Genomic DNA, 57,671 nt, shown 5'->3' on the forward strand with positions numbered 1-57,671 from the left:
TCCAGCAGATGCGGCGCGACGCCGTGCACGTCTGCCTCGCCGTCGACGAGTACGGCGGCGTCGCCGGTCTGGTCACCCTGGAGGACCTCATCGAGGAGCTCGTGGGCGAGATCGCCGACGAGTACGACCTGCCCTCGACCGAGGTCGTCGAGCTGGAGGAGGGCCGCTACCGCGTCAGCGCCCGCCTGGGTCTCGACGAGGTCGGCGACCTGTTCGGCCTGGAGCTCGACGACGAGGACGTCGACTCCATCGGCGGCCTGCTCGGCAAGGCGCTCGGCCGCATCCCCCAACCCGGGGCGACGGCGGAGCACTCCGGGCTCGTCATGACCGGCGGGGCCTCGCGCGGCCGCAACCGCGGCATCGCCACCGTCTTCGTCGAGCGCGCCGACACGGACGACCACGACACCGACGACGAGAACGTCCGCGAGAGGACCGAGAGATGACCGACACCACCCGTTCCGGATTCGTCACCTTCGTGGGGCGGCCCAACGTCGGCAAGTCGACGCTGACCAACGCCCTCGTGGGCGAGAAGGTCGCGATCACGAGCGAGAAGCCGCAGACGACGCGCCGCGCCATCCGCGGCATCGTCAACCGCCCCGGCGGACAGCTGGTGGTCGTCGACACTCCTGGCATCCATCGTCCCCGCACCCTGCTGGGTCAGCGCCTCAACGACCTCGTCGAGCAGGTGCTCGGCGACGTGGACGTCATCGCGTTCTGCGCCCCCGCGAACGAGAAGGTGGGTCCGGGGGACCGGCGCATCGCCGAGTCGCTGTCGGGCTACCCCCGGGCCAAGAAGGTCGCGCTGGTGACGAAGACCGACGCCGCGAACCGGGAGCAGATCACCGAGCGTCTCATCGAGGTGGACGCGCTTCGTGAGGACTGGGACGCGGTCATCCCGCTGTCGGCGGTCACCCGCGACCAGCTGGACGTCCTCAGCGACGAGCTGCTGGCCCTCATGCCCACGGGTCCCGCGCTCTACCCGGACGACGTGGTCACCGACGAGACCCTCGAGGACCGCATCGCCGAGATCATCCGCGAGGCGGCGCTGGAGGGCGTGCGCGACGAGCTGCCCCACTCGATCGCGGTCACCGTCGACGACGTCGCCCCCCGCGAGGACAGCGACCTCACCGACGTCTACGCCAACATCGTCGTCGAGCGCGACAGCCAGAAGGCGATCATCATCGGCCGCAAGGGCTCGCGTCTCGCCGACGTCGGCGCACGCGCACGCAAAGGCATCGAACCGCTCGTCGGCGGCCGGGTGTACCTTTCGCTGCATGTGCGCGTCGCCAAGGAGTGGCAGCGCGACCCGAAGCAGCTGGGGCGACTCGGCTTCTGACGCGCCCGACGCGCTCCGACACGACGACGAGAGGTGGATGCCATGGCGATGAGGTGGACGGCGCCGCAGCCCGGGCCGATCGACGGCTGGCGTTTCGACGAGGTCGAGGTCGCCCCGCCGGGGCCCGGCGAGGTCACGATCTGCGTGCACGCGGCGGGGATCAACCCCGCCGACGCCAAGCACGTCGCCCGGGCCCGCCCCGGCGCGACCTTCCCCGTGCCGATCGGCTACGAGCTGTCCGGCGAGATCGTCGCCGTCGGCCCGGACGCCGTCGGCGGTTCCGGTGAGCTGGCGGAGGGCGACGAGGTCGTAGCCTTCCGCGTGCAGGGCGCCTACGCCACCGCGCTCACGGTCCCGGCCCGCGACGTGTTCGCGAAGCCGTCGACCCTCTCGCACCCCGAGGCGGCGAACCTGCTGCTGGCCGGCACGACAGCGGCCGAGATGATCCAGGTGACCCGTGTCGCCGAGGGCGACACCGTCCTGCTCCACGCCGCCTCCGGCGCGGTGGGCGTGAGCCTCCTGCAGCAGGCGCGGGCGCTCGGCGTCACGGTGATCGGCACGGTGGGACCGGATGCCGCGGAGTCGGCCGACCGCGTCCGCCGGTACGGCGGCATCCCGGTGGCGTACGGCGACGGGCTGCGCGACCGCGTCGCGGAGGCGGCCGCGGGGGCGCCCATCGCGGCCGCGTGGGACGCCGCGGGCACCGACGAGGCGATCGACGTCTCGCTGGAGCTGGTGGCGGACCGCGACCGCATCGTGACGATCGTCGACCCCGCCCGCGCCGAGAAGGACGGGTTCCTGTGGATCGCCGGGTCGCGGCCGGAGAGCACCCGCTTCCGCGACATCGCCCGCGCGCGGGTGCTCGAGCTGGCGGCATCCGGAGCCCTCGAGGTCCCCGTCGCGCGCACGTATCCGCTCGCCGACGCGGTCGAGGCGGTGCGGTTCGTCATGACCGGACACCCGGGCGGCAAGGTCGCCCTGCTGCCGTGACGCGGCGGGAAGCCCGCGCGAGGTGCTGCTACGATCGCAGGATGCGCTTCGGTGGCCTGCTTCTTCTTAGCTGCCGCGACGAGTCCTCGTTCTAGGGCCTTCCTCGTCGCGGAGATCGTCGTCGGCCCCACCGAACGAAATCACAGAAGCGACACATCATGAAGAACACCCAGAAGCCCACGTCCGCTCCGGTCCACAAGTACCGTCCGTTCCACGAGCAGATCCGCGTCGACCTGCCGGACCGCACCTGGCCGTCGAAGCGCATCGAGACCGCGCCCCGCTGGTGCGCCGTCGACCTGCGTGACGGCAACCAGGCGCTGATCGACCCGATGAGCCCCGAGCGCAAGCGCGTCATGTTCGACCTGCTCGTGAAGATGGGCTACAAGGAGATCGAGGTCGGCTTCCCGAGCGCCAGCCAGACCGACTTCGACTTCGTCCGTCAGCTGATCGACGACGACCTGATCCCCGACGACGTCACGATCCAGGTGCTGACCCAGGCGCGGGAGCACCTCATCGCCCGCACGTACGAAGCCATCGCGGGCGCCAAGCAGGCGATCGTGCACCTGTACAACTCCACGAGCGTGCTGCAGCGGGAGGTCGTGTTCCGCACCGACCAGGACGGCATCGTCGACATCGCCCTCGAGGGCGCGCGCCTGTGCAAGAAGTACGAGGCGACGATCCCGCAGACCGAGGTGTACTACGAGTACTCGCCCGAGAGCTACACCGGCACAGAGCTCGAGTTCGCGCTGCGCATCTGCAACGAGGTGCTCGAGGTGTTCCAGCCGACGCCGGAGCGCAAGGTCATCCTGAACCTGCCCGCCACGGTCGAGATGGCCACGCCCAACGTCTACGCCGACTCGATCGAGTGGATGTCGCGCCACCTGAACCACCGCGAGAACGTCATCCTGTCGCTGCACCCGCACAACGACCGGGGGACGGCCGTCGCGGCCGCCGAGCTCGGCTACCTGGCGGGCGCCGACCGGATCGAGGGATGCCTCTTCGGCAACGGCGAGCGGACGGGCAACGTCGACCTGGTCGCTCTGGGCATCAACCTGCTGACGCAGGGCATCGACCCGCAGATCGACTTCAGCGACATCGACCAGGTCAAGCGCACGGTCGAGTACTGCAACCAGCTGCCCGTGCCCGAGCGCAGCCCGTGGGCCGGCGACCTCGTCTTCACCGCCTTCAGCGGGTCCCACCAGGACGCGATCAAGAAGGGCTTCGAGGCGATGGAGGCCCGCGCGACCGCCGAGGGCAAGAGCATCGACGAGATCGAGTGGGCCGTCCCGTACCTGCCCATCGACCCGAAGGACCTGGGCCGCTCGTACGAGGCCGTCATCCGCGTCAACTCCCAGTCGGGCAAGGGCGGGGTCGCCTACCTGCTGAAGGCCGACCACGCGATCGACCTGCCCCGCAAGCTGCAGATCGAGTTCTCCGGCGTCGTGCAGGCGCGCACGGACGCCGAGGGCGGCGAGGTCTCCAGCGGTCAGATCTGGGACATCTTCACCGACGAGTACCTGCCGTCGCAGGACGACGACCAGCGCTGGGGCCGGTTCGAGCTGCTGTCGACGCGCTCCTCGAGCGACATGTCCGGCGACGTCCACCTCGACGTGTCGCTGCGCGACGGTGACGCCGTGCAGCCCGCGTCGGCCGTGGGCAACGGCCCCGTGGCCGCGTTCCTCGAGATCGTGCGCGCGCAGGGCTTCGACGTCACCCTCTACGACTACGTGGAGCACGCGCTGAGCTCGGGCGGCGACGCCCAGGCGGCGGCGTACGTCGAGCTGCAGGTCGACGACCAGCGCCTCTGGGGTGTCGGCATCGACGGCGACATCTCGACGGCGTCGCTGAAGGCGATCGTCTCGGGCGTCAACCGCGCCATCCGCAGCCGTCAGGCCTCCGGCGCCCTCGCCGCCGTCTGAGGACGTCGTCGTGTCTTACGCCCACGGACACCACGAGAGCGTGCTGCGTTCCCACGCCGCGCGCACTGTCGCCGACTCGGCGGCGTACCTGGTGTCGTCGCTGTACCCCGGCGCCAGCATCCTCGATGTGGGAGCCGGGCCCGGCACCATCACCGTCGACCTCGCCGACCGGGTCTTCCCGGGGCGGGTCGTCGGGGTGGATGCCGCTTCCGACGTCGTCGAGGTCGCTCGCGCGGCCGTCGCGGGGCGTACGAACGTGGAGTTCCGCGTCGGCGACGCGTACGCGCTCGACCTCCCCGACGCGTCCGTCGACATCGTCCACGCGCACCAGACGCTTCAGCACCTGGCGCGACCCGTCGACGCCCTACGCGAGTTCGGCCGGGTGGCCGGCCCCGACGGGCTCGTCGCGGTGCGCGACGTGGATTACGGCGGCGTGATCTGGCATCCGCAAATCCCCGCTCTCGACGAGTGGATCGAGACCTACCACGGCGTGCACCGCGGCTCGTCGGGCGAGCCCGATGCGGGTCGGCGCCTCAAAGCGTGGGCGCGCGAGGCCGGGTTCACCCGGATCGATGGGAGCGCGAGCGTGTGGGTGTTCGACACGCCCGACAAGCGCGCGTGGTGGGGCGGGATGTGGGCCGATCGCGTCCTCGCCTCGGCGTTCGCTGATCACGCGCGAGCGCTCGGGCTCGCCGACGACGCGCTCCTGCGGCGGATCTCCGGCGCCTGGCGCGAGTGGGCGGCGCACCCCGACGGGTGGATCCTGCTGCCGCACGGCGAAGTCCTCGCGCGCTGGTGAAAGCGGGGGAGGGCGTCGGTGCGAGGATGAAAGCGTGATCCGCGTCGATGCCCTCTACCGCTACCCCGTGAAGGGCTTCACGCCCGAACGCCGCCGGCGTCTGGTCGTCCAGACGGACGGGCGCGTCCAGGGCGATCGTGCGCTGGTGTTCGCCTTCGCCGACGTCGACCACCCCGACGAGGCGACGTTCCCGAAGAGCCGCGGGCTCGCGCTCATGACCTTCCCCACGCTCGCTCGCATCGCCCTGACCCTCGACGACGCGACGGACCGGCTGCGTCTCCGCGTCGACGACATCGACGTCGAGGCGGATCTCGACGAGGACGGACGCCGACGGCTCGCCGAGGCCGTCACCGCCTATCTCCGCACCTCGTCCGACGCGAAGCTCCTCGACCGCGACGGCATCCTGCCGCTGCAGCTGATCGGCGACAGCCGCACCGCGCGCTTCCAGGACCGTCCGCAGGGCTACATCTCGCTGCACGGCGCGGCGTCGGTGCAGGACCTGGATGCCGCCGTCCCTGCACCGGTGGACGACCGACGGTTCCGTTCCAACATCGTCGTCTCCGGCGCCGCCCCCTGGGCAGAGCTCGACTGGCGCGGACGCGTCCGCATCGGCGAGGTGGTGTTCGAGGTGCAGAAGCCGATCGAGCGCTGCGCGGCCATCACCGCCAACCCGGACACCGGCGTGCGCGACGCGCGACTGCTGCGGGTACTCACGACGGAGTTCGCGCAGACCGAGCCGACGCTCGGCATCCTGCTCCTGCCCGTCGACGGCGGCGGCACGATCGCCGAGGGCGACGAGGTCGTCCCGCTCGGCTGAGGGTCTCCCACCGCGCGACGCGGGCGGGACCGTCTGCGACGTTCAGGACGCGTCGTCGGTGCGGATGATCGGGATGCCGGTGGTCTCGACCGCCACCTTGCGGCGGTAGAGCTTCCGCTGCTCGGGCAGGGACAGGTCGAAGATGACCGCGAGCACGCGGATGACCGTGGTGACGGCCACGCCGATCACCGCCGCGATCGGCAGCGGCACACCGAACGCCGCCGTGGTCGCGAGCACCGCGCACCCGCCGCCGGCCGCCACCGCGTAGAGCGAGCCGACGTGCATGATGGCGACGGGCAGGCCCATCAGCACGTCGCGGAGGACGCTGCCCCCGGCCGCTGCCACCACGCCGACGAAGACCGCGGGCACCGCCGGCATGCCCAGCGCAAGCGCCTTCGACGTGCCGAAGGCACCGAACAGGCCGATCACGACGGCGTCGAGCATGACGATGGCACGGTTCAGGCGCTGGAAGATCCCCGAAAGCAGCATCCCCACGATCGAGGCGAGCGTCGCGGTGATGAGGTACCAGTTGCTCTGCAACGTCGCCGGGGTGAGGCCGAGCAGGAGGTCGCGGATGAGACCGCCGCCCATCCCCAGCAGGATGCCAATGATTGCCACTCCGAGCAGGTCCAGGCGCCGCTGCCCCTGGAAACCCGACGCGAACAGCGCCCCCTGCACCCCGCCCAGGGCGACGGCTGTCAGATCCGCCCACAGCGGGATGACGAAGGTCGGCGTGTCCACGGCATCCATTCTCCCGGGTCGGGCGGCCCGTGCCCGTCTGCAGCACCGGCGGGGCGGGTGTGGCCGGAAGGGGCCGGTGCGACGCCCCCGCGGCCGTACGCCGTGCCGACGTGCGTCACCCGCGCCCAGCGCGCCGCACGGCCGACCCCCGGTGACCCGGGTCGATAATGGACTGTGCCCACCTACCGCGACGAAGTCGTGGTCCTGCGTACCCACAAGCTGGGGGAGGCGGACCGCATCGTCACCCTCCTCAGCCGCCGCAACGGCAAGATCCGCGCGGTGGCCAAGGGCGTCCGCCGCACGTCGTCGCGCTTCGGGTCGCGTCTGGAGCCGTTCATGGTCGCGGACGTGCAGCTGTACCGCGGCCGTTCGCTCGACATCGTTCAGCAGGCCGAGTCGCTCGGCTCCTACGGCGCCGACATCGCCGTGCACTACGACCGGTACACGACGGCGAGCGCGATGGTGGAGACGGCGGACCGGTTGAACGAGGCCGAGGCGACGCCTCAGCAGTACCTCCTGCTGGTCGGCGGGCTGCGTTCGCTGGCGCGCGGCGACCACGCGTCGCGGAGCGTGCTGGACTCCTATCTGCTGCGCGCCATGGCGCTGTCGGGCTGGGCGCCCGGTCTCGGCGAGTGCGCCCGCTGCGGGACCGTCGGCGACCACGACTACTTCCTCGCCCAGCTGGGCGGCGTCATCTGCTCCGCGTGCGCCCCCGCCGGCTCCCCGCGCGTCGCGCGCGACACCGTGGACCTGCTCCGCGCCCTCATCGCGGGGGAGTGGGACATCGTGGACGCCGCCCCCGACCGGACCACCGCCGCCGCCTCGGGACTGGTCGCGACGTACGCGCAGTTCCACCTCGAGCGCGGCATCCGCTCCCTCTCGCACCTGGATTCGAGGCGATGACCCCCAAGCCCTTCACGCACCGCGACGCCGTCCCCTACCGCCCGGTCGACTGGACCGCGGAGTACCCGCCGGCGTTCCCGAAGGGGGCGGTGCCGGAGCACGTCGCCATCGTCATGGACGGCAACGGCCGGTGGGCCAACCGCCAGGGACTGACACGCGTCGAGGGCCACCGCGCCGGGGAGGCGGCGCTGCTCGACGTCGTGGCCGGCGCCATCCAGGCCGGCGTGAAGCACTTGTCGGTCTACGCCTTCTCGACCGAGAACTGGTCGCGCTCGCCCGACGAGGTCCGCTTCCTCATGGGCTTCAACCGCGAGGTCCTGCACCGTCGCCGCGACCAGCTCAACGAGTGGGGCGTGCGCATCCGCTGGTCGGGTCGCAAGCCGCGCCTGTGGGGCTCGGTCATCAAGGAGCTCCAGCACGCCGAGCGCCTGACCGAGGGCAACGACGTGCTCACCCTGACGATGTGCGTGAACTACGGCGGGCGCGTGGAGATCGTGGATGCCATGCGTCGCATCGGCGAGGACATCGCGGCCGGGCGGCTCAAGCCGTCGGCGGTGACGGAGAAGCTCATCCGCCGGAACCTCTACCAGCCCGACATGCCCGACGTGGACCTCTTCGTCCGGTCCAGCGGCGAGCAGCGCACCTCGAACTTCCTGCTGTGGGAGTCCGCCTACGCCGAGATGGTCTTCCTCGACACGCTGTGGCCCGACTTCCGGCGCACGCACCTGTGGGACGCCATCGGCCTGTACCTGTCGCGCGACCGCCGATTCGGCGGCGCCGTCGACACCCCGGACGCCGCCGGCCGGTGAATGCCGCTGCGGGAATAGTTCGACGTCGAGGAAGGTTGCAGGCCACATGACGGATGCCATCAAGATCGACGTGTGGAGTGACATCGCCTGCCCCTGGTGCTACATCGGCAAGCGGAACCTCGAGAACGGACTGGCCGCGACGGCCTCCGACGACGACGCGCCGGTCGTGGAGATTGAGTACCACTCGTTCGAGCTCTCTCCCGACACCCCGGAGGACTTCGACGGGGGCGAGGTGGACTACCTGTCGCAGCACAAGGGCATCTCGCCGGAGTCGGCGCGGGAGATGCTGGACCGCGTGACCGGCGTGGCCGCCGAAGCGGGTCTGGCCTACCGGTTCGACATCCTCAAGCACACCAACACCGTCAAGGCCCATGAGCTCCTGCACTTCGCGAAGGAGAACGGGCGCCAGCTCGAGCTGTCGGAGCGCCTCATGTCGGCGTACTTCCTCGAGGGGCGCCACGTCGGGCGCGACGACGACCTCGTCGCCCTGGCCGTCGAGGTCGGCCTGGACGAGGCCGCCGCCCGCGACGCCCTGTCGTCGCAGCGCTACCGGCCCGCCGTCCGCGCGGATCAGGAGCAGGCGCAGCAGTACGGCATCACGGGCGTGCCCTTCTTCGTCATCGACGGCAAGTACGGCGTGAGCGGGGCGCAGCCGGTCGAGGCTTTCGCCCAGATCGCACGGCAGGTGTGGGGCGAGCGACGCGAGGCCGCGGCCGCCGCTCCCGAGGGCGCGAACGCCTGACCGCCTTTCCTCCCCAGCGATGCCCGCGCGGTGCGTTGTGCACAGCGGGCATCGCCGGCTCCGCTCGTCTGGGAGAATGAGACAGTGAACACGGCACTCGCTCCGACGCGCACCCTGCGCATCGGCAACATCGAACTCGACGCCCCCGTCGTGCTCGCGCCCATGGCCGGCATCACGAACACCGCGTTCCGCCGCCTGTGCCGCGAGTACGGCGCCGGACTGTACGTCAGCGAGATGATCACGACGCGCGCCCTCGTGGAGCGCAACGAGACGACGATGCGGCTCATCCGGCACCACGAGTCCGAGACGCCCCGCTCGATCCAGCTGTACGGCGTCGACCCGGCCACCGTCGAGGCGGCTGTGCGTCTGATCGTCGACGAGGACCACGCCGACCACATCGACCTCAACTTCGGCTGCCCCGTCCCGAAGGTGACCCGCCGCGGCGGCGGCTCCGCCCTGCCGTGGAAGACCGGGCTGTTCCGCGAGATCGTGGAGCGCGCCGTCCGCGCCGCCGGCGACAAGCCGCTGACGATCAAGATGCGCAAGGGCATCGACGCCGAGCACCTCACCTACCTCGAGGCCGGACGCATCGCGGAAGGCGCCGGGGTGGCATCCATCGCCCTCCACGCCCGCACGGCCTCGGAGTTCTACTCCGGTCAGGCCGACTGGAGCGCGATCACGAAGCTGAAAGAGACGGTCACGAGCGTGCCCGTGCTGGGCAACGGCGACATCTGGTCCGCGGACGACGCGGTGCGCATGATGGACGAGACCGGATGCGACGGCGTCGTCGTCGGACGCGGATGCCTCGGACGCCCGTGGCTGTTCGGCGATCTGGCCCGTGCGCTCGGCGGTCCCGCTGCCGCCGCGGGGGAGCCGGTGGACGCCACGCTGGGCTTCGTGGCCCAGGCGTTCCGCCGCCACGCGGAGCTGCTCGTCGAGTTCTTCGAGGACGAGGGCCGCGGCTGCCGCGACATCCGCAAGCACGTCGCCTGGTACTTCAAGGGGTATCCCGTCGGCGGCGACCTGCGGGCGAGCCTCGCGACGGCCTCCACGCTCGCCGAGATCGACGAGCTGCTCGCCACGATGGACCTCGCCGCGCCCTACCCGGGTGCGGCGGCCGAGGGGCAGCGGGGACGTGCGGGCACACCGAAGCGGCCGGCCCTGCCCGACGGCTGGCTGGACTCCCGCGAGATCGGCGACGCCGCCGGACGTGCGCTGGCCGACGCCGAGCTGGACCACAGCGGTGGCTGACGCGGTGTCGGTCGCGGCGCGCCCGGACGGCTATGTCGAGGCCGACGGCGCCCGGTTCCACACCGAGCTCCACCGTTCGCAGCGCGACGACTTCGCGCGGGACCGCGCCCGTGTGCTGCACTCCGCCGCCCTGCGTCGCCTCGCCGCCAAGACCCAGGTCCTCAGCCCCGCGAGCCCGGCCGACTTCGCCCGTAACCGCCTGACGCACTCGCTCGAGGTCGCCCAGGTCGGCCGCGAGCTGGCGACGGCTCTGCGCCTCTCGCCCGACGTCGTCGACACCGCATGCCTGAGCCACGACCTCGGCCACCCGCCGTTCGGCCACAACGGCGAGCGGGCGCTGAACGACTGGGCCGAGGACATCGGCGGGTTCGAGGGCAACGCCCAGACCCTGCGTATCCTCACGCGGCTCGAGCCGAAGGTCTTCGGCCCGGCGGGGGAGTCCTACGGCCTCAACCTCACCCGGGCGAGCCTGGATGCCGCCTGCAAGTACCCGTGGACCGTCGACGAGCCGGTCCCCGACCCGGGCGGCCGCCTGAAGTTCGGCGTCTACCCCGACGACGAGCCGGTCTTCCACTGGATGCGGGACGCGGCGCCGCCGCGCGTGCGCTGCATCGAGGCGGAGGTCATGGACCTCTCCGACGACATCGCCTACTCGGTCCACGACTTCGAGGACGCCGTCGTCAACCGGTACCTGGATCCCGCGATCCTCTCGGCCCCGGGGGAGCGCGAGTCGCTGCTCACGGCGATCCAGACCTGGGTGGGCTTCGACTTCTCGCGCGACGAGCTCGCCGACGGTCTCGAGCGTCTGCTCCTCGTCCCCGAGTGGATCGGCTCCTTCGACGGCACCCGGCCCGCGCTCGCCCGTCTCAAGAACCTCACCTCCGACCTCATCGGGCGCTTCGCCCGCGCGGCCACCGCCGAGACCCGCGCGTCCTACCCGGTCGCCGACCTGACCCGCTACCGGGCCCACGTCGTCGTCCCGCGCTCGGTCGAGGCCGAGATGGCGGTCCTCAAGGGCATCATCGGCGCGACCGTCGTCTCCATCGACGGCCGCAAGGTGCTGTACCGCGAGCAGCGACGGGTCCTCAAGCGCCTGGCATCCGCCCTCTGGGACGAGCCGGCCGCCCTCGACGCCCTGCACGCGGAGGACTTCGCCGCCGCCGGCGACGACACCGCCCGGCGCCGGGTCGTGGTCGACCAGGTCGCCAGCCTCACCGACCAGCTCGCGATCGCCTGGCACGGCCGGCTGGTCGGAGAGGTGGATGCCGCCGAGCTCGGCGTCTGGGCCCCCGGCGCACGCCCGCCGCGGGGAGCGGATGCCTGATGCCCCGCATCCGGCAGTCGGACGTCGACGAGGTCAAGACGCGGGTCAACATCGCGGACGTCATCGGTGAGCGCGTCGCTCTGAAGCCCGCCGGCGTCGGATCGATGAAGGGCCTGTGCCCCTTTCACGACGAACGCAGCCCGAGCTTTCACGTCCGACCTCAGGTCGGGTACTACCACTGCTTCGGCTGCGGCGAGTCCGGCGACGTCTACTCGTTCCTGCGGGCGATGGACCACGTCTCGTTCACCGAGGCCGTGGAGCGCATGGCCGGTCGGGTCGGCTACACCCTGCACTACGAGGATGGGGGAGCGGCCCCCGAGACGACCGGACGCTCCCGCCTCTACGCCGCCAACGCGGCCGCGGCGGACTACTACCGCAGCCGGTTGCTCACCCCCGAGGCCGACGCGGCACGGCGGTTCCTCGGCGATCGCGGCTTCGACGCCGGCGCGGCGGCGCACTTCGGCGTCGGCTACGCGCCGAAGGGCTGGTCGTCGCTGCTGGACCACCTGACCGCCCAGAAGTTCTCCCGCGACGAGCTCGTGCAGGCGGGACTGGTCTCGCAGGGGCAGCGTGGGGTGTACGACCGCTTCCGCGGCCGCCTGGTCTGGCCCATCCGCGATGTGACCGGCCAGGTGATCGGCTTCGGCGCCCGCAAGCTCTACGACGACGACCAGGGGCCGAAGTACCTCAACACCCCCGAGACGCCGATCTACAAGAAGGCGCAGGTGCTCTACGGGCTCGACCTCGCCAAGCGCGACATCTCGCGGTCCCACCGCGTGGTCGTGGTCGAGGGGTACACCGACGTGATGGCGTGCCACCTGGCGGGCATCACCACGGCGATCGCCTCCTGCGGCACCGCCTTCGGCAGCGACCACATCTCCGTCCTGCGCCGCGTCATGGGCGACGACAGCGCGTCCGGCGAGGTGGTCTTCACCTTCGATCCGGATGCCGCCGGCCAGAAGGCCGCCCTCCGCGCCTTCGCCGACGAGAAGCGCTTCGCCGCGCAGACGTACGTCGCCGTGGCTCCCGAGGGACTGGACCCGTGCGATCTCCGCCTGCAGCGCGGTGACGGCGCGGTGCGCGCCCTCATGGACACGAAGGCGCCGATGTTCGAGTTCGTCATCGACCAGCGGCTGAAGGACTTCGACCTCTCCAGCGTCGAGGGGCGGGCGGGCGCTCTCCGGGCCGCGGCTCCCATCGTCGCCGACATCCGCGACCCGTCGCTCCGGCCCGGGTACGTCCGCGTCCTCGCTCGCCGGCTCGGCCTGGACATCCCCGAGGTCCAGTCCGCGGTCGAGCGCGCCGCACGCGGCGCCGACCGGGCGGAGGCGCGGGAGAAGGGCCGCACGGCGGGCTCCGAGCCCGAGCGCGCCCCCGTGGCCGCGTCCGTGACGCTGTCATCGCTACCGAACACCCGCGACGTGGCCCTCGAACGCGGCGCGATGATGGCGTTCCTCCAGTACGGGCACCGCATCGAGCCGGACCTGTTCCTGCGCGCGCTGCAGACGCCGTTCGGCCATCCCGCGCTCGAGGCGGTGCGCAGCGCCCTCGCCGCCACCGACCTGTCTCAGCCCGGCTGGGCCGTCGCCGCCGTCGAGGCCGTCCGCGAGCCGTTCCGCTCCCTCGGCGCCGAGCTGCTCACCGCCGAGTTCCCCGCCCGCACCGAGGAGGGCGCCGTCGCCTCGGCGAACGACCTCGCGCGCGGACTGCTCGTGCGTGAGCTGCAACGCGAGAAGGACGAGCTGCTCCGCGGCATCCAACGGGTCCCCGCCGATTCCGACGAGGGCCGCCGTCTGCGCTACCGACTGCGCGAGCTCGACGCCGATCGTCAGCGTCTCGCCGACGCCTGAGCCGCCGCCCCCGCGCAGCGCGTCGCGGGCCGAGACGGCACGCCGTAGTGGCGTCGGCGCGCGCCGTCCGGGAGGATGAGGGCTATGCCCCGGCCCCTGGACACCGACGTCGCCCTGCACGCCGACGACCTCTCCCTCGCCCGCGGGGGAGTGCGCGTCGTCGACGGGGTGAGCCTGAAGGTGGATGCCGGCGCCTCTCTCGTCGTGATGGGGCCGACCGGCGCGGGCAAGTCCTCCCTCGCGGCCGTCCTGGCGGGAGGGACGGACACGGGGATCACGATCGTCGGCGGAGATGCCCGCGTCCACGGGATCTCCGCCCGGCACCCCGGCCGCCGTCGCCGCCAGTGGGTCTTCCACACCGGATATCTGCCGCAGGGTGCCGGCGCCGCGCTGCCGTCCCGGCTCACCGTGTCGGACGTCATCGCCGAGCCCATCACCAGCCGCGACCGGCGGGTCAACCCGCGCGCCCTCTCCGTCCGTGTCGCCACGCTGCTCGACGAGATGCAACTGCCGCTCGGGACGGCGCCGAAGTACCCGTACGAGCTGAGCGCGGGGATGCGGCAGCGCGTCGCGCTGGCCCGTGCGCTCGTCCTGGAGCCACGGCTGCTCATCGCCGACGACCTCTACGCCAACCTCGACGTCGAGGTGCGCGCCGCCGTCCGCACGGCGCTGCGACGTCGACGCGACGAGAACGGCATGGCATCCCTCGTCGTCACGAACGACGCCGACGCCCCCCGGGACCTGGATGCCGACGTACTCGTCCTGCGTGCGGGCCATGCCGTCGCGTTCGGTCCGCGCTCGGAGGGACTCGTGTGGACGCCGGGCGGCACGCCCGAGCGGCGCATTTCCGCCACCTGATTTTTTCGCGGGCGTCCGATCCTGTTAGTATCGTGGGGTTGCCCGCCGCAAGGTGCGCATGATCCTCGGTAGCTCAATTGGCAGAGCAATCGGCTGTTAACCGATAGGTTCTTGGTTCGAGTCCAAGCCGGGGAGCGAGAGACCCGCGTCCATCTAACGCGGCTCTCACCTTAGGCCCGGGCTTCCACCCCGGGCCTTACCTTTTTCTCCGGCGACCGCGGGAGACCGGCTCCCGGCCGTGGCCGATGCGGCGTGCTCGCACCGCCGCTGCCGATCGCATCGCGCGGCACGCGAGGCTTGGTCAGCGCCGACGCGACTTGTGCTCGAGGAACGTGCAGAGCTCGGCCACCGCGACGAACTCGTCGGCGAGTCGGACGAGCGCGTCGCTCGTCAGCTCGGTCGCCTGCGGCTGCGCCTCGATCGTCACGACCCAGCGATCGCTGCCGTCCGGCTGCTCGAGGAGGACCGACGTCCGCGCGTCGCCGAGCTGCGTGACGACGACGGCGCCGTCCCGGCCGTCGGCCTCGTCCGGCGTCGCGACCCTCGCCGCAGCCCCCTCGGGCATCAGCTCGGCGTACTCCTCGAGCCAGTCCTCGAGCATCGGTCGACTCCGGAACATGGGATCCTCCGTCCGCTCTGCTTCCCCTCAACCTAACAATCGGCACCGTCCTGACGCGACACAGACCCGCACCTCCTAGCCATCTCGGACTGCGCCATGCGGGCTCTGCGGTCCTCTTCGCCGACTCCCGGGACGCGGGTCCCACCCCGTCGCGGCCATGCCCCGTGGCATCCCTCCGTCGTCTCCGCCACCCCGGCGGGTACCGGACCCCGGCCTGACAGGGTGGGGGAATGGATGCCGCCACCCCGCACGACATCGACCTCGACGCTCTCCGGACCACGGTCCTCGACGACCGTCGGGGCGACGTGGACGACAGCATCCCGCAGCTGGCCGACGCCGACCCCGGTCTGTGCGGAATCGCGCTCGCCCTGCCCGACGGGGAGGTCAGGGCGTCGGCGCAGGCGGACGTGGCGTTCAGCATCCAGTCCGCGGTCAAGCCGTTCCTGTTCGCTCTGGCTCTCGTCGACACCGACGGGGAGGCGCTCGGACGCGTGGGCATCGAGCCGACGGGGGAGTCGTTCGACGCGATCAAGCTCGAGAGCGGGACCGGCCGTCCGCCGAATCCCATGGTCAACGCCGGCGCCCTGCTCACGGCCTCGCTCGTCACCGGCGGCGACGTCGCCGCACGGCAGGAGCGGATCGCCCGCGGGCTGGCGGGATTCGCCGGCGCCCCCCTCGACGTCGACGAGGACGTCGCCCACAACGAGCACCTCCTCGGCGACCGCAACCATGCACTCGCCCACCTCATGCGCGCGGAGGGGACGATGTCGGTCTCCGCGGACGACGCCGTCGCCGTCTACGCCCGCGCCTGCGCGACGCTCGTCGACGCGCGGATGCTCGCGGTGATGGGGGCCACGCTCGCCCTCGGCGGACGGAACCCCCTGACCGGGGAGCAGGTGGTCCCCGCCGCGGTCGCCCGGGACGTCGTGTCCGTCATGGCGACCTGCGGCGTCTACGACGGCTCGGGCCGGTGGATGCGCGCGGTCGGCGTGCCCGCCAAGTCCAGCGTCTCCGGCGCGATCGTGCTGTCCGCGCCGAGGCGGCTCGGGGCGGCCGTCGTCAGCCCGCCGCTGGACGCGCAGGGCACGAGCGTGCGGGGCCACGAGGTGAGCCGCGCCCTCAGCGAGGACCTCGGCCTCCACAGCTTCGCCGCCGAGGGGTGATGTCGGCGGCCGCCCGTACGCTCCCCGCATGGCCGAGAGAGTGCAGGCGTGGTGGGCGCGCCGTCAGTGGTCCAAGCAGGTCGAGGTGCCGTACGAGATCGGCACCTACCGGGACGCCTGGGCGTCCTTTCCCGCGCTGGTCCGTCAGTATCACCCCGAGCTCAACGCCGGCATCACCCTGACCCAGATCCCGCCCGCTGCGGATGTGCTGCTGCTGTGGGAGTGCGACGCCGGCCACCACTTCGTCGCGACGCCGAGCGAGCAACGCACGCGCCCGGGGCGGGAGCGGCGACGCAGCGCGTGGTGCCCCGATTGCACGCTGCTGGCGGCTCCGCCCCGCATACGGCCGGCGGCGGAGCCGGGCACCCCGGTGCCGCCGCGACGCGTGCGTCCGACGCCGGCCCTCTGCCGCAAGACGCCCCCTCTTCCGCCGGGCAGTCCCTTCGTCTCGACCTGCGCGCCCACGCCCGCGTCCGCGGTGGAGGCGCGCATGCGGGCCGATCTGTCCGCGCGGTTCTCCTTCGACATCGCGGCGAACGCCGTGACGGTAGCGCGCCCGTTCTTCCAGCACACCGAGGTGTGGCCCGACATCGTCATCGCCGACCTGCGCGTGGCGATCGAGTTCGACAGCACCGGCCGGCACGGTCTCGAGCACGTGGGCGATCGCGAGGCGTCCGACCGCCGCAAGGACCGGGCACTACGGGGCGCGGGCTGGGAGGTGGTGCGGGTGCGGACGGGCAACCTGACCGCGCTCGGCCCTCTCGACGTGGAGGCGTCCGGCTGGAACCGCGCGACCCTGGACCGCGTGGATGCCGCGCTCGTCGCGGCGCGCGGAGCGCTCCTGGTCGACGCGTACCGGCGCTGACCGGTCAGGCGTCGATGTCGTCGACGCCCGGCATCCAGGAGGCGCCGGGCTTGCCCCACTTGCGCTTGCGCGCGATCTTCGCCACCACGCGGCTGTCCTCCTCGTCGAGCCGGTCGACGTAGAGGACGCCATCGAGGTGGTCGAACTCGTGCTGGAGGATGCGGGCGCGCCACCCGGACACCTCGATCCGCACCGGTTCGCCGTCCAGGTCGGTCCCCGTCAGGAGGGCCGTCTCGGACCGGCGCAGGGGGAACCGCTCGCCCGGGAACGACAGGCACCCCTCCGACTCCTCGTCGGGATCGGGATAGCCGGGCTCCAACGGGCGGATCCACAGCTGCGGGTTGATGACGACGCCGCGCCACGGCTGCCCGTCGTCGTCCTCGTACGTGTAGGTGAAGATCCGCAGACCGACCCCGACCTGGGGCGCGGCGAGACCGACGCCGGGAGCGGCATCCATGGTCTCGAACATGTCGGCGACGAGCGTGCGGATGTCGTCGGTGATCTCGTCGACGGGGGAGGCGGGGGCGTGCAGCACGGGGTCGCCCATGATGCGGATCGGGAGTACGGCCACGTCTCCAGCCTATCCAGCGGACCTGCGGCTAGTGTCGGAGGGTGCTCCCGCTCGACGTCTCTCTGACCGACGGAATCGACGAGCTCGTCGGCATCTTCCGCGACCCGCGCATCCTGCTCGGGATCCCGCTGGCCCTGCTCGGGGCCGTGCTGATGTCCTTCGGTGCCCAGTACCAGCACCGCGGCGTGCAGAAGGTCGAGCGCCTCTCCGGCAAGACCACCGGCGGGCTCTCCCGTTCGCAGCTGAAGAAGCTGCTCACCCGCCCGTCCTGGGTGGCGGGGGCGATCATGCTCGGCCTCGCCGTCGTTTTCCAGCTCGCCGCGCTGTCCGTGGCCCCGCTGATCCTCGTGCAGCCGCTGGGGGCCATCGCCCTCGTGATCACCACGATCCTCAACGCGCGCGTCACGCATCACAAGCCGAACCGCCGGTCGCTCGTGGCGATCGCGGCCTGCGTGGGCGGCATCTTCATCTTCGTCACCATCGCGGCGTTCTTCGCCACGGAGCACGAGGTGACGGACGCTGCTCTGACGACCATCCTCAGCATCCTCGCCGCGGTCGTCGTCGTCTTCGGCGTCGTGTGGATCCTGCTCCGCCGCCGGGCGCCCGCGCTGTTCTACATCATGGCCGCCGGCGTGATCTACGGCTTCGTCGCGACGCTCACGAAGGTCGTCATCAGCCGCATCCAGACCGGCGACTTCGGCTGGCTGTCGCTGATCTGCGCGGTGGCGCTCATCGCGGCCGCCCTCGTCGGCGGGTACTTCGTCCAGACGGCCTACTCGGCCGGCCCGCCCGATCTCGTCATCGCGGGTCTGACCGTGATCGACCCGATCGTCGCCGTGCTCATCGGTCTGACGGTGCTCGGGGAGGCATCCACCGCTCCCGCCTGGGCCCTCATCGGATTCGCCGTCGCCGGGGCCATCGCCACGTGGGGCGTGATCCAGCTGACGCGGCATCACCCGCAGATCACCGCCGACGGCAAGGTCGCACCCCCGCGGGTGAAGTGACGTCCGCCCGTCTCGCGCGGCGCGTCGAGCGGACGGTGTCGTGACGGTAGGCTCGTCGTCGCTGGGGGCGGTGGCCAAGCTGGTCAAGGCAGCGGGCTCATAACCCGACGATCGTGGGTTCAAGTCCCACCCGCCCTACTCACTCCTCCGCGGAGGGCCTGGTGCTCGGCGCGGACGCCGCCGAGGTCACACGTTCGGCTCGAGCGCACACGTTCGCGCTGCTCTCGAGCGTGTGTTCTCGGCGGGATCGTGTGATCTCGGGGGAGTACCCGCGGCGGCCGTGCGCCGCTCAGCCGCGGCGGCCCGCCGCCCCCCGACGTTGCGGCCAGCTTCGAAGGGATGCTCGCGGCACACAATCTCGTGCTGCTGTGAGCCCCCGATCAGCCCTCCCGTGTAGATTCGGAAGCTCCCGAGGCGGGGGCCTCTCCAACGGACCTCCGTAGGCGCCCCACGGAAGAAGGGGCGACGATGAACACGCGACGCATCGCGCTTCCCGCCGTGACCGCGATGGCCGCGCTGGTGCTGAGCGGATGCAGTGGCGAGGTGTACGAGTCGGCCCCGACCGACACCGTCTACTGCGTCGACGCCGACAACACGATCGTCGACGAGGCGCAGTGCGACGACGTCGACCCCACCGCCTCTCCGAGCCCGAACGGCGGGGGCGGTGGCGGGAGCGGCCTCCTCGCCTGGTTCCTCATCGGGCGCTATGCCGGCGGACTGCAGCCGGGCACCACCCTCGACCCGTCGCTGTCGACCTCGCGGGTCCCTGCCGGGGACGCCTCCGCCCGACGCGCGGCGGGACTGGCGGAGACGGGCCGCGTCTCGAACGGCATCTCCGCGTCGACGGGCAAGCCCGCGGGCATCGGGCGCGGGGCCGGCTCGGACGGCAAGCCGGGCGGCTTCGGCAACGGCAACGGCACGGGCGGCTGAGGTGCAGCGACGACTGATTGCCCCTCGTCCCGACTACCTGCAGCGCGTTCAGAAGGCCGGTCTCGTCTACACCCACGACGACCCCCGCAGCGACCACCCGGAGCTCTACCGGTACTGGCGCGACGACGCCTACTACGAGTTCCGGCAGGCGGACGTCGAGGAGCTGCAGCGCGCCGCCTCCGCCGTGTTCGGCATGCTCGAACAGGCGGGCGACTGGCTGCTGTCTCCCGCCGGCGCCTGGTACCTCCGGCGGTTCGAGATCCCGCCGCGGGCGATGCGCGCCGTCGTCGACAGCTGGAACGAGGAACCCGCCTGGGGGTCGGTCTACGGACGCTTCGACTTCCGCTTCGGGGGAGTGGACCATCCGGACGCGGCGATGCGGACCCCCCGGCTCTACGAGTTCAACGCCGACACCCCCACCTCGCTGGTGGAGTCCCTCGTGCAGTGGGACTGGTTCGAGGACAACCGCGACCGTTTCGTGCGGGAGACCCCGGATGCCACCCAGTGGACGAACATGTACGAGGACCTGATCGCCGCATGGCGGCGCAACCTCGCCCTCATCTCGGCGAAGCTCGGCTTCGAGCCCGTCGTCTACTTCGCCTGCAGCAACGCGGACCCGTCGCACGAGGACGAGATGAACACCCTCGTCCTGCGCGACACCTGCGAGCAGGCGGGCTTCGCGACCGAGACGATCTTCGTCGAGAACCTGTGGCTGGGCGGAGACGACCGGTTCTACGCGGGGCAGGGCGGGGCCCACATCGACGTCCTGTTCAAGCTGTACCCGTGGGAGCATCTCGCCCGAGAGGCCAACGCCGACGCGATCTTCCTCGACATCGAGTCGATCGGATACGGCGGCCGCCCGTACGCCGGGGGCACGGTCTGGATCGAGCCGCCCTACAAGATGCTCTGGAGCACCAAGGCGATCCTCCCCGTCCTGTGGCACCTGTTCGGCCGCACCGAGGACGGGCGACGGTACCTCCTGCCCGCGTGGTTCGACGGCGACGAGCCGTTCGGCGTCCGCCGCACCGGCTTCGTCCGCAAGCCGATCCTCGCGCGCGAGGGGGCGGACATCGTCCTCACCCGTCCGAGCGGGACGACGGTCCGCGGCGAGGTGCAGGGGTACGGCGCAGAGGGCTTCGTCGTCCAGGAGCTCGCGGAACCGCCCGTCTTCCACCGCCGCGAGGAGGGTGTCGACGTGAGCACGGTCGTCGGCGTCTGGATGATCGACGGCGAGCCCTCGGGGCTGTGCGTCCGGGAGAGCCGCGGACCGATCACGGACAACTTCGCGAACTTCCTCCCGCACGTCGTCGCGGGCTGACCGGCGCACCTCCCCGGCGGTTCATCGGAGGGCGGGATGCCGCCGCGGTGGCATCCATGGTCCGTCAGACCCCCGCCGCTCCCACGGGCACCCCGGTGAGGAGCTCGTCGCGGACGAGGGCCGCGCCCGCCGCGAGGGCGCTCATCTTCTCGAGGGCGACCCGCCGGGGGAGCGGGGCCATGCCGCAGTTCGAGCTGGCGATGAGCTTGTCCGGATCGACGAACTCGAGGGCGCGACGCAGCGTGCCCGCCACCTCCTCCGGCGTCTCCACGCGTTCGTCGGCGACGTCGACCGCCCCGATCATGACCTTCTTGCCACGGAGGAGCTCCACGAGGTCGATCGGCACGTGCGACCCGTGGCTCTCGAGCGAGACGCCGTCGATGCGCGAGCGCTGCAGCAGCGGGAAGGACTCCTCGTACTGCCGCCACTCGTCGCCGAGGGTCGCCTTCCAGTCGTTGTTCGCCTTGATGCCGTAGCCGTAGCAGATGTGCACGATGGTCTCGGCGCGCAGACCCTCTGCCGCGCGCTCGAGCGCGGCGACGCCCCAGTCCTTCATCTCGTCGAAGAACACGTTGAAGGCCGGCTCGTCGAACTGGATGACGTCCACGCCGGCCGCCTCGAGCTCGCGCGCCTCCTGGTTGAGGATCGTCGCGAACTCCCAGGCCAGCTTCTCGCGACTGCCGTAGTGGTGGTCGGAGAGGGTGTCGATCATCGTCATGGGGCCGGGGAGCGCCCATTTGATCGGCCGATCGGTCTGGGCGCGGAGGAAGGCGGCATCCTGGACGAAGACCGGCTGACGACGGCTGACCGCTCCGACGACGGTCGGCACGCTCGCGTCGTACCGGTCGCGGATGCGCACCGTCTCGCGGTTCTCGAAGTCGACGCCGTCGAGATGCTCGATGAACGTGGTCACGAAGTGTTGGCGGGTCTGCTCGCCGTCGCTGACGATGTCGATGCCGCGCCGCTCCTGCTCCTGGACGGCGGCGCGCAGCGCGTCGTGCTTGCCCTCGACGAGGACGTCGCCCTCGAGCTCCCACGGCGCCCAGAGGATCTCGGGCCGGGCCAGCCAGGCCGGCTTGGGGAGGCTGCCGACCAGGGCGGTGGGCAGGATCGCCGCGGTCATCGGAGCACCGCCCCGAAGTCCGCCGACCACTCCTCGAGCGCGCGGCGGTGCGGGGTGACGAAGTGCTCCTCGGCGAAGCGGCCCTGGGTCACCGCGAGACGGCTCCGCTCCTCGCGGTCGTACTCGATGCCGGTGCGGACGAAGTCCGCGGCATCCAGGCTCGGACGGTAGACCTCGCCGGCCGGGGCGATGGCGTTGTAGATCTCCGGACGGTAGATCTTCTGGAACGTCTCCATCGTGGCGATGGTGCCGATCAGCTGCAGGTCGGTGAGGTCGTCCAGCGCGTCCCCGCGGTGGTAGAACGCCAGCGGTGCGACGCTGCCGCGCGGCATGAAGTAGCGCGCCCGGAGGCCCATCTTGGCGAAGTAGTCGTCGGTGAGGGACGTCGCGTCCTGGGCGTACTCGTGGCCCAGGACGGGGTGCACGACCCCCGTGCGACGGTAGGTGCGGCTCGTGGAGACGCTGATGCAGATGACCGGCGACTCGGGGAACCGCTCCCGGTACGCGGCCGAGTCCACGAAGTGCTGGAAGAGCTTGCCGTGCAGGTCGCCGAAGTCCTCCGGCACGGTGAACGTCGCCGCGTCGGCGTTGGCCGCGGGGAGGACGACGCTGAAGTCGTAGTCGCGGAGGTACGACGAGAAGTTGTTGCCGACGATCCCGTGGTGACGGATGCCGGTGACCGTGTCCACGATGTGCACGTCGAGCACCTCGATGACGGGGATGTGCTCGTCGTCGGCGCTGTCGGCGAAGCGCAGCTCCACCGAGACGATGTCGAGCTCGAGGCGGTAGCGGTCCCGCTCGGCGTCGTCCCGAACGGCCAGGTCGTGGAACCGCCGGTGCATCATCTCCAGAGCGCTCCGCAGGTTGCGCTGTCGTCCGTCGCCGCGCGCGAGGTTGGCGAAGTTCGTCGTGACGCGCGAGTTCTCGGCGGGGGCGTAGTCCTCGTCGAAACGGGTGGTGCGGATGCTGAACGTGATGTCGTTCGCCATGGGATGCCATTCGCTGGAGGTTCCGCGTCGGTCACGCGGCGGTCGGTGACTTCATGGTGCTCCCGTGTCCCGGTCATCGGGTAATCCGTTCGTTCTATGACGTCATATAGTCTCGATCTATGCCCCGGACCGCGAGCGGGATCACGCTCCAGCAGCTGCAGTACTTCATCGAGGTCGCCGCGGAGGGGTCGATCTCGGCCGCCGCCGACCTGCTGTACGTCTCGCAGCCGACGATGTCCGCCGCCATGAAGGACCTCGAGGGCCGGGTGGGACGATCGCTGCTGACCCGCTCGGCCCGCGGCGTCACGCTCACGACGGACGGCGTCGAGTTCCTCGGCTACGCCCGTCAGGTGGTGGAGCAGGCGGAGCTCCTCGAGCAGCGGTACCTCGGACGGCCCCCGTCCCGACGCCTGCTCGGCGTCTCCGCGCAGCACTACTCGTTCGCCGTCGACGCCTTCGTCCGCATGGTCAAAGCCACTCCGGCGGCGGAGTACGAGTTCTCCCTGCGCGAGACGCGCACCTTCGACATCATCGAGGACGTCCGCACGCTCCGCAGCGAGCTCGGCATCCTGTTCCGCAACGACTTCAACCGCAACGTGCTCGACAAGCTTCTGCGCGACTCCGGCCTCGCCTTCCACCCGCTTTTCGTCGCGGACCCGCACATCTTCGTCTCGCGCCGGAATCCCCTCGCCGCGAAGGGGCGCGCGACGCTGGACGACCTCGCCGACCTGCCGCGGCTGACGTTCGACCAGGGCGCGAACAACTCCTTCTACTTCGCGGAGGAGATCCTCTCGACCCTCTCGAGCCGGCAGGAGATCCGCGTCTCCGACCGCGCGACGATCTTCAACCTCATGATCGGCCTCGACGGCTACACGATCTCCACGGGCATCATCAGCGACGACCTCGACCCCGAGATCGTCGCCGTCCCGCTCGACGTCGACGAGCGCATCGAGATCGGCTGGATCGGCCGGACGGCCATCCCTCTCACCGAGCAGGCGCAGCGCTACCTCGCGGAGGTGCGGACGGTCGTCGTCGAGGCCGGCGTGACCCTGACGGAGACGCCCGCCTGACACCGCGTGCCGGTCGGGCGGACGGATGCCACGAGGGCCCCGTTCCGGGGGGAACGAGGCCCTCGGCGGCCTCAGCGCGTGGCCGCGGCGAGCTCGCCGGGTCCGGGGAGGATCTCCCGGAGCAGGTCGTCCAGCGTCACCACGCCGACCAGACGCTCGCCGTCGACGACGATCGCGAGCTGGACGCGACCGCGCCGCATCCGGGCCAGGGCGTCGTACGCCGAGGCGTCCGGCGCGAGGACCAGCGGCTCCCGCGCGATCTCCGCGGCCGGGGTGGCCGGATCGACCGTGAGCGTGTCGCGGACGTGCGCCACCCGCGTGGTCGCACCGGCGCCGACGAGGATGCGCAGATGCGTGGAGGACGCCGCCACCGCCTGGATGTCGGAGACCGTGGCATCCACTGCCACCGCTGTCGGCGGACGGTCGGTGCGGACGATGTCGCCGACGGTCAGCGACCCCAGGGCGATCGCCTGCGCGATCGGCTCCGAGTACTGCACCTCGAGGGTGCCGGACTGCCGCGAGTGGGCCACGAGCTCGCGGATCGTGTCGACGTCCTGACCGCCGGCGGCGGCCTTCTCGACGGGCTCGACGCCCGACGCCTTCACCAGACGGTTCGCGATGTGGTTGATCCACAGCAGGAACGGGCGCAGCGGCCAGGTCATCGCGCGCGCCAGGATGCCGGTGGCCTTGGCCGCGGTCTCGGGGTGCGCGATCGCCCACGACTTCGGCGCCATCTCGCCGATGACGAGGTGGAGGAAGGTCACGACGATCAGCGCCAGCATGAAGGCGATGATGTCCGCGAGCACGAAGGGCAGGCCCCACTGCTCGAAGACCGGAGCGAGGGCGTAGTCGATGGCCGGCTTGGTGATCGCGCCGAGGAGGAACGTGCAGGCCGTGATGCCCAGCTGCGCGAACGCCAGCATGACCGTGAGCTCGTTGATCCCGCGGAGGGCGGCGCGCGCCGACGCGCTGCGGTCCGCCTCCTCCTCGAGCCGGTGACGCCGGGCCGCCAGCAGGGCGAACTCGACGATGACGAAGAAGGCGCTCGCCACGATCAGCAGCGTCGTGACGAGGGCGACGGTCCAGCCGTTCATCGGGCCACCTCCTCATCCGTCTCGCGGACGTCGTCGGGGGCGGCATCCAGGTCCTTCTCGTTCAGCCGCACCGCCAGCTGGGACGGGACGTGACGGTCGACCTCGACGACCTCGATGTCCAGCCAGCGCTGCATGTGGATGCCGTGCACCGTCTCGGACGCCTTCTCGGGCAGGTCGATGCGCACGAGGGCGCCCGGGGGGAGGAGGTCGCCGTGGGTGGCGATCACCAGACCCGCGACGGTCTCGACGTCGGTGTCGTCGAGGTCGTGCCCGATGAGGCGCTCCAGCTCGTCGAGGTGCACGTCGCCGGGGATCGTCCAGGCGTCGTCGCCGAGCGCGGACACCTCCTGCACGTCGACGTCGTGCTCGTCGGAGATCTCGCCGATGACCTCCTCCGTCAGGTCCTCGACGGTCAGGATGCCGTCGAAGTTGCCGTACTCGTCGACGACGCACGCCAGCTCGTTGCGGCTCTGGCGCATGCGGTCGAGCGCGGTCGGGAGCAGCATGAACGTGGGGATGACAACGGCCGGGCGCATCGCGCTCGACACGGGCGCCTCGTCGGCGTGGTCGCCGCGGAGCAGGTCGATCAGCTCGATGACGCCGACGGGGGAGTCCTCCTCGCCGATCACGGGGTAGCGGGTGTGGCCGGACGCCATGAGCGCGCGCACCTCGCCGACCGTGGTGTCGGGGGTGACCGAGTCCACCTGCGAGCGGGGGACCATCGCGTGCTCGACGTCCCGCTGGGGGAAGTCGAGGATGCGGTCGATGATCATCGACAGGTCGTCGGGGAGGTCGCCGCTGGCGCGGGACTCCTCGATGATCGCCTCGAGGTCGCGCGCCGTGGCGCTCTCGTCGACGTCCTCGAGCGGCTCGATGCGCAGCAGACGCAGCAGGGCGTTGGCGGCGACGTCGAAGACGGTGATCAGCCAGCCGAACGCCAGCAGGTACAGGCGGGTGGGCACGGCGAGGGCGCGCGCCAACGGCTCGGGGCTCGCGATGGCGAGGTTCTTCGGGTACAGCTCGCCGAAGATCATCGTGACCACGGTCGCCAGGAGGAGGGCGCCGACGGTGCCGATGACGATCGAGACCGCCGGATCGAGGCCGACCCCGCCCAGCAGCGTGCCGATCGACTGCCCGATCATGGGCTCGGCCACGTATCCGATGAGCAGTCCGGTCACGGTGATGCCCAGCTGCGCGCCGGAGAGCATGAACGAGGTGCGCTTGGTGATCGCCAGGACGCGCGTGGCCTGCGCGTCGCCCTTCTCGGCCCGCGCGGTCAGACGGGACCGGTCGACGGACATGTAGGCGAACTCCTGCGCGACGAAGAATCCGCAGGCGGCGATGATCGCCAGGGTGATGAGGATCCCCAACAACAGAGTCAGGGCAGCAGCCAGCATCAGATCTCACCCCCTCTCGATACGAGGGGGCCCGAAGATCGGCCCTCCTGATCGGTGGGGGCGGCGCGATGATGGCTCACGGAACTCTTTCTCGTGGGTCGGGAAACGCAGATCACCCCGACTTTATCGGCCGCATGCAGCTGACGCCTGGGAGAAGGCCCCGCATTCGACGGCGGGCCCGCCTCACGGCCTTCTCCTCGACTCGGGCGGTAGACTGGACGCCACGACCCCACGACACAAGGAGTCCTCATGCTTCAGGGATTGACCGGCTGGCACCTGCTGATCGTTCTGGCGGTCATCCTGCTGCTCTTCGGAGCCGCCAAGCTGCCCGCCCTCGCCAAGAGCGTCGGCCAGTCGGCGCGCGTCTTCAAGAGCGAGATGAAGGAGATGAAGCGCGACGACGAGGTCGACGCGCCCCGCTCCGACCAGGCTCGCCCCGCCGACCCCGGCATCGCGCCGACCGCGGCGGCACCGGAGCCGCGCAGGTCGAACGACACCTCCGCCTGACGCGTGGCCACGGCGGGAGCGCCGCGGATCGATGTGCCCGAGGGTCCGCGGCGTGACAAGCGCATGTCGCTCGGAGCCCACCTCGTCGAGCTGCGCAAGCGCTTGATGATCGCGGCGGCGGCACTCGTCGTCGGCATGGTGGTGGCCTTCTTCATCACCGACCCGATCATCCACTGGATCACCGAGCCGATCCGCGTGATCGCGGCGCAGCGCGGCGACGACTTCTCGGCGCTCAACTTCACGGCGGTCACGTCCGCGTTCGACCTGCGGATGCGCATCGCCTTCTCGATCGGCATCTTCCTGTCCGCGCCCATCTGGCTGTGGCAGATCTGGGCGTTCATCATGCCCGGCCTGACGCGCAAGGAGATCCGCTACACCGTCGCGTTCGTCGCATCCGCGGTCCCCCTCTTCTTCCTCGGCTGCTGGGTCGGGATGCTGGTGGTCCCGCACGTCATCGAACTGATGTGGAGCTTCACGCCCGACGGCGGCGTGAACTTCTACAACGCCACCGACTACTACGACTTCGTCTTCAAGCTGCTCATCGTCGTGGGCGTCTCGTTCGTGCTCCCCGTCTTCCTCGTCGCCCTCAACGTGGCCGGCGTCATGAGCGGCCGCGCGATCCTCCGCGGATGGCGGGTCGCCATCCTCATCGCGACCGTCTTCGCGGCCCTGGCCACCCCGGCGGCCGACGTGGTGAGCATGCTCATGCTCGCCGGCATCCTGGTCGTCCTGTTCTTCGCGGCCGCGGGTCTATCCATGCTGTTCGACCGCCGCAAGGCCAGGCGCGAAACCGCCCTGCTGGGCCCAGGATCGACCGCGTGACCGAACTCAGCCCCGCCGAGCGCTTCGCCCGCGCTGCGGCCCGGTCGTCGCATCCGCTCACCGAGGACTTCGCCGAGGCGCAGCGCTTCGAGCTCGACGACTTCCAGATCGCCGGATGCCAGGCCCTCGAGGAGGGGCGGAGCGTCCTCGTCGCCGCACCCACCGGTGCCGGCAAGACGATCGTGGGCGAGTTCGCCATCCACCTCGCGATGCTCGAGCCGGGCGACAAGGCGTTCTACACGACGCCCATCAAGGCGCTGTCGAACCAGAAGTTCCACGAGCTGCAGGACGTCTACGGCGAGGACGAGGTCGGCCTCCTCACGGGCGACACGAACATCAACTCCTCCGCGCGCATCGTCGTCATGACGACCGAGGTGCTGCGGAACATGCTGTACGCCGACTCTCCCGCCCTGCGCGGGCTGCGGTTCGTGGTGATGGACGAGGTGCACTACCTCGCCGATCGCTTCCGCGGCGCCGTGTGGGAGGAGGTCATCATCCACCTGCCGCCGTCGGTCCGGCTCGTCTCGCTGTCGGCGACCGTGTCGAACGCGGAGGAGTTCGGCGACTGGCTGGACACCGTCCGCGGCGACACCGAGGTCATCGTCTCGGAGACGCGTCCCGTCCCGCTCGAGCAGCACGTGCTCGTCCGCGGCGACCTGCTTCCCCTCTTCGACGACCGCGCCGGGGTCGCGACGGCGCAGGTCAACCAGGAGCTGCTGCGCATCCGCGGGGGCAACGCCGGCGGCTACGAGAACAACCGCCGAGCCCAGGAGTACCGCTCGCAGCGGCACGCGGGCGGCCCTCGCCACGCGCATCAGCGCCGCGGCGGGCACAAGCCGCTGCGCGCCGCCCAGGGCCCGCGCATCGAGCGGATCGACCGGCCCGAGGTCGTCGAGCTGCTCGCGCGGAACCACCTGCTGCCGGCGATCTTCTTCATCTTCAGCCGCGCGGGCTGCGACGCGGCCGTGCAGCAGCTGCGGCGCGCGAACGTCCGGCTCACCTCGGCCGAGGAGCGCGAGGAGATCCGGCAGATCGTCGACGAGCTGACCTTCACCCTCAAGGACGAGGACCTGGCCGTCCTGCACTTCTGGGAGTGGCGGGACAACCTCGAGCGCGGCGTGGCCGCGCACCACGCCGGCCTCCTGCCCGCGTTCAAGGAGGTCGTCGAGGAGCTCTTCCGTCGCAAGCTCGTCAAGGTCGTCTTCGCCACCGAGACGCTGGCCCTGGGCATCAACATGCCCGCGCGCACCGTCGTGCTCGAGAAGCTCGAGAAGTTCAACGGCGAGGCCCGCGTCGCCATCACGTCGGGGGAGTACACCCAGCTCACCGGCCGGGCCGGACGCCGCGGCATCGACGTCGAGGGCCACGCGGTCGTGCAGTTCACGGAAGGGCTCGATCCCCAGTCGGTCGCCGCGCTCGCCTCCCGCCGCACCTACCCGCTCAACTCCAGCTTCCGCCCCACCTACAACATGGCGGTCAACCTCATCGACCAGTTCGGTCGCGACCGGGCGCACGAGATCCTCGAGTCCTCGTTCGCCCAGTTCCAGGCCGACCGGTCGGTGGTGGGCCTCGCCCGCCAGGTGAAGGAGGCCGAGGAGTCGCTCGGCGGCTACGAGCAGGCGATGACCTGCGACCGGGGCGACTTCCGGGAGTACTCCACGATCCGTCGCGAGCTGAGCGACCTCGAGAAGATCAACCGTCGCGACGCGACCGCCCCCCGCCGTCTGCGCGACGAGCGGCAGCAGCAGATCCAGTCGCTGCGGCGCCGGATGCAGCGGCATCCCTGTCACTCCTGCCCCGACCGGGAGGCGCACGCCCGCTGGGCCGAGCGGTACTGGAAGCTCAAGCGCTCCACCGACAAGCTCCGGCAGCAGATCGACCAGCGGACGGGGACCGTCGCACGCGTCTTCGACCGGGTGGTCGAGGTCCTGGCGGCGCTGGAGTACGTGCGGGTCGAGGACGACGGCGCGACCGTCCTCACCCCCGCCGGACGCACGATGCGCCGCATCTACGGGGAGCGCGACCTGCTCGTCGCCGAGTCCCTCCGGCAGGGCCTGTGGGACGGCCTCGACGCCCCGTCGCTGGCGGCGCTCGCGTGCTGCCTGGTCTACGAGCCCCGCCGCGACGAGGCCGGGCCGGGGGAGCGGGGACTCCCGCGCGGACCGTTCCGGGGAGCCCTGGATGCCACCCAGACGCTGTGGCAGGAACTGGACGACCTCGAACGCGACCACCGTCTGCCGGGGTCGGAGTCGCCCGCCTCCGGACTCGCTCCCGCCATGCACGCCTGGGCGAAGGGCCTGCCCCTCGACAGCGTGCTCGTGCTCGCCGACATGGCCGCCGGGGACTTCGTGCGCTGGTCGAAGCAGACGATCGATCTGCTCGACCAGATCTCGCTCGTGGCGGAGCCGAAACTCGCCCGCACCGCGCGCTCCGCGCTCGACTCCGTCCGGCGCGGCATCGTCGCCTACACCTCGGCATGAGCACCCGGACGGTGAGCACCCCCGCCCGCGCCCCTCTCGCCGACGGCTCGCGGCCGCTGCTGCGCCTCGCGTTCGCCGCGCCCCTGTCGGTCGTCGCCGGCCTGCTGCTCGTCACCGCCTACCCCGCACTCGCGTGGTGGCCGATGGCCTTCCCCGCCGTCGTCCTCACGCTGCTCACCCTCATCGGGCGACGGTTCTGGTCCGCCGTGCTCGTCGGCTTCCTCTTCGGCGCGGCCTTCTTCTCGGTGAACCTCCTGTTCACGGCCCGCTACCTGGGTCCGGTGCCCTGGCTGGCGCTGTCGGTGCTCGAAGCGCTGCTCACGGCCGTCCTGGCCGCGCCGCTCGCCCTCGCCTACCGATGGATGCCACGCCTCGCGCCCGGGGCGCTCGGCCGTCTCGTCCTGCTTCCGGCGCTCGTCGCCGGCCTGTGGACCCTCCGCGAGCAGATCGTCGGGTCGTGGCCGTACGGCGGTTTCCCCTGGGGCCGCATCGGCGTCTCGCAGGTCAACGGACCGTTCGCGGAGGCGGCATCCTGGGTCGGCATGTCCGGCGTGACGTTCCTGGTCGTCCTCTTCTGCGCCATGGTCGTCGAGCTCGTGCGCCGCCGGACCTCGGGCTCCCGCCTCGCACGGGCCGTCCCGGCCGCGCCCGCCGCGATCGTGCTCATCGTGCTGCTCGTCGCCCCGCAGTTCCCCACCACGGACGCCGGCTCCCTGCGGGTGGGCGCCGTGCAGGGCAACGGCCCGGCGGGGTACTTCGACCGGCGCGCGCCGAACGCCGTGCTGAACGCGCAGCTGGCGGCATCCGCGCCCCTCATCGGACAGCGGATGGACGTGCTGCTGTGGCCCGAGGGCGGCGTCGACTCCGACCCGACCTCGACCCCCGCGACCGCGGCCGCCCTCGAGGAGATGTCCCGCCGCGTCGACGCGCCGCTGCTCGTCTCGGCCGTGACCGAGCGGGGGGACGAGCTGTTCAACTCGTCGCTGCTGTGGACCGGCGAGGGCCAGCAGGGCGACACGTACGACAAGCGGCATCCGGTGCCGTTCGGGGAGTACGTGCCGGACCGCGCCTTCTGGGAGCCGTTCGCCCCCGACCTCATCGGACTCATCGGCCGGGAGTACACCCCCGGGACGACGCGGCCCCTCATCGACCTCGGCGGCATCGGGGTGGGCCTGGCGATCTGCTTCGACGTGATCTACGACGACGTCGTCTGGGACGGCGCGGCGGAGGGCGCCGAGGTCTACACGTTCCAGACGAACAACGCCGACTTCCGCGGCACCGACGAGAACCTCCAGCAGCTCGCGTTCGCGCGGATGCGCGCCATCGAGACGGGCCGGTCCGTCGTGAACCTCTCGACGGTCGGCACGAGCCAGGTCATCGCGCCCGACGGCTCGACCCTCGACGAGCTCCCGATCGACACCGCCGGGCACATGCTCACCGACGTGCCGCTGCGCACCGGCCTCACGCCGGCCGTCGTCATCGGGCCCGCCGTCAAGATCGTCCTCGGGTGGGGGAGCCTGGCGGCGCTGCTGCTGGCCGGCATCCTCGTGGCCGTGCGGGCGCGGGGCGGGGCCACCGGCGGAAAGAAGAAGACGCCGACCCCCGCAGGGGCCGACGTCTGAGAAAGCGGGTCAGCGTCAGGCGCTGATCTTCTCGTCGCCCGCACCGCGGCGTCCGCGGACGTACGCCAGGCGCTCTTCGAGCAGCTCCTCGAGCTCGGGGAGCGTGCGGCGCTCGAGCAGCATGTCCCAGTGCGTGCGCGGAGCCTTGTCGTCGCTGTGGTCCACCGTCGCGGTGCCCTCGCCGATGCGCAGGAGCGCCTCGGAGCCGCACGTGCGGCACTCCCAGGCCTCGGGAACCTCGGCGTCAGCAGCGAAGGTGAGGACGGTGTCACGTCCGCACGCGCTGCACGAGTAGGTGTGCTGTGCGCGGTCATGGAACACGACGCCGTCTTCGCTCTGGAGGCTCTGGGCGCCGAGTCGGATGCCGCGGAGACTGCGGTCTGCCATTTTGTGGTCCTCTCGTCGGTCTACAGGTATAACGACTGCACCTGTGCGCTTTATTCGAACGGGACGGCCCACGACGGGATTCACAGTCGATGCTCAGGCCCCACGTCGTTCACCGTCCATTCACCAGCGCGAGCGCCAGATCGGCGCGGTCCGTGACCAGTCCGTCGACGCCCAGATCGAGCAGGCGGGACATGTCCGCGGGGTCGTTGACGGTCCACACGTGGACCTCGACACCGGCATCGTGCGCGGCCGCGACGAGCCCCTTCGTCACCACGCGCAGCGGCCCCTGCCGCTCCGGCAGCTGCAGCGCGTCGACGTCACGGAGCAGGCGGCGGACGAGCGGCGAGGCGCGCAGGGCGAGCGCGGCGAGCAGGCGCGCGACCGTCGCCGAGCCGGCCGAGGTCGCCGGCGCGATCTCCGCCCCGGCCGCGTGCGCCGCTGCGAGGGCCGCTCGGCGGCGTCGGTCCGAGAAGCTGGTGACGAGCACGCGGTCGGCGTGCGGGGCGACCGCCCGACCGACGGGGACCGCCGCCGCCTCCGCCTTCACGTCCAGGTTGAAGCGCACGTCCGGGAAGGCGTCGAGCGCCTGGGGAAGGGTGACGAGCCCGCCGCGGTCGGACATGATCTCCTCGAGCTCCCGGATGCGGACGTCGGCGATCGCGCGGGGGTCCCCGGTCACGCGGGCCAGGTCGTCGTCATGGAAGAGGACGACGACGCCGTCCGCCGTCAGGTGGCAGTCCGATTCGACGTAGGTCACCCCGGCGGCCTGCGCCTCCGCCACCGCGGCGAAGGAGTTCTCCACGATGCCGGAGGCGGCGGCATCCGGGGTCACGAGCCCCCGGTGGGCCAGGACGCGCGGACGGTCCTCGGCGGGAAGGAAGGGATGCCGCGCCGTCACGGCGCGGAGCCGTCCGACGCCGGCGGCGCGGTGGGGGTGCGCCGCGCATCGGGGCCCTCGGGCGCGGCGGTCCCGGCCCCGGTGGTCCCGGCCGCCGAGACGCCGGCGCCGAACGCGCCGGAGATGCCCTTCAGCGCCTCGGTGAGCTCGCTCGGGATGATCCAGAGCTTGCTCGAGGCGCTGTCGCTGATCTTCGGCAGCGTCTGCAGGTACTGGTACGCCAGCAGCTTGTCGTCGGGGCGGCCCTGGTGGATGGCGCTGAAGACGGAGTGGATGGCCTCGGCCTCGCCCTGCGCGCGCAGCACCGCGGCCTGCTTGTCTCCCTCGGCCTCGAGGATCGCCGCTTGACGGCGCCCCTCGGCTTCGAGGATCTGCGACTGCTTCGAGCCCTCGGCGGTGAGGATCGCGGCGCGGCGGTCGCGTTCGGCTCTCATCTGCTTCTCCATCGAGTCCTGGATCGACAGGGGCGGGTCGATCGCCTTCAGCTCGACGCGGCCGACCCGGATGCCCCACTTGCCGGTGGCCTCGTCGAGCACCACGCGGAGCTGTCCGTTGATGTTGTCACGGCTCGTGAGCGCCTGCTCGAGGTTGAGCCCGCCCACGACGTTGCGCAGGGTCGTCGTCGTCAGCTGCTCGACGGCGCCGAGGTAGTTCGCGATCTCGTACGTGGCGGCGCGGGCGTCGGTGACCTGGAAGTACACGACCGTGTCGATCGAGACGACGAGGTTGTCCTCGGTGATCACCGGCTGCGGCGGGAACGACACCACCTGTTCGCGCATGTCGAGCAGGGGCCGCACCCGGTCCACGAGCGGCACGACGAGGTTGAGGCCGGGGGAGAGGGTCTTGTGATACTTGCCGAGCCTCTCCACCACTCCCGCCCGCGCCTGCGGGATGATGCGGATGGCCCGGAACAGCACGACGACGACGAAAACCGCCACCACGGCCGCCAGGACCCATCCGATGGTGACGGGGATCAGATTCTCGATGCTCATGACGTCGCCTCCCGGCTTCGTGCGCGGACGACGGCGGTGGCGCCGTCGATGCGGACGACCTCGATGCGCGTGGCGGGGTCGAGTCGCGTGTCGGTGTCGGTGCGCGCGGTCCACACGTCGCCGTTGGCGAGCTTGACCTGCCCCGTGACGGAGGGCGACACCCGCGACAGCACGAGACCCTCCAATCCCAGGAGCGCCTCGACGTTGGAGGGGCGGGTGTCGGCGCCCCGGTGCAGACGCCGCAGCAAGGGAGGCCGCAGGAACGTCAGCAGCGCGAACGCCGCCAGCGCCGCGACGATGACCTGCGCCCACAGTGGAGCGCCGATCAGACCGACGACGAGGCCGAGGAGCCCGCCGACGGCGAGCATGAGGAAGGTCAGCTCGCCCGTGAGCATCTCGATGACCAGGAAGACCAGGATCACCACGAGCCAGCCGATCCAGGCCCACGTGTCGATGGTGGAGAGAACGTCCATCTCGAACCTCCTGAGCCCGAACGTAGCACTCGGACGGCACGCCGGGGCCGGTTCGCACCGTCCTCCTAGGCGGGGTCGCCGCGGGACCCGGCATCCCGGTCGATAGGCTGGGAGCTGATCTCGAACCGTCAGGAGAATTGCGTGTCCCAGACCCTTCCGTCCGGATCCTTGAGCGGCAAGACCGCCCTCGTCACCGGCTCCTCCCGCGGCATCGGCGCCGACACCGTCCGCTACTTCGCCGAGGCCGGCGCGAACGTCGTCATCAACTTCCGCAACAAGGCGCCGCGCGCCGAGAAGCTGGCCGCGCAGCTGCGCGAGCTCGGCGTCGAGGCCCTCGTCGTCGGGGCCGACCTGACCGACCCGGTGTCCGTGCAGGCGATGTTCGACGAGGTCGAGCGCACCTTCGGCGGTCTCGACGTCCTCGTGCTCAACGCCTCGGGCGGCATGGAGTCCGGCATGGCCGAGGACTACGCGCTGCTGCTGAACCGCGACGCGCAGGTCAACGTCCTCGAGACGGCACTGCCCCTGCTGAGGGACGACGCCCGCGTGGTCTTCGTGACCAGCCACCAGGCGCACTTCATCCGCACCACCCCGACGATGCCGGAGTACGAGCCCGTGGCGCTGTCCAAGCGGGCGGGCGAGGACGCTCTGCGCGAGCGAATCCCCGCCCTGGAGCAGCGCGGCATCGGCTTCACGGTCGTCTCCGGCGACATGATCGAAGGCACCATCACGGCGACCCTCCTCGAGCGCGCCAACCCCGGTGCGATCGCGGCCCGCCGCGAGGACGCCGGCAAGCTCTACAACGTCTCGGAGTTCGCCGCCGAGGTCGCGCGCGCCGCGGTCGACCCGGTCCCCGCCGACAACACGCGTCTCGTCGGCGACACCGCGTCGTTCGGGGGCGAGTGAGAATGCGCCCCGACGACATCGAGACCCTCGTCTCCGTCGGCCGGCCCGACATCGCCCCGGACGGCTCGTTCGCCGTCTACGCCACGTCACGACCCGACCTCACGGCCGACCGCGCCGTGGGCCAGCTCTGGCGCGTGGACCTGCCCGCCGGCGAGCCCCGCCGGCTCACGCGCGGGGTCGCCGACCGCTCGCCGCGGCTGTCCCCGGACGGCGCGACCGTCGCGTTCCTCCGCGGCGACGCCAAGGGACGCGCGCAGGTGTTCGTCGTCCGCGCGGACGGCGGCGAGCCCGTCCAGGTCACCGACACGGTCGGCGGCGTGAGCGAGGTGGCCTGGTCGCCGGACGGGACGCGCCTGGCCTTCACGGCGCGCGTCATCGAGCCCGGCCGTTACGGGACCGTGGACGGCCTGGATGCCGCGGCCGAGCCGGCCCGTCGCATCACCGGCATCCGCTGGCACGCGAACGGCCTCGGCTACCTGGACCGCCCATCGCACGTGTTCGTGGTCGACGCGCCCTCCACCGAGACGGAGCCGTTCTACGACCCGGCCCCGGCCCTGGAGAAGCCCGAGAAGCGCGTCGTCCCGACCGAGGCGCATCGCATCACGCACGGTCCGACGAGCTGGTCCGGCGTCGCCTGGAACGCGGACGGGACCGAGATCCTCAGCGTGCCGGATGCGATCGAGTCCGACCGCCGCGATCTCCGCGACCGCGTCGTGGCCCTGACCGTCGAGACCGGCGCCGCCCGCGAGATCGTCGCCACCGCGGCGAACCTGTCGGTCTCGGCCGCGCAGGTCGCCCCCGACGGCACGGTCTTCCTGCTGGCGAACGACGTGGGCCCCACCGGCGTCGACTTCGTCGCCCCGGGCGTCGCACTGTGGGTGCTCGAAGACGACGGCCCGCGCCGCCTGACCGACGCCGAGACCGTCGATCTCGGCGAGGTGGGCAGCCACCTGTCCTTCGACGGCGACGACGTGCTCGTGCAGGACCGCACCCGCGGACGCCTCCGTCTTCTCCGCGTGAGCCGCGGGGGAGAGGTCGTCGAGGTCCTCGGCGGGGACCGCGAGGTCACCGGCCACGCCGTGGCCGCCAGCCGCGTCGTCGCGGCCGTGGCCGCACCCGCGTCGTTCGGCGAGCTGCTCGTGCTCGACGGCGACGCCGCCCCGCGCGCCGTGACCGACCTCGGCGCCGCGGCGCGCGAGCGCGGCATCGTCGAACCGCTCGAGCACGAGATCACGGGCCGCGACGGGTATCCGGTGCACGGCTGGGTCGCCACGCCCGAGGGCGAGGGACCGTTCCCGGTGATCCTGCAGATCCACGGCGGTCCGTACGCCTCGTACGGCGTGCACCTGTTCGACGAGACGCAGGTGCTCGTCGAGGCGGGATACGCCGTCGTCTACAGCAACCCGCGCGGCAGCGCCGGGTACGGACGCGCGCACGGGCGGTCGATCCGGCAGGCCATGGGCACGCTGGACTACTTCGACGTCATGGACTTCTTCGACGGAGTCGTCTCGGCCGACCCGCGGCTCGACGCCGAACGCGTCGGCGTCATGGGCGGGTCGTACGGCGGGTACATGACGGCCTGGGTGATCGCCCATGACCACCGCTTCGCCGGCGCCATCGTCGAGCGCGGGTTCCTCGATCCGGCCAGCTTCCCCGGGTCCAGCGACATCGGGTCGTTCTTCGGCACCGAGTACGTGGGCACCGACCCGGACGCCGTGGCCGCGCAGAGCCCGATGGCGGTCGTCGACCAGGTGCGCACGCCGACGCTCGTCCTGCACTCCGAGCTGGACTTCCGCTGCCCGCTCGATCAGGCGACGCGGTACTACAGCGCTCTGAAGCAGAGCGGCGTGGACGCCGAGATGCTCATCTTCCCGGGGGAGGACCACGAGCTCACCCGGGCCGGACGTCCTCGCCACCGCGTGGAGCGTTTCGACGCCGTGCTCGACTGGTGGGCGCGGTACCTGCCGCCGGCGCAGCCCTGACGACGCCGCACCGCGTCGTGAGGCGGTGACAGGACGGGGCCGGGAGGCGGTGGCATCCCGGCCCCGTCCTCGTCCGCGGAACGCCGCCCTCGTGCGCTCGGCGACCGCCCGACGCGATCAGACGGCGCGTCCGAACCGGATCGCGCGGACGATCTGGAAGAGGCCGAGGACGACCAGCGAGAACCCGATCAGCAGGAACAGCGTCACGACTCCCAGGAGCGGGGCGAACAGCAGGATGACGCCGGCGATGATGCTGACGACGGCGAAGAAGACCGTCCAGGCGCGCGAGGACGTGTCGCTCACCGTCGTCAGGGAGACGACGCCCTCGATGATCCACAGGATGCCGACGAGCACCCCGACGAACGTGCCGAACCACGCGGTGGCGGCGCCGAGGTTGGAGAACGCGATGACGCCGGCGACGAGGAAGAGCACGCCGAGTGCGAGATAGCCGATCCGCGCCCACCCGCGGGCCCGCGAGAAGATCGCGAGCGCGATGTTGACCACGCCCGCGAGGATCACGTAGATCGAGATGATCGCGACGACGACCTCGGCGGCGCGGCCGGGCCAGATGAGGATCAGCAGGCCGACGACGAGCGAGATGACGCCGCTGACGAGCAGACCGGTGCGGACCGCACGGACCGCGGTACTGCCGAACGAAGAGGCTGTGGACATGGCGAGTCACTTCCTGAGAGAGGGCTGAGAACGCTCCGAGCCTACGACCGCGACGCCCACGCGGAGGGGGAGTGGTCACGCGGTCCCGGTGACGCTAGCGAGGCCGTCGGCGTCGCCGGGCACGCCGGGCGGACTGGACGCGGGGGAGAGGTCAGCCGAGGAGGAGGGTCACGCCGAACAGGACGGGGAGGCATCCCACCGTCGACAGGAAGACGACGTCGCGCGCGAGGATCTCGCCGACGCCGTAGCGCTGCGCGAAGTTGAAGACGTTCTGCGCGGTCGGCAGCGCGGCGAGCACGACGACGACGAGCACCTGGTCGGACGGCAGGCCGAACGCGATCGCGATGAGCCACGCGACCGCGGGCATGACGAGCAGCTTCAACGTCGACGCGATGACGACGTCGACCCGTCGGCCGCGCTGCGTGAGAACCCGCTGTCCGTAGAGCGACATCCCGTAGGACATGAGCAGGACGGGGACGCAGGCGTTGGCGATGAGCTGCAACGGCTCGAAGACGATCGGCGGCAGGTCGATGCCGAGCACGGCGACGAGCACGCCGAGGGCGGATCCGATGAGCATCGGGTTCTTCGCCGTCTGCCGCAGGATGCGCAACAAGGAACGCGAGCCCGAGGTCGTGGCATCCAGGATCGACAGGGCGATCGGCATGAGCACGAGGAGCTGGAACAGGATGACCGGGGCGGAATACGCCGCGTTGCCGAGCATGTAGAGCGACAGCGGGATGCCGATGTTGTTGCTGTTGACCTGTCCGGACGACAGCGCGCCGATTACCGTCTCGCCGACCGGGCGGCGCAGGATGAGCGCCGACACGAGGGCGTACACGAGCAGGATCGCGGCGGCGGCGAGCATCGAGACGGGCAGCAGCGCAGAGAAGAGGGTCGCGACATCGGCCCGTGCGAGGACGACGAACAGCAGGAACGGCGAGAGGACGAAGAACGTCAGCCGGCTGAGGACGTGGCGGGCGTGCGGGCCGAGCAGGTCGATGCGGGCGATGATGTAGCCGACGACGACGGCGAGGCCGACGACCGCGAAGCCCGTGAAGATCCCGGTCATGCACGCCGCCCCGGAAGGGTGCGGGCGCGGAAGGGGATCATCGTGTCGAGCCTAGCGTTCCCGGGCCGGGGCGCCGTGCCGGGGGGTGCCGGGTGTGTGCCGGAAGCGGACGGTCGCGTCGGGATCCGGCCGCGGTGGTGCCGGCGTCCGACCACGATGGTGCCGGAATCGGATCACGGCGCCGGATTCGGACAATGGATGCCATTTCGTCCGACACCGACGCAGGCGTCCGATTCCGCGCGGGTAGCGGCCCGTTCTGCGAATATGGTCGAGTCGTGCAGATCGAACGGATGCTCCTGAGCGGCGACACGGTGCGTTCCATCGAAGCCACCGCTCGCACTCGGACTGAGTGGTTCTCCGTGATCTGGCATCCCGTGCTTGTGCTCCCGGGGACCATGAGCATCGGCGACGTGCCGGGGTCCGTGATCGGAGAGCAGGCATTCTCGGGCGCCTCGGACGAGGCGTTCCTCATATGGGATGCCCGTGTCCCCGACGCCGCCCAAGGGGATCCCGTTGCGTGGTTCGGTGGGAATGAGCTGCGGAATCCACCGCCGCCGCTCGAGAGGGACGCGTCGGACCTCCCCGTCCTCCCGGACGACGAGTTCTGGCCCTTCATCGACGCGCTCGACCGAAAACTATGGAACAAGACCCTGCGCGCGGCTGCCGGTCGGTTGGCCGAGCAGCCCGAGGAGTTCATCCTCCGGTGGGCGCAGACGGCGGCCCTGAAGGCGGTTGCTCTCGCGGACGTGCTCGAGTCCGTGGGGATCGACGTGTCCTACGAGATTCATGCCATTGGAGCCGTTCTTTGCCAGGGGCAGCGGACTTTCGACGCAGTGCTGTCCGACGCGGACGTGTTCGAGCTCACCTGGGGCAACGACAATTCCTGGCTCGTCATCTCGCTCGCGAACTACGCGTTCGAGCGAAAAGCGACTGTCGGCGTCAATATCACCACCGCGTTCACAGCCCGGGAGTCAGAGATCCGGGCGAGGGAAGCCGAGGCGGTCGCGGAGTACCAGCGACAGCGGGGTATCGAGCCCGAGCCGGAGCAGCCGTTGTTCGCGGCGGCACGGGCGGTCGTCCGCACCGAGGGCGCACTCCGCGAGCGAATCGCGTTCGTGCCCGCGCGCATGAGCTCCGAGCGGGCGGTCGAGGCGCTTGCGCGAGACGCGCTGACCGCAGATGGCAGCTCGATCGTCGCCGGACCGGAGTTCGCGCTGCAGAGCGTCGTCGGACCAGAGGGTGGCGAAGCGTTCGCGATCAAGAGACGGAGCAGCGTCGATGTCGACGCCTATGTGAAGTTCTACGCCTCGGTTCCGCCGCGGTAGCGGCTCGTTCCTTTCCTGCCTGTAGCGCAGACGCCCAGGTCGTTGAGACGCCCCGCTCGAGCGTTGATGTGGTGACGCCGATAATGCACATTATGTCAGCTTGCGCGATGGCATCCCTCCCCTCGGAGCGTGTGATCTCAATCCGAACGTGTGATCTCGCGGCGGGCCAGAACCTGACCCACACGCGTCAGCTCCGCGGCGTCAGCTCGACCCAGTCGCCGTCGAACTTCGCCTGCCGGTTGTCGCCCGACGACGTCCCCGTGAGGCGCCGGCGCACCCAGGGCGCGACGTGCTCGCGGTAGTAGGCCGTCCCCTTCAGACGCTCGGCCTCGGGGATCTCGCGCAGGTGCCACCACTCCCCCGGCGCCGACAGTCCGACCGATTCGATCACGCGCGCCGCGACGCGGTGGTGGCCGCGCGCGTTCATGTGCAGGCGGTCGACCGACCAGAAGTCGCCGCCGGCGAGCTCGCGGTCGAACCAGTTGTAAGCCGTGAGGACGTCCGGCCGGGAGGCGAGACGCTCCTCGACCGCGCGCGACAGGCGGTCGCCACGGGCCTCGATGATCTTGCCGAGCGGCAGCCCCGCCGTCGGATTCGCGCCGGAGAGCACGATGAGCCGCACCCCCTCCTCGTCGCACCGGCGGAGGACGTGGTCGAAAAGGTCCACGATCCGCTCGATGCCGGTGCGCGGCCGCAGCATGTCGTTTCCGCCGCCGTTGAACGACAGGTGGGTCGGCTTCAGCGCGAGCGCCGGCTCGAGCTGCTGCTCGACGATCGGCTGGATGAGCTTGCCGCGGATCGCCAGATTCGCGTACGCGATCGGCTCGCCGGCGGCATCCGCCCATCCCTGCGCGGCCAGGTCGGCCCACCCTCGGACGGTTCCGTCGGGCAGTTCATCGCCGACGCCTTCGGTGAACGAGTCGCCGATCGCGACATAGCGGACGGATGCCATGGCTCGAGCCTACGCGGGCGAGGCGCGGCGGCCGGTCGCCGGCGGCCGTGTCCGGGTTCGGGGCGCGCTCAGTCCCTGGGGCGGGCCAGTCGCGGACCCGAACGACGGACGACGCGGGCGGGCCGGACCTAGGACAGCGCCCGACCGCGCTGCTCCCGCAGGCACAGCGCCGCGACGACCGCGACGGCGAAGAACGCCGCGAAGACGACGAACAGCAGCGGCGCTCCCCCGGCGGTCAGCAGCGGCGGCACGGCGAGCGGCGCGGCGATAGAGGCGATCCGGCCGATCCCGGCGGCCCAGCCCGACCCGGTGGCGCGGAGCACCGTCGGATAGGCCTCAGGCGTCGCCGCGTACAGCGCGCCCCAGGCGCCCAGGTTGAAGAACGACAACGCCATCCCCGCCGCGATCACGGCGACCTCGCCCGAGGCGGTGCCGAAGAGCACGGCCGCGACGGCGGACCCGGCGAGGAACGTCGCCAGCGTCGCGCGACGCCCCCACGCCTCGATGAGCCACGCGGCCACCGCGTACCCGGGCAACTGCGCCAGCGTGATGATGAGGGTGAAGCCGAACGAGCGGACGAGGTCGTACCCCTGGGCGACGAGGATCGTCGGGATCCAGATGAACGCGCCGTAGTACGAGAAGTTCACGCAGAACCACAGCACCCACAGGCTCGCGGTGCGCCCGCGGAGCGCCGGAGCCCACAGGGCCCCCACCCGCGACCGCGTCGACGGCGCCTCCTCCCCCGCGACCGCGGGGGCGGGCGACAGCGAGACGCGTCCGGCCGCGGCCTCGAAGTCGCGGACGATGACGGACGCCTCCTCCTCGCGGCCGCGCGAGGCGAGCCAGCGCGGCGACTCGGGCAGCCCCCACCGCACGAACAGCGCATACGCGGCGGGCACCGCGCCGATCGCGAACGCCCAGCGCCAGCCGTCCGGCGACGACGGCACGACGAGGAAGCCGATGAGCGCCGCCGCCGTCCAGCCGACCGCCCAGAACGCTTCGAGGAAGACGATGAGACGCCCGCGGATGCGCGCGGGGGCGAACTCGCTGACGTAGGTCGAGGCGACCGGCAGCTCGGCACCGAGCCCGAGGCCGACGATGAACCGCAGCACCAGCAGGGCCGCCAGGCCCCCGACCAGCGCGCTCGCGCCCGTCGCCACGCCGTACACGAGCAGCGTGAGCGCGAAGACGTGCCGACGGCCGAAGCGGTCCGCGAGGAGCCCGCCGAGGCTCGCCCCGATCGCCATCCCCGCGAAGCCCGCCGACGCGATCCAGGACGCCTGCCCCGGCGCGAGCTGCCACTGCACGCTCAGGGCCGCGATGATGAACGAGATGAGGCCCACGTCCATGGCATCCAGGGCCCATCCGAGACCCGACCCGCCCAGGAGCCGGGCGTGCCGGCGCGTGAACGGCAGGGCGTCGAGGCGTTCGGACACCCGGACGGTGTCGGTGGTCGTGGTCACCGGATGCCGTGGGCGTCGACCGACGCGGGGGTCTCGGCGAGCATCTCCTCGACGAGGGGACGCACCTTCGTGCCGTACAGCTCGATGCTCGACAGGAGCCGCTCGTGCGAGATCGACCCGCTCGCGATCTTCATCTGGAACCGCGAGTTGCCCAGCGCCCGCACGGTCGCGGCGATCTTGCGCGCGACGGTCTCGGGCGACCCGACGTACATCGACCCCTCGGGGCCCACGTCGTGCTGGAAGCGCATGCGGTTGTACTCCGGCCAGCCGCGTTCCCGGCCGATCGTGTTGTTGAGCTCGGCGACGCCCTCGAACGCCTCGTCCCAGGCCTGCTGGTCGGTCTCGGCGACGTGGCCGGGCGAATGCACCGAGATCGGCATCTGCGGCTTGCCCAGCTCCGCGAGCGAACGGCGGTAGAGATCCGCGTAGGGGCGGAAGCGGGCAGCCGAGCCGCCGATGATCGCGAGGACCATGCCGTAGCCGTAGCGCGCGGTGCGCACGACCGACTCCGGGGAGCCGCCGACACCCACCCACGCGGTCAGGCCCGTCTCGGTCTTCGGGTAGACGTCGGCGTCCTGGAGCGCGGGTCGTGTGCGGCCCGACCAGGTGACGGGCTTCTCGGTCAGCAGGTGGGAGAACAGTTCGAGCTTCTCTTCGAACAGCTGCTCGTAGTCGGCGAGGTCGTAGCCGAAGAGGGGGAAGGACTCGATGAACGACCCACGACCGAGGATGACCTCGGCGCGGCCGTTCGAGATGGCATCCAGCGTCGCGAAACGCTCGTACACGCGCACGGGGTCGTCGCTCGAGAGCACCGTCACCGCGGTGCCGAGGTGGATGTCCTTCGTGCGCGCGGCGGCCGCGGCCAGGACGATCTCGGGGCTCGTGACGGCGAAGTCCTTGCGGTGGTGCTCCCCCACGCCGAAGAACGAGAGGCCGACCTCGTCCGCCAGGACCGCCTGATCGACGACGTTGCGGATGGTCTGCGCGTCGGACAGCAGCGACCCGTCGGGGGCTCGTGAGATGTCTCCGAAGGTGTCGAGGCCGAGCTCGAGGGAACGAACGTCCATGGGGTCTCCTTGCATTCGGATGAATGAACTTTACGCGACGGCGGACTATTCCCCCGTATCGCCGAGAGGCGCCGCCCCGGGGACGCCCCTCGGGAGGATCACGCGGATGCCAGCGCGGCGCGCAGCGTGTCGAGGCCAACGCCGCCGATGTCGAGCGCGCGCTTGTGGAACTCCTTCATCGAGAAGCGCTCCCCTGCTCGCTCCTGGTACTCGTCGCGCACCTGCTCCCAGATCCGCTGACCGACCTTGTAGGCGGGCGCCTGTCCCGGCCAACCGAGATACCGGTTCACCTCGAAGCGGACGAACTGCTCGGACATGTTGACGTTGCGCAGCATGAACGCGAGCGCGTAGTCGTGGTCCCACGTGCCCTCGCCGTCCAGGCGCGGCTTGCCGAGGTGGACGCCGATGTCGAGCACGACACGGGCCGCGCGCATGCGCTGACCGTCGAGCATGCCGAGACGGTCGGCGGGGTCGTCGAGATAGCCGAGCTGCTCCATGAGACGCTCGGCGTACAGCGCCCAGCCCTCCGCGTGGCCGCTCGTACCGGCCAGCAGACGCCGCCACGAGTTGAGCTCGGCCCGGTTGTAGACCGCCTGCGCGATCTGGAGGTGATGGCCCGGGACGCCCTCGTGGTAGACGGTCGTCAGCTCGCGCCAGGTGTCGAAGCTGTCGACGCCCTCCGGCACCGACCACCACATGCGACCGGGACGGGAGAAGTCGTCGGTCGGGCCGCTGTAGTAGATGCCGCCCTCGTTGGTCGGGGCGATCATGCACTCGAGACGGCGGATGGGCTGCGGGATGTCGAAGTGGCTGCGACCGAGCTCCTCGACGGCGCGGTCGCTCGTCCGCTGCATCCATTCCTGCAGCGCCGCCGTGCCGTGCAGCTTGCGGGACTCGTCCTTCTCGAGGAAGGCGACGGCCTCCTCGACGCTGGCGCCCGGCAGGATCTCGTTCGCGATCGACTCCTGCTCGGCCACCATGCGGGCCAGCTCCTGCACGCCCCACTCGTACGTCTCGTCGAGGTCGATCTCGGCGCCGAGGAATCCGCGGGAGAACAGCCCGTAGAGGTCGCGGCCGACGCCGTCCGTCTGGCCGGCCGCGGGCTTCAGCTCGTTCGAGAGGAAGGCGGCGAGGTCGTTGTAGGCGACGCGGGCGGCGCCGGCGTGGGCGTCGAGGTCGCGGGCCAGCGAGGCCGGGAGCTGCCCCTCGTCGGGAGCGGCCTCGCCCACGAAGGAGGCGAAGAAGCCGGTGTCGGACGTGTACCGCGCGATCTGCGTGACGACCTCGCGCACCTGGCGTTCGGCGGGCACGACGCCGCGCGCGATGCCTTCGCGCAGGGTGGCGATGTAGCCGTCGATCGCGCCGGGAAGGGCCTTCAGACGGGTGGAGATCGTCGACCAGTCGTCGACCGTCGCGGTCGGCATGAGGTCGAACACGGCACGGATGTCCTGCGCCGGGGAAGCGATGACGTTCAGGTCGCGCAGGTGCGTCTGGGCCTCGTGCAGCTCGACGTGCAGGTCCAGCTCGCGCCCCAGGTCCATCTTGGTGACCTCGTCGACGGCGTCGACGGCGTCCGCGTTCTGCAGGGCGGCCTTCGTCGCGCGGGCCTGGTCGGCGAGCTCCTCGGATCCGTCGGGGCTGTAGTCGCCGAAGCGGTCGTTGTACTCGAAGCGCCCGATGTAGGTCGCGAGCGTGGGACGACGCTCGGCCAGGGTGTCCACCCACGCGTCCGCGATCGTGTCGATCGGCGTGGGAGTGCGTTGTGCATCAGTCATGCACCGAGCCTAGGGAAGCCGCGCGACCCAGGCCAGCCGGGGGCGGAGGCTTGCGGCAGCCGCGCCCGCTCACCCGCGCGCGCTCGACCACGCCGAGGGCCGGGGGCCGCGCCCGCTCACCCGCGCGCGCTCGACCACTCCGAGGGCCGAGCCCGGCAGCCGTGCCCGCTCATCCGCGGCCGCTCGACCACACGAAGGGCCCGGGGCCGGAGGTGTGCGGAGCCGGCCTCAGTGCCCCGCCTCGTCCCAGTCCCCGCCGCGGCCGATCTGCACGTCCAGCGGCACGCTGAGGTCGGCGGCGTCGGCCATCCGGGCGCGGACGATCTGCTCCACGGCATCCCACTCCCCCGATGCGATCTCCACGACGAGCTCGTCGTGGATCTGCAGGAGAACGCGAGAGCGCAGGCCCGCCGCCACGAGCTCGTCGCGGATGCGGTACAGCGCGATCTTCATGATGTCGGCGGCGCTGCCCTGGATGGGGGCGTTCAGCGCCGCACGCTCGGCGTTCTCGCGCAGCACGCGGTTCATGCTGGTGAGGTCGGGGAACGGACGGCGGCGGCCGAAGATCGTCTCGGTGTAGCCGTCCTGGCGAGCCTGCTCCACGGAGCCGCGGAGGTAGTCGCGCACCGCGCCGAAGCGCGCGAAGTACTCGAGCATGAGCTTCTTGGCCTCGGACTGCTCGATGCGCAGCTGCTTGGAGAGGCCGAACGCCGACAGGCCGTAGACGAGGCCGTACGACATCGCCTTGACCTTCGTGCGCATGGCCGGGGTGACGTCCTCGGGCTCGACGCCGAAGACGCGCGCGCCGACGAAGCGGTGCAGGTCCTCGCCGGAGTTGAACGCCTCGATCAGCCCGGGGTCGCCGGAGAGGTGCGCCATGATGCGCATCTCGATCTGCGAGTAGTCCGCCGTCAGCAGCGTCTCGTAGCCGTCGCCGACTTCGAAGGCGGCGCGGATGCGACGGCTCTCGGACGTGCGGATCGGGATGTTCTGCAGGTTCGGGTCTGTGCTGGACAGCCGGCCCGTCTGGCTGCCGGTCTGCACGTACGTCGTGTGGATGCGGCCGTCCGGACCCGTCGCGGTGTCGAGGGCGTCGATGATCTGCTTGAGCTTGGTCGCCTCGCGGTGCTTGAGCAGGAGGTCGAGGAAGGGGTGCGGGGCGGACTCCTGCAGGTCGGCGAGGGCGGCGGCATCCGTCGTGTACCCGCTCTTGGTCTTGCGGGTCTTGGGCAGTTGCAGCTCGTCGAACAGCACCTCCTGCAGCTGCTTCGGCGACCCGAGGTTGACCTCGTGCCCGATCGCCGCGTACGCCTGCTCGGCCAGCCCGTCGGCGCGCGCAGCGAGCTCCGCCGAGAAGGACGACAGCTTCTCGTGCGACACCGCGACGCCCGCGAGCTCCATGTCGGCCAGGGCCGAGAGGGTGGGCAGCTCGATCTCGTCGAGCACGCCGCCGACGCGGTCGGGGAGCTCGTCGCGCTGAGCCTCGGCGACCCGCCGCACGAACCACGACAGCTGGCCCGGCGTGGCCCCGTCGTTCTCGGGAACGAGCTGGGTGGGGTCGGCCTCGGGCAGCTTCTCGCCCAGATACCGGTCGACGAGGTCGGCGAGGGTCTTGTCGGGGAAGCTCGGACGCACCAGCCAGCCCGCGAGGATGACGTCGAACGCGACGCCCGCCACGTGCACGCCCTGGCGCCCCAGCGCCTTGATCTGCGGCTTGGCGTCGGCGAACACCTTCGGGGCCTCCGAGGAGAGCCACGGGGCCAGCGCGTCGCGAGCGTCGTCGGACCATGACGTCTCGGCGGCGCGGTCGGCGACGGCCACGCCGATGCCCGTCGGAGCGCCCCCGGCGACCGTCACGGTCACCCCGACCGGGCCCTCGGCGGAGGCGAGCCACGCGGCCAGACTCGCGGCGTCGAGGTGCTCGGCCGTCGGCGCCTGCGCCACCGGCAGCGGCTCCTCCGCGTCGGCGGGGTCTGCTCCGATCGCGTCGAACACCCGCGGCAGGAGCGTGCGGAACTCCAGGCGGGCGAAGATGTCGCGCACGGCCTGCGCGTCCATCGGCTGCAGCGCGAGGTCGGACGGCGTCACCGGCAGCTCGACGTCGGTCAGCAGGCGGTTCAGCGACCGGTTGCGGCGGACGGCGTCGAGATGCTCCCGCAGGTTGTTGCCGACCACGCCGGTGACCTTGTCGGCGTTCTCGAGCAGCGCGTCGAGCGACCCCCACTGGTTCAGCCATTTGACCGCGGTCTTCTCGCCGACCTTGGGCACGCCCGGCAGGTTGTCGCTGGTCTCGCCGACGAGCGCGGCGATGTCCGGGTAGTTGACCGGGGGCAGCCCGTACTTCTCGATCACGGCGGCGGTGTCGTATCGCTTCAGCTGCGACACGCCCTGCACGTTCGGGTAGAGCAGCGTCACGTCCTCGGTCACGAGCTGGATCGTGTCGCGGTCGCCCGAGCACACGAGCACCGAGAAGCCCTCGGCCGCCCCCTGCGTGGCGAGCGTCGCGAGGATGTCGTCGGCCTCGAAGTCCTCTTTGGTGAGCACCGGCACGCCCATGGCGCGCAGACAGTCCTGCAGCAGCGGGATCTGCCCCTTGAACTCGGACGGCGACTCGCTGCGGTTCGCCTTGTACTCGCTGTACTCCCGCGTGCGGAACGACTGCCGCGACGTGTCGAACGCCACCGCGAGGTGGGTGGGCTTCTCGGCCTTGACGAGGTTGACGAACATCGACAGGAAGCCGTAGATGCCGTTGGTGTGCTGGCCGTCCTTCGTCGAGAAGTTGTCGACCGGCAGCGCGTAGAACGCCCGGTAGGCCAGCGAGTGGCCGTCGACGACGAGGAGAGTAGGCTTTTCGGCATCCGTCACTCGTCCAGCGTAACGAGAACCTCGGACACTCCCCTGGCCCCGGCACCTCGAAGGCGATGATGACGACCACGACCCCCGACTCCCCCTCCGGCCTCGACTGGGCGAAGCTGCGCGGAATGGGCGCCCTCGCCGAGAAGATGGGCATCGAATGGGTCGAGTTCTCGGTGGAGCGCAGCGTCGCCACGATGCCCGTCGAGGGCAACACGCAGCCCGTCGGACTGCTGCACGGCGGCGCCTACGTGGTGCTCGGCGAGTCCCTCGGCTCGATGTCGGCCAACCTCTGGGCCGGCCCCGGACGACTGGCCGTCGGCATCGACATCAACGCCACGCACACGCGGTCCGCCACCTCGGGGATCGTCACGGGGGTCTGCACCCCGGTCCACCTCGGCCGGTCGCTCACCGTGCACGAGATCGCCGTGTCCGACGAGCAGGGACGTCGCTGCTCGACGATCCGCATCACGAACATGATCAAGGACGCCCCCAGCGCCTGACATCGCCGGGAAAGGCGAATGGATGCCACCGAGGTGGCATCCATTCCGTGTCTCTGGGGGGCTCAGCCCTTCTTGGGGGCGAGCTGCTCGATGATGGCCTTGGCCACGTCCTGCATCGTCAGACGACGATCCATCGACGCCTTCTGGATCCAGCGGAAGGCCTCGGGCTCGGACAGGCCCATCTTCTCGTTGAGCAGGCCCTTGGCGCGGTCGACGAGCTTGCGGGTCTCGAAGCGCTCGACCATGTCGGCGACCTCCGCCTCGAGCGTGATGATCTGCTCGTAGCGGGCGAGGGCGATCTCGATCGCCGGGAGCAGGTCGTTCGGCGTGAACGGCTTGACGACGTACGCCAGGGCGCCCGCCTCGCTCGCGCGCTCGACGAGCTCCTTCTGGCTGAACGCGGTCAGCAGCACGACGGGGGCGATGTGGTTCTTGCTGAGCTTCTCGGCGGCGCTGATGCCGTCGAGCTGCGGCATCTTGACGTCCATGATGACGAGGTCGGGGCGCAGCTCCGTGGCGAGCTGGACCGCGGTCTCCCCGTCGCCGGCCTCGCCGACGACGTCGAAGCCGTTGTCGCGGAGGATCTCGACGATGTCGAGTCGGATCAACGACTCGTCTTCCGCGACGACGACGCGGCGGGGTGCGGTGGGCGCGGACGCCGGTGCGGCTTCTTGATCAGTCACGTGAACCATCCTAAGACTGCGAGAGCGCGAACCCCCGGGATGCCCGGGGTGCGATAGGGCTGACGGTTCGTGCCGTCATCGTACCGGTGGTGGGACTCGAACCCACACGTCTCTCGACAGAGCATTTTGAGTGCCCCGCGTCTGCCATTCCGCCACACCGGCTGAGTGCGCCCCTCGACCCTAACGCAGGGTCGAGGGGCGCCGTGGGCCGCGCACCGGCGGAGGGTGCGCGGCGTCGAAGGTCAGACGCCTTCCTCCTGGTAGCCCGGAGCCGCGCCGTGCACGGCGTCGCCCACGCGGTGGACGCGCAGGTCGTTGGTCGAGCCGGCGATCCCGGGAGGGGACCCGGAGATGACGACGACCTTGTCGCCGACCTTGGCGAGGTCGTTCGACAGGAGGTAGTCGTCCACCTGGAGGAACATCTTGTCGGTGTGCGACACGTGCTCGACGAGCGTCGAGCGCACGCCCCACGTCAGCGCCAGGCGGCGGCGGATGCCGGGCTCGGGCGTGAACGCGATCATCGGGATCGTCGAGCGCAGGCGCGACATGCGGCGCGCCGAGTCGCCCGACTCGGTGAAGACGCAGAGGTACTTGGCCTCGACGAAGTCGGCGACCTCGACCGCGGCGAGGGTGATCGCGCCACCCTGGGTGCGCGGCTTGTTCGTCAGCGGGAGGATGCGGTCCAGGCCGTGCTCCTCCGTGGAGGCGACGATGCGGGCCATGGTCTCGACGACGCCCACCGGGTAGGCGCCCACGCTGGTCTCCCCCGAGAGCATGACCGCGTCGGCACCGTCGAGCACCGCGTTCGCGACGTCGCTGGTCTCGGCGCGGGTCGGCACCGGGTTCGAGATCATCGTCTCGAGCATCTGGGTCGCGACGATGACCGGCTTGGCCATGCGGCGGGCCAGCTCGACCGCGCGCTTCTGCACGATCGGCACGGCCTCCAGCGGCAGCTCGACGCCGAGGTCGCCGCGGGCGACCATGATGCCGTCGAAAGCGTCGATGATCTCCTCGAGGTTGTCGACCGCCTGCGGCTTCTCGATCTTGGCGATGACGGGGACGTAGCGCCCCTCCTCCGCCATGATCTCGTGCACCCGCTCGATGTCCGAGGCGTCCCGGACGAAGGAGAGCGCGATGAGGTCGGCGCCGGCCTTCAGGCCCCAGCGCAGGTCGGCCTCGTCCTTCTCGCTGAGCGCGGGGACGTTGACCGCGACACCGGGGAGGTTGATGCCCTTGTTGTTGGACACCGGGCCACCCACGACGACCTCGGTGGTGACGACGGTGCCGTCGGTCTCCACGACGCGGACGCGGACCTTGCCGTCGTCGATCAGCAGGAAGTCGCCGGGGCGGACGTCCTGCGGCAGGCCCTTGAAGGTGGTGCCGACGATCTCCTTGGTGCCGAGGATGTCCTCGACGGTGATCTTGAAGATGTCGCCGGGGAGGAGGTCGTGCGGGCCGTTCTCGAACTTGCCGAGGCGGATCTTGGGCCCCTGCAGGTCGACGAGGGCGGCGACCGGCCGGCCGGCGTCCTCTGCCGCCTTGCGCACATTGGCGAAGTTGGCGTCGTGCACGGAGTAGTCTCCGTGGCTCAGGTTGAGGCGGGCGACGTCCACACCGGCGTCGATGATGGCGCGAACCATCTCGTACGACGACGTGGCGGGCCCGAGTGTTGCGACGATCTTGGCGCGTCTCATCCGTTTACAAGCTCCGTGAGGATTCGGGTAGTGGCCGATCGGCCCTTGCCAGCTTAGGCGGGCAGCAGGCCGATGGCGACATCGGTCGGGCGGACCGGCGCGGGCAGCACCGTCTCGCCCATCAGGTAGGTGTCGACCTCGGCGGCGGCCGCACGGCCCTCGGCGATGGCCCACACGATGAGGGACTGGCCGCGGCCGGCGTCGCCGGCGACGAACACGCCCGGAGCCGACGTCGCGTACGTCTGGTCGCGCTCGACGTTCCCGCGGTCGGTGAAGCGGGCGCCCAGCTGGTCCTCGAGGTGCGTGCGCTCGGGCCCGGTGAAGCCCATCGCGATCAGCACGAGGTCGGCGGGGATCTCCCGCTCGGTGCCGCTCTTGGGCACGCGACGGCCGTCGACGTACTCCGTCTCGGCGACGCGCAGGGCCCGGACCTCGCCCGCGGCGTTGCCGAGGAACTCGACGGTGGACGCCAGGTACGTGCGCTCCCCGCCCTCCTCGTGCGCCGACGCGACCTCGAAGAGGTTCGGCATCATCGGCCACGGCTGGTGGGCCGGGCGCTCGGACGGCGGCTGCACGCCGATGGCGAGGTTCGTGACGCTGAGCGCGCCCTGACGGTGCGCCGTGCCGATGCAGTCCGCGCCGGTGTCGCCGCCGCCGATGACGACGACGTGCTTGCCCTCGGCGGAGATCTGCTGCGGGATCTGGTCGCCCGCGACCGCCTTGTTGCCCTCGATGAGGTACTCCATGGCGTAGTGGACGCCGTCGAGGTCGCGACCGGGGATGGCCAGGTCGCGCGGGACGGTGGCGCCCGTGGCGACCACGACCGCGTCGTAGCGCGCGCGCAGGTCGCTCCAAGTGATGTCGCGGCCGATCTCGACGCCCGCGCGGAAGCGGGTGCCCTCGGCCTGCATCTGCCGCAGGCGGAGCTCGAGGTGGCGCTTCTCCATCTTGAAGTCCGGGATGCCGTAGCGCATCAGGCCGCCGATGCGGTCGTCGCGCTCGTACACCGCCACCGTGTGGCCGGCGCGCGTCAGCTGCTGGGCGGCGGCCAGGCCCGCGGGGCCGGAGCCGACGACCGCGACCGTCTTGCCCGTGAGACGCTGCGGCGGCTCGGGCTCGACCCAGCCGTTGGCGAACGCCTCGTCGATGATCGAGACCTCGACCTGCTTGATCGTCACCGCGGGCTGGTTGATGCCCAGCACGCACGAGCTCTCGCACGGCGCCGGGCACAGGCGGCCCGTGAACTCCGGGAAGTTGTTCGTCGCGTGCAGACGCTCGATCGCCGAGCGCCCCTCCCCGCGCCAGGTGAGGTCGTTCCACTCGGGGATCAGGTTCCCGAGCGGGCAGCCCTTGTGGCAGAACGGGATGCCGCAGTCCATGCAGCGTCCGGCCTGGCGCTTGATGACGGCCGAGTCACCCGGCTCGTACACCTCTTTCCAGTCCATGATGCGCACCGGCACCGGTCGACGCTTCGGGAGCTCGCGCTCCGTGGTCTTGAGAAAGCCCTTCGGGTCAGCCACCCGTCACCTCCAGAATGCGCGTCCAGACGACGTCGCCGTCGGGGTCCAGCCCCTGGTCGACCGCCTCCTGGCGGGTCTGCAGCACCGCGGCGTAGTCGCGCGGCAGGACCCGGACGAAGTTGTCCACCTCGGCCTCGAAGTCGTCGAGCAGACGACGGGCGAGCGTGGAGTCGGTTTCGGCGACGTGCTTCTCGAGCAGGTCGCGCAGGATCTCGGCATCCCCCGATCCGAGGGCGCCGAGGACGAGCTCGCCGGATGCCACGGCCTCGCGGTTCACCAGGTCGGTGTCGAGCTTGTAGACGTATGCCTGTCCGCCGGACATGCCCGCGCCGAGGTTGCGGCCGGTGGTGCCGAGGATGACGGCCAGACCACCGGTCATGTACTCGAGCGCGTGGTCGCCGACGCCCTCGACCACCGCGGTGGCCCCGGAGTTGCGGACGAGGAAGCGCTCGCCCACGACGCCGTTCAGGAACATCTGCCCCTGGGTGGCGCCGTAGCCGATGACGTTCCCGGCGATGACGTTCTCGGACGCCGCGAAGGTCGATCCGCGCGACGGGCGCACGACGATCTTGCCGCCCGAGAGGCCCTTGCCGACGTAGTCGTTGGAGTCGCCCTCGAGGCGCAGCGTGATGCCCGCGGGCATGAACGCGCCGAACGACTGCCCCGCGGACCCGGTGAGCCGGATGTCGATGGAGCCGTCGGGCAGGCCGTGCTCGCCCCGCGCCTTCGTGACGTGGTGGCCGAGCATGGTCCCGACCGCGCGAGCGGTGTTGCGGACCGGCAGCTCGATCGTCAGCTGCCCGCCGTGGGCGATGACGTCCTGCGCGCGTTCGATGAGCTGCACGTCGAAGTGCTCGTCCAGCTCGTGGTCCTGGTCGCGGCCGTGGCGACGCGGCTCGTCGTCGGCGAAGCGCGGGCCCTCGAGGATCGGGGCGAGGTTGAGACCCCGCGCCTTCCAGTGCTCGACCGCGCCGTTGACGTCCAGCAGCTCGCTGTGGCCGACGATCTCGTCGATGGAGCGGAAGCCGAGGGCGGCGAGGTACTCGCGCACCTCCTGGGCGATGAATTCCATGAAGTTCACGATGTACTCGGCCTTGCCGGTGAAGCGCGAGCGCAGGACGGGGTTCTGCGTCGCGACACCCACCGGGCACGTGTCGAGGTGGCACACGCGCATCATGATGCAGCCCGAGACGACGAGCGGGGCGGTGGCGAAGCCGAACTCCTCGGCGCCCAGCAGCGCCCCGATGATGACGTCGCGGCCGGTCTTCATCTGCCCGTCGACCTGCACGACGACGCGGTCGCGCATGCCGTTGAGCATGAGCGTCTGCTGCGTCTCGGCCAGGCCCAGCTCCCAGGGGGTGCCGGCGTGCTTCAGCGAGTTCATCGGGCTCGCGCCCGTGCCGCCGTCCTGACCGGAGACGAGGATGACGTCGCTGAGCGCCTTGGCGACGCCGGCCGCGACCGCACCGATGCCCGACTGGCTGACGAGCTTGGTGTGGATGCGGGCCTTCGGGTTGGCGCGCTTGAGGTCGAAGATCAGCTGCTTGAGGTCTTCGATGGAGTAGATGTCGTGGTGCGGCGGCGGCGAGATCAGGCCGACGCCGGCCGTGGCGTGACGCGTCCGCGCGACCCACGGGTACACCTTCGTCGGGGGCAGCTGGCCGCCCTCGCCGGGCTTGGCGCCCTGGGCGAGCTTGATCTGGATGTCGTCCGCCTCGGTGAGGTAGAGGCTCGTCACGCCGAAACGACCGGATGCCACCTGCTTGATCGCACTGCGACGCGTCGGGTCGAGCAGGCGGTCGACGTCCTCGCCGCCCTCACCGGTGTTCGATTTGCCGCCGAGCTGGTTCATCGCGACCGCGAGGACCTCGTGCGCCTCCTGCGAGATGGAGCCGTAGCTCATCGCGCCGGTGGAGAAGCGCTTGACGATCGCGGAGACGGGCTCCACCTCGTCGATCGGCACGGGCGGACGCTGGCCGCTGCGCAGCTCGAAGAGGCCGCGGAGCGTCTTGAGCTCGTGCGCCTGGTCGTCGATGAGGGCGGTGTACTCGCGGAAGATGTCGTATCGGCGCTCGCGCGTGGCGTGCTGCAGGCGGAACACGGTGTCCGGGTTGAACAGGTGCGGGGCGCCGTCGCGGCGCCACTGGTACTCGCCGCCGGTCCAGAGACGCTCGTGCGCGCGGGCCGCGCCATCCTCCGGGTAGGCGTACTCGTGCCGGGCCGCGTTCTCGGCCGCGATGACGTCGAGGCCGACGCCGCCGAGCTTGGTCTCGGTACCCGTGAAGTACGCGTCGACGAACTCCTGCGAGAGTCCGACGGCCTCGAACACCTGCGCGCCCGCGTAGGACGACACCGTCGAGATGCCCATCTTCGACATGATCTTGAGCACGCCCTTGCCGAGCGCGTAGATGAGGTTCTTGACCGCCTTCTCGGGGGTCACGTTGGTGATGTAACCGGCCCGGACGAGGTACTCGACCGTCTCCATCGCCAGGTACGGGTTGACCGCCGAGGCGCCGTACCCGATCAGGGTCGCGATGTGGTGGACCTCGCGCACGTCGCCCGCCTCGACCACGAGGCCGACCTTCATGCGGGTCTGCTTGCGGATGAGGTGGTGGTGCACCGCGGCGAGCATGAGCAGCGACGGGATGGGCGCGAGGTCCTTGTTCGAGTCGCGGTCGCTGAGCACGATGAACTCGGCGCCGTCCTCGATCGCGTGGTCGACCTCGTTGCACATCTGCGTGAGGCGCTTCTGCAGGCCCTTGTGACCGGCCTCGACACGGTAGAGACCGCGGATCGTGACCGACGACCGCCCGGGCAGGGCGGTGTCGATGTGCTGGATCTTCGCGAGCTCGTCGTTGTCGATCACCGGGAAGTCGAGCGTCACCGTGCGGGTGTGCTCCGGGCCCCAGTCCAGGAGGTTGCGCTCCGGACCCAGGCCGAGCGAGAGCGAGGTCACGACCTCCTCGCGGATGGAGTCCAGCGGCGGGTTCGTCACCTGGGCGAACTGCTGCAGGAAGTAGTCGAACAGCAGGCGCGGGCGCTCGCTGAGCACGGCGACGGGCGCATCGCTGCCCATGGCCCCGAGGGGCTCGGTGCCGTTCTGTCCCATGGGCGTGAGGAGGATGCGCACCTCCTCCTCGGTGTAGCCGAAGGTGCGCTGACGGCGCGTGATCGAGGCGATGGGGTGCACGATGTGCTCGCGCTCCGGCAGCTCGCTGAGCTTGACGCGGCCCTTGTCGAGCCACTCCTGCCACGGCTCGGCGGCGGCAAGCTGCGCCTTGATCTCCTCGTCCTCGACGATGCGGCCTTCGGCGGTGTCGACGAGGAACATGCGGCCCGGCTGCAGGCGCCCGCGGCGCTTGATGCGCTCGGGCGCGAAGTCCAGCACGCCGGTCTCGGAGCCGATGACCACGAGGCCGTCGGTCGTCTCGGTCCAACGGCCGGGACGCAGACCGTTGCGGTCCAGCGTCGCACCCACGAGGGTGCCGTCGGTGAAGATGAGCGCGGCCGGACCGTCCCAGGGCTCCATCTGCATGGAGTGGTAGTCGTAGAAGGCACGGAGGTCGGCGGGGATCGTCGCCTGCTTCTCGTACGCCTCGGGGACCATCATCATGATGGCGTGGGGCAGGCTGCGGCCGGTGAGGGTCAGGAGCTCCAGCACCTCGTCGAACGAGGCCGAGTCGCTCGCGCCCTCGGTGCAGATGGGCAGCAGCGGCTGGATGTCGCCGATGAGCTCGGACTCCAGCTGCGACTGCCGCGCCCGCATCCAGTTGCGGTTGCCCTTGACGGTGTTGATCTCGCCGTTGTGCGCGAGCATGCGCAGCGGCTGGGCCAGCGGCCACGACGGGAACGTGTTCGTCGAGTAGCGCGAGTGCACCACGGCCAGCTCGGACGCGAAACGCTCGTCCTGGAGGTCGGGGTAGAACGGCTCGAGCTGCAACGTCGTGACCATGCCCTTATAGCCGAGCGTGCGGCTGGACAGGGAGACGAAGTAGGCGTCGAGCTCGTTGCGGGCGCGCTTGCGCAGGCGGAAGACGCGGCGGTCCAGCGCGATGCCCGACAGGGCCGGCTGGTCGCCGACGGCCGGGTGCGAGACGAAGAGCTGCTCGAAGGCGGGGCGGGCCTCGAAGGCCAGCTTGCCGAGGTTCTCGGGCTCGACCGGCACCTCGCGCCAGCCGAGGACCTCGAGGTTCTCGCTACGGGCGATGCGCTCGATCCCGGCCTTCTGCGCGGCGCGCTCGTCGTGTCCGAGGGGCAGGAAGACCATGCCCGCGGCGTACTCCCCCACCGGCGGCAGGTCGAAGTCGACGACCGCCCGGAGGAACGCGTCCGGCATCTGCGTGAGGATGCCGGCACCGTCGCCGGTGCCCGCGTCCGAGCCGATGGCACCGCGGTGCTCGAGGTTGCGGAGCGCCGTCAGCGCGAGGTCGATGATGTCGTGGCCGGCCTCGCCCCGGAGGGTCGCGACCATCGCCAGACCGCAGGCGTCCTTCTCGAACGACGGGTCGTACATGCCCTGACGGGCGGGGAATGCGCCACCGACG

49 protein-coding genes and 3 tRNA genes (2 of these 52 running past the window's edge) are annotated in these 57,671 nt (G+C 71.0%); 29 read left to right on the forward strand and 23 right to left on the reverse strand.

The genetic code is table 11. The features are described 5' to 3' along the window. The 6 genes from MRBLMI1_RS03440 to MRBLMI1_RS03465 form a co-directional block, all read left to right on the forward strand. Positions 1-443 carry the final stretch of a hemolysin family protein gene (locus MRBLMI1_RS03440; RefSeq protein ID WP_367726738.1) on the forward strand. Its footprint begins 862 nt before the window's first position, so 443 of the gene's 1,305 nt are visible here — the last part of the coding sequence; the start codon falls outside the window, past its left edge; the stop codon is at positions 441-443. After that, positions 440-1,336 carry a GTPase Era gene (gene era / locus MRBLMI1_RS03445; protein ID WP_367726739.1) on the forward strand — a complete coding sequence of 299 codons (897 nt, stop codon included), beginning with the start codon at positions 440-442 and terminating at the stop codon, positions 1,334-1,336. The genes MRBLMI1_RS03440 and era overlap by 4 nt, the downstream gene beginning before the upstream one ends. A gap of 42 nt (positions 1,337-1,378) precedes the next feature. Then, positions 1,379-2,326, forward strand: coding sequence for a quinone oxidoreductase family protein (locus MRBLMI1_RS03450; protein WP_367726740.1), 948 nt, complete (start codon positions 1,379-1,381; stop codon positions 2,324-2,326). A gap of 158 nt (positions 2,327-2,484) precedes the next feature. Then, positions 2,485-4,245, forward strand: a complete 1,761-nt coding sequence (gene leuA, locus MRBLMI1_RS03455) for a 2-isopropylmalate synthase (RefSeq protein WP_367726741.1) — start codon at positions 2,485-2,487, stop codon at positions 4,243-4,245. Positions 4,246-4,255: 10 nt separating this feature from the next. Further along, positions 4,256-5,044, forward strand: a complete 789-nt coding sequence (locus MRBLMI1_RS03460; protein WP_367726742.1) for a methyltransferase domain-containing protein — start codon at positions 4,256-4,258, stop codon at positions 5,042-5,044. Between the two features lie 34 nt (positions 5,045-5,078). Then, a complete protein-coding gene (locus MRBLMI1_RS03465) occupies positions 5,079-5,861 on the forward strand; it encodes an MOSC domain-containing protein (RefSeq protein ID WP_367726743.1) in 783 nt (260 codons plus the stop codon). Between the two features lie 42 nt (positions 5,862-5,903). Here MRBLMI1_RS03465 and MRBLMI1_RS03470 read toward each other — a convergent pair whose 3' ends face one another. Then, complete coding sequence (locus tag MRBLMI1_RS03470; RefSeq protein WP_367726744.1) at positions 5,904-6,602, reverse strand: trimeric intracellular cation channel family protein; 699 nt, start codon at positions 6,600-6,602, stop codon at positions 5,904-5,906. Positions 6,603-6,776: 174 nt separating this feature from the next. On the opposite strand from MRBLMI1_RS03470, the gene recO reads away from it, so the two are divergent. The 8 genes from recO to MRBLMI1_RS03510 all read left to right on the forward strand — a co-directional run bounded on the left by recO (position 6,777) and on the right by MRBLMI1_RS03510 (position 14,474). After that, the gene (recO, locus tag MRBLMI1_RS03475) at positions 6,777-7,505 is read left to right on the forward strand and encodes a DNA repair protein RecO (RefSeq protein WP_367726745.1); all 729 of its coding nucleotides are present in this window, start codon (positions 6,777-6,779) and stop codon (positions 7,503-7,505) included. Further along, entirely contained in the window at positions 7,502-8,314 is an 813-nt protein-coding gene (locus tag MRBLMI1_RS03480) for an isoprenyl transferase (protein ID WP_367726746.1), read from the forward strand. Before recO ends, MRBLMI1_RS03480 begins: the two co-directional genes overlap by 4 nt. A gap of 46 nt (positions 8,315-8,360) precedes the next feature. Beyond that, a complete protein-coding gene (locus MRBLMI1_RS03485) occupies positions 8,361-9,056 on the forward strand; it encodes a DsbA family oxidoreductase (RefSeq protein WP_367726747.1) in 696 nt (231 codons plus the stop codon). Positions 9,057-9,140: 84 nt separating this feature from the next. Then, positions 9,141-10,307: a tRNA dihydrouridine synthase DusB gene (gene dusB / locus MRBLMI1_RS03490; protein ID WP_367726748.1), complete on the forward strand. Its 1,167-nt coding sequence runs from the start codon at positions 9,141-9,143 to the stop codon at positions 10,305-10,307. Next, entirely contained in the window at positions 10,300-11,631 is a 1,332-nt protein-coding gene (locus MRBLMI1_RS03495) for a deoxyguanosinetriphosphate triphosphohydrolase (RefSeq protein WP_367726749.1), read from the forward strand. Before dusB ends, MRBLMI1_RS03495 begins: the two co-directional genes overlap by 8 nt. After that, positions 11,631-13,481 (forward strand): DNA primase, encoded by a 1,851-nt coding sequence (gene dnaG / locus MRBLMI1_RS03500; protein WP_367726750.1) that lies wholly within the window; start codon positions 11,631-11,633, stop codon positions 13,479-13,481. Before MRBLMI1_RS03495 ends, dnaG begins: the two co-directional genes overlap by 1 nt. A gap of 84 nt (positions 13,482-13,565) precedes the next feature. Next, positions 13,566-14,339: an ATP-binding cassette domain-containing protein gene (locus MRBLMI1_RS03505; RefSeq protein ID WP_367726751.1), complete on the forward strand. Its 774-nt coding sequence runs from the start codon at positions 13,566-13,568 to the stop codon at positions 14,337-14,339. Between the two features lie 62 nt (positions 14,340-14,401). Further along, positions 14,402-14,474 (forward strand) — tRNA-Asn (locus MRBLMI1_RS03510). Between the two features lie 166 nt (positions 14,475-14,640). Here MRBLMI1_RS03510 and MRBLMI1_RS03515 read toward each other — a convergent pair. Continuing rightward, complete coding sequence (locus MRBLMI1_RS03515; protein ID WP_367726752.1) at positions 14,641-14,958, reverse strand: hypothetical protein; 318 nt, start codon at positions 14,956-14,958, stop codon at positions 14,641-14,643. Positions 14,959-15,188: 230 nt separating this feature from the next. On the opposite strand from MRBLMI1_RS03515, the gene glsA reads away from it, so the two are divergent. Both glsA and MRBLMI1_RS03525 read left to right on the forward strand, forming a co-directional pair. Beyond that, positions 15,189-16,121, forward strand: coding sequence for a glutaminase A (gene glsA, locus MRBLMI1_RS03520; protein ID WP_367726753.1), 933 nt, complete (start codon positions 15,189-15,191; stop codon positions 16,119-16,121). Between the two features lie 28 nt (positions 16,122-16,149). Continuing rightward, positions 16,150-16,986, forward strand: coding sequence for a zinc-ribbon domain-containing protein (locus tag MRBLMI1_RS03525; RefSeq protein WP_367726754.1), 837 nt, complete (start codon positions 16,150-16,152; stop codon positions 16,984-16,986). 4 nt (positions 16,987-16,990) lie between these two features. Here the strand turns inward: MRBLMI1_RS03525 and def are convergent, their stop codons facing one another. Further along, positions 16,991-17,557 (reverse strand): peptide deformylase, encoded by a 567-nt coding sequence (def, locus tag MRBLMI1_RS03530; RefSeq protein ID WP_367726755.1) that lies wholly within the window; start codon positions 17,555-17,557, stop codon positions 16,991-16,993. A 41-nt stretch (positions 17,558-17,598) separates the two neighbouring features. Here def and MRBLMI1_RS03535 point away from each other — a divergent pair, with 41 nt between their 5' ends. The 4 genes from MRBLMI1_RS03535 (at position 17,599) to MRBLMI1_RS03550 (ending at position 20,809) form a co-directional block, all read left to right on the forward strand. Continuing rightward, entirely contained in the window at positions 17,599-18,561 is a 963-nt protein-coding gene (locus MRBLMI1_RS03535; protein ID WP_367726756.1) for a DMT family transporter, read from the forward strand. A gap of 64 nt (positions 18,562-18,625) precedes the next feature. After that, positions 18,626-18,699, forward strand: a tRNA-Ile gene (locus MRBLMI1_RS03540). A 330-nt stretch (positions 18,700-19,029) separates the two neighbouring features. After that, positions 19,030-19,491 carry a hypothetical protein gene (locus MRBLMI1_RS03545; RefSeq protein ID WP_367726757.1) on the forward strand — a complete coding sequence of 154 codons (462 nt, stop codon included), beginning with the start codon at positions 19,030-19,032 and terminating at the stop codon, positions 19,489-19,491. A 1-nt stretch (position 19,492) separates the two neighbouring features. Continuing rightward, positions 19,493-20,809: a glutathionylspermidine synthase family protein gene (locus tag MRBLMI1_RS03550; protein WP_367726758.1), complete on the forward strand. Its 1,317-nt coding sequence runs from the start codon at positions 19,493-19,495 to the stop codon at positions 20,807-20,809. 64 nt (positions 20,810-20,873) lie between these two features. Here the strand turns inward: MRBLMI1_RS03550 and MRBLMI1_RS03555 are convergent, their stop codons facing one another. Beyond that, positions 20,874-21,932, reverse strand: a complete 1,059-nt coding sequence (locus MRBLMI1_RS03555) for a methionine synthase (RefSeq protein ID WP_367726759.1) — start codon at positions 21,930-21,932, stop codon at positions 20,874-20,876. After that, positions 21,929-22,921: a putative oxygenase MesX gene (locus MRBLMI1_RS03560; RefSeq protein WP_367726760.1), complete on the reverse strand. Its 993-nt coding sequence runs from the start codon at positions 22,919-22,921 to the stop codon at positions 21,929-21,931. The genes MRBLMI1_RS03555 and MRBLMI1_RS03560 overlap by 4 nt, the downstream gene beginning before the upstream one ends. Positions 22,922-23,040: 119 nt before the next feature. Between MRBLMI1_RS03560 and MRBLMI1_RS03565 the strand changes: the two genes are divergently transcribed. After that, on the forward strand, positions 23,041-23,991 hold the full coding sequence (locus tag MRBLMI1_RS03565; RefSeq protein ID WP_367726761.1) for a LysR family transcriptional regulator: 951 nt from the start codon (positions 23,041-23,043) through the stop codon (positions 23,989-23,991). A 71-nt stretch (positions 23,992-24,062) separates the two neighbouring features. Here the strand turns inward: MRBLMI1_RS03565 and MRBLMI1_RS03570 are convergent, their stop codons facing one another. After that, positions 24,063-25,085, reverse strand: a complete 1,023-nt coding sequence (locus tag MRBLMI1_RS03570; RefSeq protein ID WP_367726762.1) for a CNNM domain-containing protein — start codon at positions 25,083-25,085, stop codon at positions 24,063-24,065. Further along, complete coding sequence (locus MRBLMI1_RS03575; protein ID WP_367726763.1) at positions 25,082-26,482, reverse strand: hemolysin family protein; 1,401 nt, start codon at positions 26,480-26,482, stop codon at positions 25,082-25,084. Before MRBLMI1_RS03575 ends, MRBLMI1_RS03570 begins: the two co-directional genes overlap by 4 nt. Positions 26,483-26,731: 249 nt before the next feature. Between MRBLMI1_RS03575 and tatA the strand changes: the two genes are divergently transcribed. The 4 genes from tatA (at position 26,732) to lnt (ending at position 31,913) form a co-directional block, all read left to right on the forward strand. Then, complete coding sequence (gene tatA, locus MRBLMI1_RS03580; protein ID WP_367726764.1) at positions 26,732-26,989, forward strand: Sec-independent protein translocase subunit TatA; 258 nt, start codon at positions 26,732-26,734, stop codon at positions 26,987-26,989. A gap of 63 nt (positions 26,990-27,052) precedes the next feature. Then, positions 27,053-27,811: a twin-arginine translocase subunit TatC gene (gene tatC, locus MRBLMI1_RS03585; protein WP_367726765.1), complete on the forward strand. Its 759-nt coding sequence runs from the start codon at positions 27,053-27,055 to the stop codon at positions 27,809-27,811. Then, positions 27,808-30,291, forward strand: a complete 2,484-nt coding sequence (locus MRBLMI1_RS03590) for a DEAD/DEAH box helicase (protein WP_367726766.1) — start codon at positions 27,808-27,810, stop codon at positions 30,289-30,291. Before tatC ends, MRBLMI1_RS03590 begins: the two co-directional genes overlap by 4 nt. Then, the gene (gene lnt / locus MRBLMI1_RS03595; RefSeq protein WP_367726767.1) at positions 30,288-31,913 is read left to right on the forward strand and encodes an apolipoprotein N-acyltransferase; all 1,626 of its coding nucleotides are present in this window, start codon (positions 30,288-30,290) and stop codon (positions 31,911-31,913) included. The genes MRBLMI1_RS03590 and lnt overlap by 4 nt, the downstream gene beginning before the upstream one ends. Positions 31,914-31,928: 15 nt before the next feature. On the opposite strand, the gene MRBLMI1_RS03600 is transcribed toward lnt, so the two are convergent. From MRBLMI1_RS03600 to MRBLMI1_RS03615, 4 genes are all read right to left on the reverse strand, one after another. Then, positions 31,929-32,300: an RNA polymerase-binding protein RbpA gene (locus MRBLMI1_RS03600; protein WP_367726768.1), complete on the reverse strand. Its 372-nt coding sequence runs from the start codon at positions 32,298-32,300 to the stop codon at positions 31,929-31,931. A 109-nt stretch (positions 32,301-32,409) separates the two neighbouring features. Next, the gene (locus MRBLMI1_RS03605; protein ID WP_367726769.1) at positions 32,410-33,198 is read right to left on the reverse strand and encodes a glycerophosphodiester phosphodiesterase family protein; all 789 of its coding nucleotides are present in this window, start codon (positions 33,196-33,198) and stop codon (positions 32,410-32,412) included. Then, complete coding sequence (locus MRBLMI1_RS03610) at positions 33,195-34,190, reverse strand: SPFH domain-containing protein (protein ID WP_367726770.1); 996 nt, start codon at positions 34,188-34,190, stop codon at positions 33,195-33,197. Before MRBLMI1_RS03610 ends, MRBLMI1_RS03605 begins: the two co-directional genes overlap by 4 nt. Next, positions 34,187-34,663, reverse strand: coding sequence for an NfeD family protein (locus MRBLMI1_RS03615; RefSeq protein ID WP_367726771.1), 477 nt, complete (start codon positions 34,661-34,663; stop codon positions 34,187-34,189). Before MRBLMI1_RS03615 ends, MRBLMI1_RS03610 begins: the two co-directional genes overlap by 4 nt. A gap of 141 nt (positions 34,664-34,804) precedes the next feature. On the opposite strand from MRBLMI1_RS03615, the gene MRBLMI1_RS03620 reads away from it, so the two are divergent. Together MRBLMI1_RS03620 and MRBLMI1_RS03625 are read left to right on the forward strand one after the other, a co-directional pair. After that, a complete protein-coding gene (locus MRBLMI1_RS03620) occupies positions 34,805-35,569 on the forward strand; it encodes an SDR family oxidoreductase (RefSeq protein WP_367726772.1) in 765 nt (254 codons plus the stop codon). A 2-nt stretch (positions 35,570-35,571) separates the two neighbouring features. Continuing rightward, positions 35,572-37,551, forward strand: coding sequence for a S9 family peptidase (locus tag MRBLMI1_RS03625; RefSeq protein ID WP_367726773.1), 1,980 nt, complete (start codon positions 35,572-35,574; stop codon positions 37,549-37,551). A gap of 117 nt (positions 37,552-37,668) precedes the next feature. Here MRBLMI1_RS03625 and MRBLMI1_RS03630 read toward each other — a convergent pair whose 3' ends face one another. Further along, positions 37,669-38,223, reverse strand: a complete 555-nt coding sequence (locus MRBLMI1_RS03630; protein WP_367726774.1) for an HdeD family acid-resistance protein — start codon at positions 38,221-38,223, stop codon at positions 37,669-37,671. Positions 38,224-38,374: 151 nt separating this feature from the next. Beyond that, complete coding sequence (locus MRBLMI1_RS03635) at positions 38,375-39,292, reverse strand: AEC family transporter (protein WP_367726775.1); 918 nt, start codon at positions 39,290-39,292, stop codon at positions 38,375-38,377. Between the two features lie 275 nt (positions 39,293-39,567). On the opposite strand from MRBLMI1_RS03635, the gene MRBLMI1_RS03640 reads away from it, so the two are divergent. Next, complete coding sequence (locus tag MRBLMI1_RS03640; protein ID WP_367726776.1) at positions 39,568-40,617, forward strand: hypothetical protein; 1,050 nt, start codon at positions 39,568-39,570, stop codon at positions 40,615-40,617. A 187-nt stretch (positions 40,618-40,804) separates the two neighbouring features. Here MRBLMI1_RS03640 and MRBLMI1_RS03645 read toward each other — a convergent pair whose 3' ends face one another. The 5 genes from MRBLMI1_RS03645 to polA form a co-directional block, all read right to left on the reverse strand. Then, a complete protein-coding gene (locus MRBLMI1_RS03645; protein WP_367726777.1) occupies positions 40,805-41,569 on the reverse strand; it encodes an SGNH/GDSL hydrolase family protein in 765 nt (254 codons plus the stop codon). 128 nt (positions 41,570-41,697) lie between these two features. After that, positions 41,698-43,032 (reverse strand): MFS transporter, encoded by a 1,335-nt coding sequence (locus MRBLMI1_RS03650; protein WP_367726778.1) that lies wholly within the window; start codon positions 43,030-43,032, stop codon positions 41,698-41,700. After that, positions 43,029-44,099, reverse strand: a complete 1,071-nt coding sequence (locus tag MRBLMI1_RS03655) for an LLM class flavin-dependent oxidoreductase (RefSeq protein WP_367726779.1) — start codon at positions 44,097-44,099, stop codon at positions 43,029-43,031. Before MRBLMI1_RS03655 ends, MRBLMI1_RS03650 begins: the two co-directional genes overlap by 4 nt. 98 nt (positions 44,100-44,197) lie before the next feature. Next, positions 44,198-45,874: a DUF885 domain-containing protein gene (locus MRBLMI1_RS03660; protein WP_367726780.1), complete on the reverse strand. Its 1,677-nt coding sequence runs from the start codon at positions 45,872-45,874 to the stop codon at positions 44,198-44,200. Between the two features lie 228 nt (positions 45,875-46,102). Further along, positions 46,103-48,739 carry a DNA polymerase I gene (gene polA, locus MRBLMI1_RS03665; protein WP_367726781.1) on the reverse strand — a complete coding sequence of 879 codons (2,637 nt, stop codon included), beginning with the start codon at positions 48,737-48,739 and terminating at the stop codon, positions 46,103-46,105. Between the two features lie 59 nt (positions 48,740-48,798). Here polA and MRBLMI1_RS03670 point away from each other — a divergent pair, with 59 nt between their 5' ends. Continuing rightward, on the forward strand, positions 48,799-49,230 hold the full coding sequence (locus MRBLMI1_RS03670) for a hotdog fold thioesterase (protein ID WP_367726782.1): 432 nt from the start codon (positions 48,799-48,801) through the stop codon (positions 49,228-49,230). Positions 49,231-49,292: 62 nt separating this feature from the next. Here the strand turns inward: MRBLMI1_RS03670 and MRBLMI1_RS03675 are convergent, their stop codons facing one another. The 5 genes from MRBLMI1_RS03675 to gltB form a co-directional block, all read right to left on the reverse strand. Next, positions 49,293-49,913, reverse strand: coding sequence for an ANTAR domain-containing response regulator (locus tag MRBLMI1_RS03675; RefSeq protein WP_367726783.1), 621 nt, complete (start codon positions 49,911-49,913; stop codon positions 49,293-49,295). A gap of 81 nt (positions 49,914-49,994) precedes the next feature. After that, positions 49,995-50,075 (reverse strand) — tRNA-Leu (locus MRBLMI1_RS03680). Positions 50,076-50,155: 80 nt separating this feature from the next. After that, positions 50,156-51,607: a pyruvate kinase gene (gene pyk, locus MRBLMI1_RS03685; RefSeq protein WP_367726784.1), complete on the reverse strand. Its 1,452-nt coding sequence runs from the start codon at positions 51,605-51,607 to the stop codon at positions 50,156-50,158. A 53-nt stretch (positions 51,608-51,660) separates the two neighbouring features. Further along, positions 51,661-53,127, reverse strand: a complete 1,467-nt coding sequence (locus tag MRBLMI1_RS03690) for a glutamate synthase subunit beta (RefSeq protein ID WP_367726785.1) — start codon at positions 53,125-53,127, stop codon at positions 51,661-51,663. Next, positions 53,120-57,671, reverse strand: partial view of a glutamate synthase large subunit gene (gene gltB, locus MRBLMI1_RS03695; protein WP_367726786.1) — the 3' portion only. It continues 29 nt past the right edge of the window; the window shows 4,552 of its 4,581 coding nt (coding positions 30-4,581); its start codon lies beyond the right edge, outside the window; the stop codon is at positions 53,120-53,122. Before gltB ends, MRBLMI1_RS03690 begins: the two co-directional genes overlap by 8 nt.

Source organism: Microbacterium sp. LMI1-1-1.1 (assembly GCF_040815675.1).
Taxonomy (GTDB): Bacteria; Actinomycetota; Actinomycetes; order Actinomycetales; family Microbacteriaceae; genus Microbacterium.

Excerpts from the sequence above, each read along its gene's own strand:
- era (WP_367726739.1), top strand. The coding sequence starts at position 440 with ATGACCGACACCACCCGTTCCGGATTCGTCACCTTCGTGGGGCGGCCC.
- MRBLMI1_RS03450 (WP_367726740.1), top strand. The coding sequence starts at position 1,379 with ATGGCGATGAGGTGGACGGCGCCGCAGCCCGGGCCGATCGACGGCTGG.
- leuA (WP_367726741.1), top strand. The coding sequence starts at position 2,485 with ATGAAGAACACCCAGAAGCCCACGTCCGCTCCGGTCCACAAGTACCGT.
- MRBLMI1_RS03480 (WP_367726746.1), top strand. The coding sequence starts at position 7,502 with ATGACCCCCAAGCCCTTCACGCACCGCGACGCCGTCCCCTACCGCCCG.
- MRBLMI1_RS03485 (WP_367726747.1), top strand. The coding sequence starts at position 8,361 with ATGACGGATGCCATCAAGATCGACGTGTGGAGTGACATCGCCTGCCCC.
- dnaG (WP_367726750.1), top strand. The coding sequence starts at position 11,631 with ATGCCCCGCATCCGGCAGTCGGACGTCGACGAGGTCAAGACGCGGGTC.
- MRBLMI1_RS03505 (WP_367726751.1), top strand. The coding sequence starts at position 13,566 with ATGCCCCGGCCCCTGGACACCGACGTCGCCCTGCACGCCGACGACCTC.
- MRBLMI1_RS03515 (WP_367726752.1), bottom strand. The coding sequence starts at position 14,958 with ATGTTCCGGAGTCGACCGATGCTCGAGGACTGGCTCGAGGAGTACGCC.
- glsA (WP_367726753.1), top strand. The coding sequence starts at position 15,189 with ATGGATGCCGCCACCCCGCACGACATCGACCTCGACGCTCTCCGGACC.
- MRBLMI1_RS03525 (WP_367726754.1), top strand. The coding sequence starts at position 16,150 with ATGGCCGAGAGAGTGCAGGCGTGGTGGGCGCGCCGTCAGTGGTCCAAG.
- MRBLMI1_RS03545 (WP_367726757.1), top strand. The coding sequence starts at position 19,030 with ATGAACACGCGACGCATCGCGCTTCCCGCCGTGACCGCGATGGCCGCG.
- MRBLMI1_RS03555 (WP_367726759.1), bottom strand. The coding sequence starts at position 21,932 with ATGACCGCGGCGATCCTGCCCACCGCCCTGGTCGGCAGCCTCCCCAAG.
- MRBLMI1_RS03560 (WP_367726760.1), bottom strand. The coding sequence starts at position 22,921 with ATGGCGAACGACATCACGTTCAGCATCCGCACCACCCGTTTCGACGAG.
- MRBLMI1_RS03565 (WP_367726761.1), top strand. The coding sequence starts at position 23,041 with ATGCCCCGGACCGCGAGCGGGATCACGCTCCAGCAGCTGCAGTACTTC.
- MRBLMI1_RS03570 (WP_367726762.1), bottom strand. The coding sequence starts at position 25,085 with ATGAACGGCTGGACCGTCGCCCTCGTCACGACGCTGCTGATCGTGGCG.
- MRBLMI1_RS03575 (WP_367726763.1), bottom strand. The coding sequence starts at position 26,482 with ATGCTGGCTGCTGCCCTGACTCTGTTGTTGGGGATCCTCATCACCCTG.
- tatA (WP_367726764.1), top strand. The coding sequence starts at position 26,732 with ATGCTTCAGGGATTGACCGGCTGGCACCTGCTGATCGTTCTGGCGGTC.
- tatC (WP_367726765.1), top strand. The coding sequence starts at position 27,053 with ATGTCGCTCGGAGCCCACCTCGTCGAGCTGCGCAAGCGCTTGATGATC.
- lnt (WP_367726767.1), top strand. The coding sequence starts at position 30,288 with ATGAGCACCCGGACGGTGAGCACCCCCGCCCGCGCCCCTCTCGCCGAC.
- MRBLMI1_RS03600 (WP_367726768.1), bottom strand. The coding sequence starts at position 32,300 with ATGGCAGACCGCAGTCTCCGCGGCATCCGACTCGGCGCCCAGAGCCTC.
- MRBLMI1_RS03610 (WP_367726770.1), bottom strand. The coding sequence starts at position 34,190 with ATGAGCATCGAGAATCTGATCCCCGTCACCATCGGATGGGTCCTGGCG.
- MRBLMI1_RS03615 (WP_367726771.1), bottom strand. The coding sequence starts at position 34,663 with ATGGACGTTCTCTCCACCATCGACACGTGGGCCTGGATCGGCTGGCTC.
- MRBLMI1_RS03625 (WP_367726773.1), top strand. The coding sequence starts at position 35,572 with ATGCGCCCCGACGACATCGAGACCCTCGTCTCCGTCGGCCGGCCCGAC.
- MRBLMI1_RS03630 (WP_367726774.1), bottom strand. The coding sequence starts at position 38,223 with ATGTCCACAGCCTCTTCGTTCGGCAGTACCGCGGTCCGTGCGGTCCGC.
- MRBLMI1_RS03635 (WP_367726775.1), bottom strand. The coding sequence starts at position 39,292 with ATGACCGGGATCTTCACGGGCTTCGCGGTCGTCGGCCTCGCCGTCGTC.
- MRBLMI1_RS03645 (WP_367726777.1), bottom strand. The coding sequence starts at position 41,569 with ATGGCATCCGTCCGCTATGTCGCGATCGGCGACTCGTTCACCGAAGGC.
- MRBLMI1_RS03655 (WP_367726779.1), bottom strand. The coding sequence starts at position 44,099 with ATGGACGTTCGTTCCCTCGAGCTCGGCCTCGACACCTTCGGAGACATC.
- MRBLMI1_RS03660 (WP_367726780.1), bottom strand. The coding sequence starts at position 45,874 with ATGACTGATGCACAACGCACTCCCACGCCGATCGACACGATCGCGGAC.
- MRBLMI1_RS03670 (WP_367726782.1), top strand. The coding sequence starts at position 48,799 with ATGACGACCACGACCCCCGACTCCCCCTCCGGCCTCGACTGGGCGAAG.
- pyk (WP_367726784.1), bottom strand. The coding sequence starts at position 51,607 with ATGAGACGCGCCAAGATCGTCGCAACACTCGGGCCCGCCACGTCGTCG.